This is a genomic window from Pseudomonas sp. MRSN 12121, from assembly GCF_000931465.1.
In the GTDB taxonomy this organism is placed as follows: Bacteria; Pseudomonadota; Gammaproteobacteria; order Pseudomonadales; family Pseudomonadaceae; genus Aquipseudomonas.
In genome coordinates, this window is sequence record NZ_CP010892.1 from 5,666,900 (window position 1) to 5,723,306 (window position 56,407).

General features: G+C 62.3%; 56 protein-coding genes and 1 other RNA gene (2 of these 57 cut by a window edge). 10 read left to right on the top strand and 47 right to left on the bottom strand.

Features of this window, described 5'->3' with window-relative positions:
* The 18 genes from lpxC to rsmI all read right to left on the bottom strand — a co-directional run.
* Positions 1–538, bottom strand: the 5' portion of a protein-coding gene (gene lpxC / locus TO66_RS25690; RefSeq protein ID WP_009045509.1) for a UDP-3-O-acyl-N-acetylglucosamine deacetylase. The gene continues 374 nt to the left of window position 1, outside the view; 538 of the gene's 912 nt are visible here — the first part of the coding sequence; the start codon lies at positions 536–538; the stop codon falls past the left edge of the window.
* Between the two features lie 112 nt (positions 539–650).
* Positions 651–1,841: a cell division protein FtsZ gene (ftsZ, locus tag TO66_RS25695; protein ID WP_044464916.1), complete on the bottom strand. Its 1,191-nt coding sequence runs from the start codon at positions 1,839–1,841 to the stop codon at positions 651–653.
* Positions 1,842–1,906: 65 nt separating this feature from the next.
* A complete protein-coding gene (gene ftsA / locus TO66_RS25700) occupies positions 1,907–3,166 on the bottom strand; it encodes a cell division protein FtsA (RefSeq protein ID WP_044464917.1) in 1,260 nt (419 codons plus the stop codon).
* Between the two features lie 14 nt (positions 3,167–3,180).
* On the bottom strand, positions 3,181–4,047 hold the full coding sequence (locus tag TO66_RS25705) for a cell division protein FtsQ/DivIB (protein WP_044464918.1): 867 nt from the start codon (positions 4,045–4,047) through the stop codon (positions 3,181–3,183).
* A gap of 4 nt (positions 4,048–4,051) precedes the next feature.
* On the bottom strand, positions 4,052–5,020 hold the full coding sequence (locus TO66_RS25710; RefSeq protein ID WP_044464919.1) for a D-alanine--D-alanine ligase: 969 nt from the start codon (positions 5,018–5,020) through the stop codon (positions 4,052–4,054).
* Entirely contained in the window at positions 5,017–6,474 is a 1,458-nt protein-coding gene (gene murC / locus TO66_RS25715; RefSeq protein ID WP_044464920.1) for a UDP-N-acetylmuramate--L-alanine ligase, read from the bottom strand. The genes TO66_RS25710 and murC overlap by 4 nt, the downstream gene beginning before the upstream one ends.
* On the bottom strand, positions 6,467–7,537 hold the full coding sequence (gene murG, locus TO66_RS25720) for an undecaprenyldiphospho-muramoylpentapeptide beta-N-acetylglucosaminyltransferase (RefSeq protein WP_044464921.1): 1,071 nt from the start codon (positions 7,535–7,537) through the stop codon (positions 6,467–6,469). The genes murC and murG overlap by 8 nt, the downstream gene beginning before the upstream one ends.
* Positions 7,527–8,744 carry a putative lipid II flippase FtsW gene (gene ftsW, locus TO66_RS25725; protein ID WP_044464922.1) on the bottom strand — a complete coding sequence of 406 codons (1,218 nt, stop codon included), beginning with the start codon at positions 8,742–8,744 and terminating at the stop codon, positions 7,527–7,529. Before ftsW ends, murG begins: the two co-directional genes overlap by 11 nt.
* Positions 8,741–10,087: a UDP-N-acetylmuramoyl-L-alanine--D-glutamate ligase gene (gene murD, locus TO66_RS25730; RefSeq protein WP_044464923.1), complete on the bottom strand. Its 1,347-nt coding sequence runs from the start codon at positions 10,085–10,087 to the stop codon at positions 8,741–8,743. Before murD ends, ftsW begins: the two co-directional genes overlap by 4 nt.
* A 5-nt stretch (positions 10,088–10,092) precedes the next feature.
* On the bottom strand, positions 10,093–11,175 hold the full coding sequence (gene mraY, locus TO66_RS25735; protein ID WP_044464924.1) for a phospho-N-acetylmuramoyl-pentapeptide-transferase: 1,083 nt from the start codon (positions 11,173–11,175) through the stop codon (positions 10,093–10,095).
* Complete coding sequence (gene murF / locus TO66_RS25740) at positions 11,175–12,542, bottom strand: UDP-N-acetylmuramoyl-tripeptide--D-alanyl-D-alanine ligase (RefSeq protein ID WP_044464925.1); 1,368 nt, start codon at positions 12,540–12,542, stop codon at positions 11,175–11,177. The genes mraY and murF overlap by 1 nt, the downstream gene beginning before the upstream one ends.
* Positions 12,535–13,998, bottom strand: coding sequence for a UDP-N-acetylmuramoyl-L-alanyl-D-glutamate--2,6-diaminopimelate ligase (locus TO66_RS25745; protein WP_044464926.1), 1,464 nt, complete (start codon positions 13,996–13,998; stop codon positions 12,535–12,537). The genes murF and TO66_RS25745 overlap by 8 nt, the downstream gene beginning before the upstream one ends.
* Positions 13,998–15,722, bottom strand: a complete 1,725-nt coding sequence (locus TO66_RS25750) for a penicillin-binding protein 2 (RefSeq protein WP_171820098.1) — start codon at positions 15,720–15,722, stop codon at positions 13,998–14,000. Before TO66_RS25750 ends, TO66_RS25745 begins: the two co-directional genes overlap by 1 nt.
* Positions 15,722–16,015, bottom strand: coding sequence for a cell division protein FtsL (gene ftsL, locus TO66_RS25755; protein ID WP_009050721.1), 294 nt, complete (start codon positions 16,013–16,015; stop codon positions 15,722–15,724). Before ftsL ends, TO66_RS25750 begins: the two co-directional genes overlap by 1 nt.
* Entirely contained in the window at positions 16,012–16,959 is a 948-nt protein-coding gene (gene rsmH, locus TO66_RS25760) for a 16S rRNA (cytosine(1402)-N(4))-methyltransferase RsmH (RefSeq protein ID WP_044464928.1), read from the bottom strand. The genes ftsL and rsmH overlap by 4 nt, the downstream gene beginning before the upstream one ends.
* Positions 16,956–17,411, bottom strand: a complete 456-nt coding sequence (mraZ, locus tag TO66_RS25765) for a division/cell wall cluster transcriptional repressor MraZ (protein WP_003205355.1) — start codon at positions 17,409–17,411, stop codon at positions 16,956–16,958. Before mraZ ends, rsmH begins: the two co-directional genes overlap by 4 nt.
* Positions 17,412–17,718: 307 nt before the next feature.
* An RNA gene (gene rnpB / locus TO66_RS32120) (RNase P RNA component class A) lies at positions 17,719–18,072 on the bottom strand.
* A gap of 73 nt (positions 18,073–18,145) precedes the next feature.
* Entirely contained in the window at positions 18,146–19,018 is an 873-nt protein-coding gene (rsmI, locus tag TO66_RS25770; RefSeq protein ID WP_044464929.1) for a 16S rRNA (cytidine(1402)-2'-O)-methyltransferase, read from the bottom strand.
* Positions 19,019–19,238: 220 nt separating this feature from the next.
* Between rsmI and TO66_RS25775 the strand changes: the two genes are divergently transcribed.
* The 4 genes from TO66_RS25775 (at position 19,239) to TO66_RS25790 (ending at position 22,700) form a co-directional block, all read left to right on the top strand.
* Positions 19,239–21,050, top strand: coding sequence for a penicillin-binding protein activator (locus tag TO66_RS25775; RefSeq protein ID WP_044464930.1), 1,812 nt, complete (start codon positions 19,239–19,241; stop codon positions 21,048–21,050).
* Complete coding sequence (locus TO66_RS32935) at positions 21,050–21,421, top strand: YraN family protein (RefSeq protein WP_080925921.1); 372 nt, start codon at positions 21,050–21,052, stop codon at positions 21,419–21,421. The genes TO66_RS25775 and TO66_RS32935 overlap by 1 nt, the downstream gene beginning before the upstream one ends.
* A 107-nt stretch (positions 21,422–21,528) precedes the next feature.
* The gene (locus TO66_RS25785; RefSeq protein WP_007928463.1) at positions 21,529–22,122 is read left to right on the top strand and encodes a phosphoheptose isomerase; all 594 of its coding nucleotides are present in this window, start codon (positions 21,529–21,531) and stop codon (positions 22,120–22,122) included.
* Positions 22,119–22,700 (top strand): BON domain-containing protein, encoded by a 582-nt coding sequence (locus TO66_RS25790; protein WP_044464932.1) that lies wholly within the window; start codon positions 22,119–22,121, stop codon positions 22,698–22,700. The genes TO66_RS25785 and TO66_RS25790 overlap by 4 nt, the downstream gene beginning before the upstream one ends.
* A gap of 54 nt (positions 22,701–22,754) precedes the next feature.
* On the opposite strand, the gene TO66_RS25795 is transcribed toward TO66_RS25790, so the two are convergent.
* From TO66_RS25795 to rplM, 7 genes are all read right to left on the bottom strand, one after another.
* The gene (locus tag TO66_RS25795; RefSeq protein ID WP_025806196.1) at positions 22,755–23,171 is read right to left on the bottom strand and encodes a ClpXP protease specificity-enhancing factor; all 417 of its coding nucleotides are present in this window, start codon (positions 23,169–23,171) and stop codon (positions 22,755–22,757) included.
* Between the two features lie 16 nt (positions 23,172–23,187).
* Positions 23,188–23,805 carry a glutathione S-transferase N-terminal domain-containing protein gene (locus tag TO66_RS25800; protein ID WP_044464933.1) on the bottom strand — a complete coding sequence of 206 codons (618 nt, stop codon included), beginning with the start codon at positions 23,803–23,805 and terminating at the stop codon, positions 23,188–23,190.
* Between the two features lie 151 nt (positions 23,806–23,956).
* Positions 23,957–24,739 carry a cytochrome c1 gene (locus TO66_RS25805; RefSeq protein WP_044464934.1) on the bottom strand — a complete coding sequence of 261 codons (783 nt, stop codon included), beginning with the start codon at positions 24,737–24,739 and terminating at the stop codon, positions 23,957–23,959.
* Positions 24,739–25,950 (bottom strand): cytochrome bc complex cytochrome b subunit, encoded by a 1,212-nt coding sequence (locus tag TO66_RS25810; protein WP_007928456.1) that lies wholly within the window; start codon positions 25,948–25,950, stop codon positions 24,739–24,741. The genes TO66_RS25805 and TO66_RS25810 overlap by 1 nt, the downstream gene beginning before the upstream one ends.
* The gene (petA, locus tag TO66_RS25815; protein WP_007928454.1) at positions 25,950–26,543 is read right to left on the bottom strand and encodes a ubiquinol-cytochrome c reductase iron-sulfur subunit; all 594 of its coding nucleotides are present in this window, start codon (positions 26,541–26,543) and stop codon (positions 25,950–25,952) included. The genes TO66_RS25810 and petA overlap by 1 nt, the downstream gene beginning before the upstream one ends.
* Before the next feature lie 256 nt (positions 26,544–26,799).
* Complete coding sequence (rpsI, locus tag TO66_RS25820; protein ID WP_022640821.1) at positions 26,800–27,192, bottom strand: 30S ribosomal protein S9; 393 nt, start codon at positions 27,190–27,192, stop codon at positions 26,800–26,802.
* Positions 27,193–27,206: 14 nt separating this feature from the next.
* Complete coding sequence (gene rplM / locus TO66_RS25825) at positions 27,207–27,635, bottom strand: 50S ribosomal protein L13 (RefSeq protein WP_013789889.1); 429 nt, start codon at positions 27,633–27,635, stop codon at positions 27,207–27,209.
* A 245-nt stretch (positions 27,636–27,880) separates the two neighbouring features.
* On the opposite strand from rplM, the gene TO66_RS25830 reads away from it, so the two are divergent.
* On the top strand, positions 27,881–28,918 hold the full coding sequence (locus TO66_RS25830) for an NADP(H)-dependent aldo-keto reductase (RefSeq protein WP_044464935.1): 1,038 nt from the start codon (positions 27,881–27,883) through the stop codon (positions 28,916–28,918).
* Between the two features lie 58 nt (positions 28,919–28,976).
* Here the strand turns inward: TO66_RS25830 and TO66_RS25835 are convergent, their stop codons facing one another.
* A complete protein-coding gene (locus TO66_RS25835) occupies positions 28,977–30,113 on the bottom strand; it encodes an acyl-CoA dehydrogenase family protein (RefSeq protein ID WP_044464936.1) in 1,137 nt (378 codons plus the stop codon).
* Between the two features lie 244 nt (positions 30,114–30,357).
* Between TO66_RS25835 and TO66_RS25840 the strand changes: the two genes are divergently transcribed.
* Entirely contained in the window at positions 30,358–31,257 is a 900-nt protein-coding gene (locus TO66_RS25840) for a GlxA family transcriptional regulator (protein WP_177330449.1), read from the top strand.
* A gap of 49 nt (positions 31,258–31,306) precedes the next feature.
* Here the strand turns inward: TO66_RS25840 and zapE are convergent, their stop codons facing one another.
* The 3 genes from zapE to TO66_RS25855 form a co-directional block, all read right to left on the bottom strand.
* Positions 31,307–32,401, bottom strand: coding sequence for a cell division protein ZapE (gene zapE, locus TO66_RS25845; protein ID WP_044464938.1), 1,095 nt, complete (start codon positions 32,399–32,401; stop codon positions 31,307–31,309).
* Positions 32,402–32,488: 87 nt separating this feature from the next.
* Positions 32,489–33,844 carry a tryptophan--tRNA ligase gene (locus tag TO66_RS25850; RefSeq protein ID WP_044464939.1) on the bottom strand — a complete coding sequence of 452 codons (1,356 nt, stop codon included), beginning with the start codon at positions 33,842–33,844 and terminating at the stop codon, positions 32,489–32,491.
* Positions 33,845–33,868: 24 nt separating this feature from the next.
* Complete coding sequence (locus TO66_RS25855) at positions 33,869–34,498, bottom strand: alpha/beta hydrolase (RefSeq protein WP_044464940.1); 630 nt, start codon at positions 34,496–34,498, stop codon at positions 33,869–33,871.
* A gap of 144 nt (positions 34,499–34,642) precedes the next feature.
* Here TO66_RS25855 and TO66_RS25860 point away from each other — a divergent pair, with 144 nt between their 5' ends.
* Complete coding sequence (locus TO66_RS25860; protein ID WP_044464941.1) at positions 34,643–35,077, top strand: YhcB family protein; 435 nt, start codon at positions 34,643–34,645, stop codon at positions 35,075–35,077.
* 173 nt (positions 35,078–35,250) lie between these two features.
* On the opposite strand, the gene TO66_RS25865 is transcribed toward TO66_RS25860, so the two are convergent.
* From TO66_RS25865 to TO66_RS25925, 13 genes are all read right to left on the bottom strand, one after another.
* Positions 35,251–35,979, bottom strand: a complete 729-nt coding sequence (locus tag TO66_RS25865; RefSeq protein WP_044464942.1) for an OmpA family protein — start codon at positions 35,977–35,979, stop codon at positions 35,251–35,253.
* A 113-nt stretch (positions 35,980–36,092) separates the two neighbouring features.
* Positions 36,093–36,737, bottom strand: coding sequence for an MBL fold metallo-hydrolase (locus tag TO66_RS25870; protein ID WP_044464943.1), 645 nt, complete (start codon positions 36,735–36,737; stop codon positions 36,093–36,095).
* A gap of 90 nt (positions 36,738–36,827) precedes the next feature.
* Complete coding sequence (locus tag TO66_RS25875; RefSeq protein ID WP_044464944.1) at positions 36,828–37,259, bottom strand: hypothetical protein; 432 nt, start codon at positions 37,257–37,259, stop codon at positions 36,828–36,830.
* Positions 37,260–37,358: 99 nt separating this feature from the next.
* On the bottom strand, positions 37,359–38,996 hold the full coding sequence (locus TO66_RS25880) for an NAD(P)/FAD-dependent oxidoreductase (RefSeq protein WP_044464945.1): 1,638 nt from the start codon (positions 38,994–38,996) through the stop codon (positions 37,359–37,361).
* A gap of 22 nt (positions 38,997–39,018) precedes the next feature.
* Positions 39,019–39,390 (bottom strand): ferredoxin FdxA, encoded by a 372-nt coding sequence (gene fdxA / locus TO66_RS25885; RefSeq protein ID WP_044464946.1) that lies wholly within the window; start codon positions 39,388–39,390, stop codon positions 39,019–39,021.
* A 42-nt stretch (positions 39,391–39,432) separates the two neighbouring features.
* A complete protein-coding gene (locus TO66_RS25890) occupies positions 39,433–40,938 on the bottom strand; it encodes an NAD(P)/FAD-dependent oxidoreductase (RefSeq protein ID WP_044464947.1) in 1,506 nt (501 codons plus the stop codon).
* Between the two features lie 38 nt (positions 40,939–40,976).
* Positions 40,977–41,732 carry an SDR family NAD(P)-dependent oxidoreductase gene (locus tag TO66_RS25895; RefSeq protein WP_044464948.1) on the bottom strand — a complete coding sequence of 252 codons (756 nt, stop codon included), beginning with the start codon at positions 41,730–41,732 and terminating at the stop codon, positions 40,977–40,979.
* 36 nt (positions 41,733–41,768) lie between these two features.
* A complete protein-coding gene (locus TO66_RS25900; protein WP_044464949.1) occupies positions 41,769–42,608 on the bottom strand; it encodes an alpha/beta hydrolase in 840 nt (279 codons plus the stop codon).
* Positions 42,605–44,128 carry an NAD(P)/FAD-dependent oxidoreductase gene (locus TO66_RS25905; RefSeq protein WP_044464950.1) on the bottom strand — a complete coding sequence of 508 codons (1,524 nt, stop codon included), beginning with the start codon at positions 44,126–44,128 and terminating at the stop codon, positions 42,605–42,607. The genes TO66_RS25900 and TO66_RS25905 overlap by 4 nt, the downstream gene beginning before the upstream one ends.
* On the bottom strand, positions 44,125–45,024 hold the full coding sequence (locus TO66_RS25910; RefSeq protein WP_044464951.1) for a diiron oxygenase: 900 nt from the start codon (positions 45,022–45,024) through the stop codon (positions 44,125–44,127). Before TO66_RS25910 ends, TO66_RS25905 begins: the two co-directional genes overlap by 4 nt.
* Before the next feature lie 36 nt (positions 45,025–45,060).
* Positions 45,061–45,327, bottom strand: a complete 267-nt coding sequence (locus tag TO66_RS25915; RefSeq protein ID WP_044464952.1) for an acyl carrier protein — start codon at positions 45,325–45,327, stop codon at positions 45,061–45,063.
* Complete coding sequence (locus TO66_RS25920; protein WP_044464953.1) at positions 45,324–46,130, bottom strand: MaoC/PaaZ C-terminal domain-containing protein; 807 nt, start codon at positions 46,128–46,130, stop codon at positions 45,324–45,326. The genes TO66_RS25915 and TO66_RS25920 overlap by 4 nt, the downstream gene beginning before the upstream one ends.
* 2 nt (positions 46,131–46,132) lie before the next feature.
* Entirely contained in the window at positions 46,133–47,401 is a 1,269-nt protein-coding gene (locus TO66_RS25925) for a beta-ketoacyl-[acyl-carrier-protein] synthase family protein (RefSeq protein ID WP_044464954.1), read from the bottom strand.
* Between the two features lie 439 nt (positions 47,402–47,840).
* Between TO66_RS25925 and TO66_RS25930 the strand changes: the two genes are divergently transcribed.
* Positions 47,841–48,509 (top strand): acyl-homoserine-lactone synthase, encoded by a 669-nt coding sequence (locus TO66_RS25930; RefSeq protein ID WP_044464955.1) that lies wholly within the window; start codon positions 47,841–47,843, stop codon positions 48,507–48,509.
* Here TO66_RS25930 and TO66_RS32940 read toward each other — a convergent pair whose 3' ends face one another.
* The 3 genes from TO66_RS32940 to TO66_RS25945 all read right to left on the bottom strand — a co-directional run bounded on the left by TO66_RS32940 (position 48,510) and on the right by TO66_RS25945 (position 50,550).
* Positions 48,510–49,238, bottom strand: coding sequence for a LuxR family transcriptional regulator (locus TO66_RS32940; protein ID WP_080925920.1), 729 nt, complete (start codon positions 49,236–49,238; stop codon positions 48,510–48,512).
* 395 nt (positions 49,239–49,633) lie between these two features.
* A complete protein-coding gene (locus TO66_RS25940) occupies positions 49,634–50,134 on the bottom strand; it encodes a methylated-DNA--[protein]-cysteine S-methyltransferase (protein ID WP_044464956.1) in 501 nt (166 codons plus the stop codon).
* A 155-nt stretch (positions 50,135–50,289) separates the two neighbouring features.
* Positions 50,290–50,550: a hypothetical protein gene (locus TO66_RS25945; protein WP_044464957.1), complete on the bottom strand. Its 261-nt coding sequence runs from the start codon at positions 50,548–50,550 to the stop codon at positions 50,290–50,292.
* 305 nt (positions 50,551–50,855) lie between these two features.
* On the opposite strand from TO66_RS25945, the gene TO66_RS25950 reads away from it, so the two are divergent.
* Together TO66_RS25950 and TO66_RS25955 are read left to right on the top strand one after the other, a co-directional pair.
* The gene (locus tag TO66_RS25950; RefSeq protein ID WP_044464958.1) at positions 50,856–51,530 is read left to right on the top strand and encodes a response regulator transcription factor; all 675 of its coding nucleotides are present in this window, start codon (positions 50,856–50,858) and stop codon (positions 51,528–51,530) included.
* Positions 51,523–52,842, top strand: a complete 1,320-nt coding sequence (locus TO66_RS25955) for a HAMP domain-containing sensor histidine kinase (RefSeq protein WP_044464959.1) — start codon at positions 51,523–51,525, stop codon at positions 52,840–52,842. Before TO66_RS25950 ends, TO66_RS25955 begins: the two co-directional genes overlap by 8 nt.
* Before the next feature lie 34 nt (positions 52,843–52,876).
* On the opposite strand, the gene TO66_RS25960 is transcribed toward TO66_RS25955, so the two are convergent.
* Entirely contained in the window at positions 52,877–55,609 is a 2,733-nt protein-coding gene (locus tag TO66_RS25960) for a LuxR C-terminal-related transcriptional regulator (RefSeq protein WP_044464960.1), read from the bottom strand.
* A gap of 228 nt (positions 55,610–55,837) precedes the next feature.
* Positions 55,838–56,407, bottom strand: partial view of a DUF1329 domain-containing protein gene (locus TO66_RS25965; RefSeq protein WP_044464961.1) — the 3' portion only. It continues 795 nt past the right edge of the window; the window shows 570 of its 1,365 coding nt (coding positions 796–1,365); the start codon falls outside the window, past its right edge — the gene reads right to left on this strand; the stop codon is at positions 55,838–55,840.

Genomic DNA, 56,407 nt, shown 5'->3' on the forward strand with positions numbered 1-56,407 from the left:
AAGTGCTGGAAAAGTCCACGCTTGCACTCTGGGTGCGGTCACGGAAAACCGGGTGATCGAAATCGATCTCAAAGCTCACTTTAAAACCGTCGAAAGGCACGAAAGTGGCGCGCTTGTCGCCGTCTTCCACCGTCACCTCACGCAGGATACGGATGAACTTCTTGGCTGCGTCCTGTTCTTCCAGGCCGGCAGATTGAATCAGGAATACGAAGGGTCCAGCGCTGCCATCCATGATCGGGACTTCGGACGCGGAGAGCTCGACGTAGGCGTTATCGATGCCCAGGCCAGCCATGGCCGAGAGCAAGTGCTCCACCGTGTCCACTTTGGTGTCACCGTTGACCAGGGTGGTCGACATAGTGGTTTCACCAACGTTTTCCGCGCGAGCAGGTATCTGCACCACAGGGTCCAGGTCGGCACGACAAAACACAATGCCGGTGTCGACAGGCGCAGGCTTGAGGGTCAGGTAAACCTTCTCCCCAGAATGCAGGCCTACACCTGTGGCACGGATAATATTCTTCAGGGTGCGTTGTTTAATCATGGCTTGGGCCGCTTCAGCGCAAATTGCGAACTGGTATCAACAAAGGCTGGCGATAATAGCAGACCAGACCTTTGCTGAACACCAATCACCCTTATACCCCTGATACATTCCATCAATCGGCCTGACGACGCAGGAAAGCCGGGATGTCCAGATAGTCCAGATCATCTTGCGGATTCAGCTTCGCCGCGGTCGCCGCGTTCGATTGCGCCTGGTTGCGCATCACGGTCGGACGGTCCAGGTCACGGTAGTTGACCGACGGCAGTTCCTGACGGGCAGGTGCTGGCGCCTGTGCAGCGGCCATGGTGGTCTGAACGGTGTTGTCGATGACCTTCACAGGCTTCTCGATTTTTGCACCCAGGCCAGTGGCGACCACGGTCACATGCAGCTCGTCGCGCATGTCCGGATCGATCACGGTGCCGACCTTGACCATCGCATGCTCGGAAGCGAAGGCCTCGATGATGCTACCCACGTCGGAGTACTCGCCCAGGGACAGGTCGGGACCGGCGGTGATGTTCACCAGGATGCCGCGTGCGCCTTGCAGGTTCACGTCTTCCAGCAGCGGGTTGCGGATCGCCGCCTCGGTGGCTTCACGCGCACGGTTAGGACCGCTGGCGCAGCCAGTGCCCATCATTGCCATGCCCATTTCGCTCATCACGGTGCGCACGTCGGCGAAGTCGACGTTGATCATGCCCGGACGCTTGATGATGTCGGAGATACCGCGAACGGCACCGGCCAGCACGTCGTCGGCCTTGGCGAAAGCCGACAGCAGGCTCGCGTCCTTGCCGAGGATGGTCAGCAGCTTTTCGTTGGGAATGGTGATCAACGAATCGACGCTGTCGCTCAGCGCGCGGATGCCTTCATCGGCGATCTGCATGCGCTTGCGGCCTTCGAACGGGAACGGACGGGTCACCACCGCAACGGTGAGGATGCCCATTTCCTTGGCCACTTCGGCGATGATCGGCGCGGCACCGGTACCGGTACCACCGCCCATGCCGGTGGTGATGAACACCATGTTGGTGCCCGCCAGCACTTCGGCGATGCGCTCGCGGTCTTCCAGCGCGGCCTGACGGCCGACTTCAGGATTGGCACCGGCACCCAGGCCCTTGGTGACGCCGGTACCCAGTTGCAGGATGGTCCGCGCGCCGATGTTCTTCAGCGCCTGAGCATCGGTGTTGGCGCAGATGAACTCGACGCCCTCGATGTTGCTCTTGACCATGTGATTGACAGCGTTGCCGCCGCCACCGCCGACACCGATAACCTTGATCACCGGGCTTGCGGGGATGTTGTCTACGAGTTCGAACATTTTCCCTCTCCTTTCATTTCTCTAGTTTTTTCGCCTACTGCTTACAACGGTGTTGCGGTAAATCTTCAGAAGTTGCCCTGCACCCAGCTCTTGATGCGATCGAGCAGGGCCGCCTTGGGTTCGTCGCTGCTGTAGCTGTCCCGGCTGCCGATGCCGGAGAACGAAATGCCGTCGGACTGCTTCTGCAGCCCGTACAACAGCAGGCCCACGCCGGTGGAATAGATCGGGTTGCGCACCACGTCGGACAGGCCCTTGACGGTGTGCGGCACGCCCAGGCGCACCGGCATGTGGAAAATCTCCTCGGCCAGTTCGACCGCACCTTCCATCTTCGAGGTGCCACCGGTCAGCACGATGCCGGCCGGGATCAGGTCTTCGTAGCCGCTGCGGCGCAGCTCGGCCTGGATCAGGGTGAACAGCTCGTCGTAGCGCGGCTCGACCACTTCGGCCAGGGCCTGGCGCGACAGCTCGCGCGGCGGACGGTCGCCGACGCTCGGCACCTTGATGGTTTCGCCGGCACCGGCCAGCTTGGCCAGGGCGCAGGCGTAGCGGATCTTGATCTCTTCGGCGTACTGGGTCGGCGTGCGCAGCGCCATGGCGATGTCGTTGGTCACTTGATCGCCGGCGATCGGAATCACCGCGGTATGGCGGATCGCACCTTCGGTGAAGATCGCCATGTCGGTGGTGCCGCCGCCGATATCCACCAGGCACACGCCCAACTCTTTCTCGTCGTCGGTGAGCACCGAGTACGCCGAGGCCAGTTGCTCGAGAATGATGTCGTCGATTTCCAGGCCGCAGCGGCGCACGCATTTCTCGATGTTCTGGGCGGCATTCACCGCGCAGGTCACCACGTGCACCTTGGCTTCCAGGCGCACGCCGGACATGCCCAGGGGCTCGCGAACGCCTTCCTGGTTATCGATCACGTAGTCCTGCGGCAAGGTGTGCAGCACTCGCTGGTCGGCCGGGATCGCCACGGCCTGTGCCGCGTCGAGTACCCGTTCCAGGTCCGCCGAACTCACTTCGCGATCGCGGATAGCCACGATGCCGTGGGAGTTCAGGCTGCGGATGTGATTGCCCGCCACACCGACGAATGCCGAGTGGATACGGCAGCCGGCCATCAGTTGCGCCTCTTCTACCGCACGCTGGATCGATTGAACGGTGGATTCGATATTCACCACCACGCCCTTCTTCAGGCCGCGCGACGGATGGGTACCGATACCGACGATTTCCAGCGTGCCATCGGCCGCGACCTCGCCCACCAGCGCCACCACCTTGGAGGTGCCGATATCCAGACCGACGATCATTTTGCCGCTTTGCACGTTTGCCATGGTCCTGCCTCTTCTTAATTCTTCGCGACGGCGGGTTGGGCCGTCGTGGGCGCAACTGGTTCCCGCCAGCCGACGGCCAGGCCGTTGGCATAACGCAGGTCGATGCGCGCGATGTTCGTAATCTGTTCTTTCAGCGTTTTTTCATAAATGGCAATGAAGCGGCGCATCTTCTCCACCAGATGATCGCGTCCGAGCAACAGCTCGATGCCAGGGCCGGCACTGCCGGCGCCCGTGGTCAGGAACCAGCTGCCGCGTTCGCGCAACTCCAGACGAGCAATGGAGAAGCCCAACGGCCGAAGCATCTGGCTCAGGACCTGGTATTGCTGCATCACCTGCTGCTGGGCCCGCTGTGGGCCGAACAACTGTGGCAAGTGCTCATAGTTCGCCAGTTCACGCGGCGTGAAGGCCTGGCCCTGGTTGTTCAACAGCGCCTCGTCGCCCCAGCGGGCCACCGGCAATTGTTCTTCCAGGCGGATCACCACCTGGTCCGGCCACACGCGCCGCACTTCGGCGTGCGCGATCCACGGCATCTGTTCCAGCTCGGTGCGCATGCTCGCCAGGTCGATGGTGAAGAAGCTCGACGCGACATAAGGCGCGATCCGCTGCTGCACCGCCTGCTGGCTGATGTAGCTCAGGTCGCCCTGCACCGCGACCTTGGTGATCGGCCGGTCGGCATACGGCAACAGGCGCTGCGCGCCTTCGTAGGTGCCGAACCCCAGCGCAACCAGCAATACCGGCCACATCAGGCTTTTCAGCACACCGAAATTGGCTTTCGGCAGGCGCGCCGACATCGGCTCCTTGGCCACCATTCGGCTGGCACCACGCGGCACCGGCTTGCGGCCGGGTGCGGGTTGCTGATGACGTAGATGCGCGCCTTGCATGGCCTTAACCCCTCGGCTCTGCGTTACGGACGACACTTTCTGCCAGGATGGCCAGGACCAGCTGCTGGAAATCCAGACCGGCGGCGCGGGCCGCCATCGGAACCAGGCTGTGATCGGTCATGCCGGGAGCGGTGTTCACTTCCAGGAACCAGAACTGGCCGTCGGCATCCTGCATCACGTCGGCACGCGCCCAACCGGCGATACCGAGCGCCCCGCAGGCTTTCGCCGTCAGGTCCATGAGCTCCTGCTCTTTGTCGCTGTCGAGGCCGCATGGGATCCGGTACTGGGTATCGGAGGCCAGGTACTTGGCGTCGTAGTCGTAAAAGGTGTGCGGCGTGCCCAGGGCGATCGGTGGCAACACCTGGCCGCGCAGCGTGGCAATGGTGAACTCCGGACCTTGAATCCATTGTTCGACCAGGACTTGCGAATCGTAGGTGCTGGCCGCTTTCCAGGCGTCGATCAGCTCGGACGCGGAGTTCACTTTGGCCATGCCGATACTGGAACCTTCATGCGCCGGTTTGACGATCAAAGGCATGCCCAGTTCCGCAGCCGCGTGAATACAGTCAGCCTCGGAGCCCAGCACGGCGTGGCGTGGCGTCGGAATACCGAGGCTGTGCCAGACCTGCTTGGTACGCAGTTTGTCCATCGCCAGCGCCGAAGCCAGGATGCCGCTGCCGGTGTAGGGAATCCCCAGGCACTCCAGCAGGCCCTGCATGCTGCCGTCTTCACCGCCGCGGCCGTGGAGGATGATGAAGGCGCGGTCGATCTTCTCGTTCAACAGACGCTGCAACAGGTCGTCGCCAACATCGATGCCAAAGGCGTCGACACCGGCGCTCAGCAACGCTTCCAGCACGGCATTGCCAGACTTCAGCGAAACGGCGCGCTCGGCGCTCTTGCCGCCGAACAGCACGACGACACGGCCGAAGTCCTGCGGCGCGAGGGTCGAAAACAGCGTGGCGTAGGCGGCGGTCATTTCGACTTCCCCTGGCCGGCTGGCACGGCACCCGCGAACAACGGGCTGTTCAACAGCTTCGGCGCAAGCCCGCCGATATCACCGGCACCCTGGCACAGCAGGATGTCGCCGGCACGCAGCAGCGGCTTGACCAGCGGCGCAAGGTCGACCCCACGCTCGATGTAGATCGGGTCCAGCTGGCCGCGTTGACGGATGCTGTGGCACAGCTGACGGCTGTCTGCCCCGGGGATCGGCTCTTCGCCCGCCGGGTAGACTTCCATCAACAGCAGCACGTTGGCATCGGCCAGCACCTGGACGAAGTCGTCGTACAGGTCGCGGGTGCGGCTGAAGCGGTGCGGCTGGTAGACCATCACCAGGCGACGCTCCGGCCAGCCACCGCGCACGGCCTTGATCACCGCCGCCACTTCGGTCGGGTGGTGGCCGTAGTCGTCCACCAACATCACGTTGCCGCCGTCCACCGGCAGTTCGCCGTAGACCTGGAAGCGTCGGCCGACGCCCTGGAAGCCCGACAGGCCCTGGACGATGGCTTCATCGCTGATGCCTTCGTCGGTGGCGATGCAGATGGTCGCCAACGCGTTGAGCACGTTGTGGTTGCCCGGCATGTTCACCGAGACGTCCAGCGGCTCGCGATCGGGGCGCAACACGGTGAAGAAGGTCTGCATGCCCTGCTGACGTACATTGATGGCACGGACGTCGGCGTCTTCGTTGAAACCGTAGGTGACGGTCGGACGCTTGACCAACGGCAGGATCTCACGCACTACCGGATCGTCCAGGCACAGCACGGCCAGGCCGTAGAACGGCAGGTTGTGCAGGAACTCGACGAAGGTTTTCTTCAGTTTGTTGAAGTCGCCGTCGTAGGTCGCCATGTGGTCGGCGTCGATGTTGGTCACCACCGCCACCAGCGGTTGCAGGTGCAGGAAGCTGGCGTCGCTTTCATCGGCTTCGGCGATCAGGTAGCGACTGGTGCCCAACTGCGCATTGGTGCCCGCGGCATTGAGCCGGCCACCGATGACGAAGGTCGGGTCCAGGCCACCGGCGGCGAATACCGACGCGAGCAGGCTGGTGGTCGTGGTCTTGCCATGGGTGCCGGCCACGGCGACGCCATGCCGGTAGCGCATCAGCTCGGCGAGCATTTCCGCGCGTGGCACCACCGGAATCCGGCGCTCCAGGGCGGTGGCCACTTCCGGGTTGGAGGTGTTCACGGCGCTGGAGACCACCAGTACATCGGCATTGGCAGCGTTCTCGGCGCGATGGCCGATGAAGATCTGCGCACCAAAGGATTCGAGGCGCTCGGTCACCGGCGATGCCTTGAGGTCGGAACCCGAAACCTGGTAACCCAGGTTCAGCAGCACTTCGGCGATCCCGCACATGCCCACGCCGCCGATACCGACGAAGTGGATGCGGCGGATGCGGCGCATTTCCGGTTGTGGCATGGCTTTCTGATTCTCAACCATGGGCCACCTCCAGGCAGATATCGACCACGTTACGGGTGGCATCGGGTTTGGCCAGGCGGCGGGCTGCGCCGGCCATGCTGTTGAGTCGTTCCGGTTGCATCAAAACCTCTGTCAGGCGAGCGGCAAGGTCCGCTGCGCCAGTCGTTCTTTGCGGCATCAGGAAGGCAGCGCCTTCACGAGCCAAATAGTCGGCATTACGGGTCTGGTGATCGTCGATGGCGTGGGGCAAAGGCACCAGCATCGAAGGCAGACCGGCGGCAGCCAGTTCACTGACGGTCAACGCGCCTGCGCGACAGACCACCAAGTCAGCCCAGCCGTAGGCCTGGGCCATGTCTTTGATGAACGGCTGCACTTGCGCCTCGACGCCAGCGGCGCGATAGCGCTCTGCAGTCACTTCATCGTGGTTTTTGCCGGCCTGGTGAAACACTTCCGGACGCAGCTCGGGGGAGACCAGCGCCAGGGCTTCAGGCAGCAACTTGTTCAACGGCTCTGCGCCCAGGCTTCCGCCTAGGATCAGCAAACGCGCCTTGCGTCCGGCCAGGGCCTCGCGCGGTGTATCGAGGAACAGTTCGGTGCGCACCGGATTGCCGGTGGTACGCCGGCTGCTGGAGGCCCCGAAGGTGTCCGGGAAAGCTTCGCAGACTCGGGCCGACAACGGCACCAGCAGCCGATTGGCGGTACCCGCGACCGCGTTCTGTTCATGAACGATGACCGGCACGCCGGACAGTTTTGCCGCGACTCCGCCAGGGCCGGTCACATAACCGCCAAAGCCCAGCACGCAGACCGGCTTGAGCTGACGAATGATTCGGCGCGCCTGCAACACGGCCTTGATCAGCACGAAGGGCGCCTTGAGCAGCGACAGCTTGCTCTTGCCCCGCAGGCCACTGACGTTGATCAGGTGCAGTTGCAGGCCGGCGTTCGGCACCAGCTCGTTCTCGATGCCGCGCGGGGTCCCGAGCCAGTGCACGGTATAACCGCGCGCCTGGAACTCGCGGGCACAGGCCAGCGCCGGGAATACGTGGCCGCCGGTGCCGCCGGCCATGATCAGCACGTTAGCGCCCATGGCTTGGCTCCTCGGCGAAGTCGCTCTCGCTGAATTCCATCTCTTCGCTGCCAAGGTGGGTCCGACTCTCCCACTCGATGCGCAATAACAAGCCCAGGCAGGCACAGCAGATCACCAACGAACTGCCGCCATAACTGAGGAACGGCAAGGTCAGGCCCTTGGTCGGCAACAGGCCGACGTTCACCCCGATGTTGATCAGGAACTGGCCGATCCACAGGAACGACAAGCCATAGGCGACATAGGCGGCAAAGAACTGCTTGGCCTTCTCCGCCCACAGGCCGATGTACATGCCGCGGATACAGACGAAGACGAACAGCGCCACGGTGCACAGCGAGCCCACGGCCCCCAGCTCTTCGGCCAGGACCGAGAACACGAAGTCGGTGTGGGCTTCCGGCAGGTAGAACTGTTTCTGCACGCTGTTGCCCAGGCCAACGCCCAGCCATTCGCCACGGCCGAACGCGATCAGGGCCTGGGACAGCTGGTAACCGGCACCGAACTGGTCGGCCCAGGGGTCGGCGAAGTTGGTCAGGCGCGCCATCCGGTACGGCTGCATCTGGATCAGCAATACCACCGCCGCCACCGCCAGGACCACCATCAGGGAAAAACGGAACAGCCCGACCCCGCCAAGGAACAGCATCGCCGCCGCGGCGCCCATCATGACCACGGTGGCGCCGAAGTCCGGCTCCATCAGCAACAGGCCGGCCATCGGCAGCAGCACGATGAACGGCTTGAAGAAGCCCATCCAGCTTTCGCGCACTTCCTTCTGGCGACGCACCAGATAACCGGCGAGATAGATCACCACGAATACCTTGGCGATCTCGGACGGCTGGACGTTGAAGAAGCTGAAGCCGATCCAGCGCATCGAGCCGTTCACTTCACGGCCGATGCCCGGGATGATCACCATCACCAGCAGACCGAACGCCCCGATCAGCATCATCCAGCCCAGGCGCTGCCAGGTGGCGATCGGAATCATCATGGTGACGATGCAGGCGCCAAGCCCCAGCACGACGTAGATCAGGTGGCGAATCATGTAGTACAGGGCACTGCCCGACTGCGCGGCGGCCACTTCGGTGGACGCCGAGGCGATCATGATCAGCCCCAGGCCGAGCAGCGTCAGGCAACCGGCGAGCATCGGGAAGTCGAGGTCGATGCCACGCCCGGTGATCAGCGGCGACGGGTAAGGCTTGATGATGTTTCTCAGGTTCATGCCAGTTCCTCCACGGCGCGGACGAACTGGTGACCACGGTCTTCGTAGTTCTTGAACATGTCGAAACTGGCGCAGGCTGGCGACAGCAACACCACGTCGCCCGACTGGGCAACGGCACGGCCTTGCGCCACGGCTTCGAGCAGGGAACCTGCGCGAATCAGCGGCACGGAGTCGCCGACGGCCTCGCCGATCTGCTCGGCGTCCCGCCCCATCAGGATCACCGCGCGGCAGTTGGCTGCCACCGGATCGTGCAAGTCCTTGAACTCGGCACCCTTGCCGTCGCCGCCGGCGATCAGCACGATCTTGCCTTCAATGTCCGCGCCCAGGCCTTCGATGGCTGCCAATGCGGCGCCGACGTTGGTGGCCTTGGAATCGTTGTAGTAACCCACGCCATCCAGGTCGCGCACCCACTGGCAGCGATGCTCGAGGCCGGCAAAGGTACGCAGGGCCGCCAGCATGGCGTCGAACGGCAGGCCGACCGCATGCCCCAGGGCCAATGCCGCCAGGGCGTTGGACTGGTTATGCGCGCCACGGATCTTCAGCTCGCGCACCGGCATCAGGTTCTGGAACTCGAAGGCCAGGTACTTCTCGCCGTTCTCCTCGCGCAGACCGAATGCCTTGAAGTCCGGCTTGCTCAGGCCGAAGGTCCAGCACGGCAGGCCTTCGCCGACCAATGGCCGGGTCAGGGCATCCTGGCGGTTGAACACCACTTGCCGGGCGCCACGGAAGATCCGGTGCTTGGCCAGGTGATAGGCCGGCAGGCCGCTGTAGCGGTCCATGTGGTCTTCGCTGATATTCAGCACGGTGGCCACTTCGGCCCCCAACTGATCGGTGGTCTCCAGCTGGAAGCTGGACAGTTCCATGACGTATAGCTCGACGTCGTCGCTGAGCAGATCCAGCGCCGGCGTACCCAGGTTGCCGCCCACGGCGACCCGCTTGCCGGCGGCTGCGGCCATCTCCCCGACGAGGGTGGTCACGGTGCTCTTCGCATTGGAACCGCTGATGGCGACGATCGGCGCCTTCGCGTTACGCGCGAACAGCTCGATATCGCCGGAAAGTTTCACCCCGCGGGCAGCGGCGGCTTGCAGGGCCGGGGTCGCGAGGGCCAGGCCCGGGCTCACGTAGAGCTCGTCGGCACGGCACAGGAACTCGACGTCCAGCTCGCCACAACGAACCTCCACATGCGGATAGTCACGGCGCAGCGTGGCCAGCTCCGGTGGATTCTCCCGCGTATCGGCGACGGCAAACGACACACCCCGGTTCGCCAGGAAGCGAACCAGGGACATGCCGCTCTTGCCGAGGCCGACAACAATGCGGAAGTGGTCAGAAGCGATCAGGGACACTCGTTCTACCTCAGCTTCAGGGTGGCAAGGCCGATCAGCACGAGAATCACGGTGATGATCCAGAAACGGACGATCACGCGCGGCTCGGGCCAGCCCTTGAGTTCAAAGTGGTGGTGAATCGGCGCCATGCGGAACACGCGGCGGCCGGTCAGCTTGAAGGAAGCGACCTGGATGACCACGGACAGGGTTTCCATCACGAACACGCCGCCCATGATGAACAGGACGATTTCCTGGCGGACGATCACCGCGATGGTGCCCAGGGCCGCACCCAGCGCCAGCGCGCCGACGTCACCCATGAAGACCTGTGCCGGATAGGTGTTGAACCACAGGAAGCCCAGCCCGGCGCCGATCAACGCGCCGCAGAACACAATCAGCTCGCCCGCGCCCGGCACGTAAGGGATCAGCAGGTACTCGGCGAATTTCACGTTACCCGACAGGTAGCAGAAGATGCCCAGGGCGCCGCCCACCATCACGGTCGGCATGATCGCCAGGCCGTCGAGACCGTCAGTCAGGTTGACTGCGTTGCTGGAGCCGACGATCACGAAATAGGTCAGGACCACGAAACCGACGCCCAGGGGAATGCTGAAATCCTTGAGCATGGGGATCAGCAACGTGGTTTCGACCGGCGTCTGCGCCGTGACATAGAGGAAAATCGCCGCGCCCAGGCCAAATACCGACTGCCAGAAATACTTCCAGCGGCTAGGCAGGCCGCGCGAGTTCTTCTCGATCACCTTGCGATAGTCGTCGACCCAGCCGATGGCGCCGAACAACAGGGTGACCAGCAGCACCACCCACACATAGCGGTTGCTCAGGTCGGCCCACAGCAGGGTGCTGACACCGATGGCCGACAGGATCAGCGCGCCGCCCATGGTCGGGGTGCCCGACTTGGAGAGGTGCGATTGCGGCCCGTCGTTACGCACCGCCTGACCGATCTGGCGGTTCTGCAGCGTGCGGATCATCCACGGCCCCAGCCACAAGGACAGCACCAGTGCAGTCAGTACCCCGAGAATCCCGCGCAGGGTCAGGTACTGAAAGACCGCGAAGCCTTTGTAGAACTGTTGCAGGTACTCCGCTAGCAGCAGCAGCATCAATGTTTCTCCGTGCTGGAACCGCACAAGGCCACGACGATGTTTTCCATCGCCGCGCTGCGTGATCCCTTGATCAAAATGGTGGTGTTTGTATCTTGCTCGGCACCCAGGGCTGCGATCAGCTCGGCCTGGGTTGCAAAGTGCTGGCCGTGGTCACCGAAAGCCGCGACCGCATGGGCCATCATCGGACCCACGGCGTAGAGCGCCGAGACCTTGCCGGCGGCATAAGCGCCCACGTCGCGGTGCCCCTGCTCCGCCCAATCACCCAGCTCGCCGATATCTCCGAGTACCAGGACGGTGCGACCGGAAAAGCCGGCCAGTATATCGACGGCGGCGCACATGGACGTGGGGTTCGCGTTATAGGTGTCGTCGATCACCCGCATGCCGTTCTTCGCCAATTGGGCGACCGTACGCCCCTTGACCGGCTGCACCGCGTTTAGGCCGGTAGCGATGCCGAACAGCGACACACCCAGGGCGTGGGCCGCGGCAGCCGCGGCCAGGGCATTGGCCACGTTATGGGTGCCCAGCAGATTCAGTTGGACCTGCTCGGTCCCGTTGCCGCCGTGCAGCGTGAAGTTCGGGCAGCCCCGGGCATCGCGTTGGATATTCGAGGCATGAAAGTCGGCCGCCTCGTTGGTCAGGGCGAAACTCAGCACCTGGCGACCGGCAGCGCGAGCCTTCCAGATCGGGAAAGCCTTGTCGTCGAGATTCAGCACGGCGATGCCGGAAGCCTCCAGCCCCTCGAGAATCTCGCCCTTGGCCTCGACGATTTTTTCCGGACCGCCGAACTCGCCCACGTGCGCGGTACCGGCGTTATTGATAATGGCGACCTGCGGCTTGGTCATTGCGACGGTGTAGGCGATTTCGCCAATACGCGACGCCCCCAGCTCGATCACCGCCGCGGTGTGCTCCGCCGTCAGCTCCAGCAGGGTCAACGGTGCGCCCAGGTCGTTATTCAGGTTGCCGCGCGTGGCCAGTACCGGCCCACGGGTACGCAGGATGCTTGCCAGCATTTCCTTGACCGTGGTCTTGCCGCTGGAACCGGTCACCGCCGCCACCGGCTTGGTGAACGCCGCGCGATTCAACGCGCCCAGTTGGCCAAGTGCCTTGCGGGTGTCGCTGACCAGCAATTGCGGGAGCGTGCTGTCCGGCACCTCGTGCTCGACCAAAGCGCCGACGGCGCCCTTGGCCGCGACGTCATTCAGGTAGTCATGGCCATCGAAACGCGGGCCCGCCAGGGCAATAAATAGTTGGCCCGGCTTGATCGCCCGGCTGTCGATGCTCACGCCATCAAAGCTGCAATCGCCAGCCAGCAGGCGACCCGCCAACGGCACGCTGATGTCGCTGAGTTTCAGGGCCTTAAGCATGGGCCACCTCCCACGCCGTCAGCGCTCGGTCGGCTTCCACCAGGTCGGAGAAGTCCAGCCGCACGCCGTTGATTTCCTGATAGTCCTCATGCCCCTTGCCGGCCAGGACAACCACATCGTCTGCCGAAGCGCCGGCAATCAACTGGGCAATCGCAGGACCACGACCGGCCACGAAGTCGACTTTGTCCACCGCGCTGAAGCCGACACGGATGTCATCGAAAATTTGCAACGGATCTTCCGTACGCGGGTTGTCATCGGTGACCAGCACGCCATCGGCCAGGCGCTCGACCACTTCGGCCATCAGCGGGCGCTTGCCGCGATCGCGATCGCCGCCGCAACCGAACAGGCACAACAAGCGGCCCTTGGCGTGCGGACGCAGGGCCAGCAATACTTTTTCCAGGGCATCCGGAGTGTGGGCATAGTCGACCACCACCAACGGTTGCGAACCGCCACCCAGGCGCTGCATGCGGCCGGCTGGTCCTTCCAGCTTCGGCAGCACGCGCAGGATTTCGTCGAGCGGGTATTCCAGGCCGAGCAAGGCCCCCACCGCCGCCAGCACGTTGCTCAGGTTGAAACGCCCCAGCAGGGTGCTGCGCAGATGATGCTCGCCTTGCGGGGTCACCAGGGTCGCACGCACGCCTTCGTCATCGAACTGGGCTTCACGGCAATACAGGTAGGCCTGGGGATCCTCGAGGCTATAAGTGATGAGCCGCGAATCCTGCTCTTCGCTGGCCAACAACCGGCCGAACTCGTCGTCGATATTAATGACGCGGCAACCCAGGTCGGCCCAGCCGAACAGCTTGGCCTTGGCAGCGCCATAGGCTTGCATCGTGCCGTGATAATCCAGGTGGTCGCGGGACAGGTTGGTCAGCACCGCCACGTCGAACGCCAGCGCAGTGACCCGCCCCTGGTCGAGCCCGTGGGACGACACTTCCATCGCCACGGCCTTGGCACCGGAGTTTTTCAGGTCCGCCAGGGTAGCCTGCACCGCAATCGGGTTCGGCGTGGTGTGCAGCCCGCTTTGCAGCGCGCCATAGAAGCCGCTGCCCAGGGTGCCGACAATGCCGCAGCGCTGGCCCAACAGGTCGAGCGCCTGCGCTACCAACTGGGTGACGCTGGTCTTGCCGTTGGTGCCGGTCACGCCAATCAGATTCAGGCTACGGCTTGGATCGCCGTAAAAACGCCCGGCGATGCTCGACAATTGCGCCGCCAGCCCCTTGACCGGAATCAGCGGCACATCGGTAATCGGCAGGACGGTCGCACCCTCGACTTCGTAAGCCACCGCGGCAGCGCCGCGCTGCAACGCATCGGCGATGTGCGCCCGACCGTCGAACTTGCCACCTGGAACCGCGAGAAACAGATCGCCGGCGCGCACGTTGCGGCTGTCCAGGGTCAATTCGCGAATCAGCAGGTCACGACCAGCATGGGCGAAAATAGTGTTCAGGCTAAGAGACATCAGCCACGCCCTCCTTTAGCTGGTGCCGCATTGGCTTGTTGGGTGGTCGGCAGGTTGTCCGGCGAGACGTTCATCAGGCGCAGGGTGCCGGACATCACTTTGCTGAACACCGGCGCCGATACCAGGCCACCGAAATAACCAGCCTTGCTCGGCTCGTCGATCACCACGACGATGGCGTAGCGCGGATCGCTCATCGGGCCGAAGCCGGCGAACAACGAGCGATAGGAGTTCTCGGCATAGCCCTTGGTGCCCACCGACGTTTTGCGCGCGGTACCACTCTTGCCGGCCACGTGATAAGCCGGCACCTGGGCGCGGAATACGCCACGCGGAGCCTCGATCACCTGCTGCAACATGCCTTGCATGGTCTTGGCGACCTTTTCCGGGATCACCTGGGTGGTTTGCGGAGCCTTGTCGGTTTTGATCAATGTCAGCGGCGCGATGCGACCATTGTTGGCCAGCGCCGAAAACGCGTGAACCAGCTGGATCGCCGTCACCGAAATACCGTAGCCGTAGGACAAGGTAGCGGTCTCGGCCTTACGCCACTCCCGGTAATTCGGCAGGTTGCCGACACGTTCACCGGGGAAACCGAGGCCTGTGTCTTGGCCGAGGCCGATTTTCTGAGCCAGGCGGAAAATGGTTTCGCCACCAATGTCGAAGGCGATCTTGCTCATGCCGACGTTACTGGAATTGATCAGAATCCCGGTCAGGTCGAGCACTGCGCCTTCGGTCTTGGAGACGTCACGGATGGTGTACTTGCCGATCTGCAGCGTGCCCGGGTAGACCTCGACGGTATCGCTCGGCTTCCAGCGACCGGTTTCCAGCGCCGCACTCATGGAAATGGCTTTCATGGTCGAACCCGGTTCGAACACGTCGATCATCGCGCGGTTGCGCATCATCGCCGGTTGCAGGTTGCGACGGTTGTTCGGGTTGTAGGTCGGCTGGTTGACCATGGCGAGGATCTCGCCGGTCTTCACATCCATGATGACCAGGCTACCGGCCTTGGCGCCGTTCTCGACAATGGCGTTGCGCAATTCGCGGTTGGCCAGATATTGCAGGCGCAGGTCAATCGACAACGCCAAGGGCTTTCCGGCCTTGGCGTTCTTGGTGACCTGGACATCCTTGATCAGTCTGCCGCGCCGATCCTTGATGACCTGCCGCTTGCCCGGGACTCCGGCCAGCCATTCGTCATAGGCCAGCTCGACACCTTCGCGCCCGCGATCGTCGATATCGGTAAAGCCGACCATGTGCGCGGTCACTTCACCCGCCGGGTAGAAGCGCCGGAACTCTTCGATGCCATAGACGCCCGGCACCTTGAGGTCGAGCACCTGCTGGCCTTGCTCGGGGGTCAGCCCACGCACCAGGTAAATGAATTCTTTATTGGCCTGCGCCTCGAGACGCTCGGCCAGCGCCTTGGGATCCTGCCCCAGGGCGGCCGCCAATGCGGGCCACTTGTCCTTGGCCTGCTGCATTTCCTTGGCGTTGGCCCACAGGGTGGTCACAGGCGTACTGACCGCCAGCGGCTCGCCGTTACGGTCAGTGATCAAGCCGCGGTGAGCCGGGATCGGGATATGCCGAACGCTGCGTGCGTCGCCTTGCCCCTTGAGGAAGTCACGGTCGACCACTTGCAGGTCGATGATGCGCCAGGCGATCGCCGCCACCATGACGCCGAGCAATCCCAGCACCAGGCGGAATCGCCAGGGAAAGAGCGCGCCTTCAAGCTTCATCATGGCGCCACCATCTGGACTTCGGCCGCGCCAGGAATTCGCATTTTCAGTTGTTCGGTGGCCAGCACTTCGATCCGGCTATGGGCGGTCCAGGTGCTCTGTTCCAGAATCAGCCGGCCCCACTCAGCCTGCGCCTTGTCGCGCACACTCAACTCACCGTACAGCGTGTTGAGCAACTGACGGTTCCAGTGCGCGCTGTAGGACACCGCAATCGCGGACACCAGGACGCCTATGAACAGCAGGAGCATGAAAAAGCTCCCGCCTGGAAGTGGCTTGGCGAAAAGCTTGCTCACCGCAACTTCTCCGCAACGCGCATGACAGCACTACGGGCACGCGGGTTGGCTTTGAGCTCGGCCTCGGAGGCGAACTGCGCTTTGCCATGGATCTTGATTTTCGGCACGAACGCTTCGAAACGCACCGGCAGGTTGCGTGGCAGGTTGTCGGTTTCACCCTTTACCAGCTTGCGCATGAACAGTTTGACGATGCGGTCTTCCAGAGAGTGGAAGCTGATCACCACCAGGCGACCGCCCACTTCGAGAGACTCCAGCGCGGCCTCGAGACCGGCTTCGAGATCGCCCAGCTCATTGTTGACATGAATGCGCAATCCCTGGAACGCGCGGGTGGCCGGGTTCTTGCCCTTTTCCCACGCAGGGTTCGCGACTTTCAAGACTTCAGCGAGATCGCCAGTCCGTTCGAACGGCTGGACTTCCCGGCGCTCGACCACGGCACGCGCCATGCGACCGGCAAAACGCTCTTCGCCGTACTCCTTGAACACCCGGGCAATTTCTTCGACCGGAGCGGTGGCGATGAACTCGGCCGCGCTGATCCCGCGGGTCGGGTCCATGCGCATGTCCAGGGGGCCGTCGTTGAGAAAGCTGAAACCGCGCTCGGGATCGTCAAGCTGCGGGGACGACACACCAAGATCGAGCAGCACGCCGCTGACCTTGCCGTCCAGGCCGCGCTCGGCCACTTCCGAACCCAGCTCGGCAAAGCTGCGCTGCACAACGACAAAGCGGCCGTCTTCGGCCGCTAGCGCTTGCCCGGTGGCAATCGCCTGAGGATCCTTGTCGAATCCGAGCAACTGGCCATCCGGCCCGAGCTTGCTGAGGATCAGGCGACTATGCCCCCCGCGACCGAAGGTGCCGTCCAGATAGCAGCCATCAGGACGTACAGCGAGAGCCTCGACAGCCTCGTCAAGCAGTACGGTGATGTGGTTAAAGCCGCTATCAATAGTCACAGGATCAAATCACGCAGTTCATCGGGCATGGCGCCCGGTTGTTGAATAGCTGCCAGGTCCGCTGCAGACACAGCATTCCAGGCATCCTCGTCCCACAGCTGGAACTTGTTCAGTTGGCCCACCAGCATCGCGCGCTTATCCAACTTGGCGTATTCGCGCAAACGAGGCGGAACCAGAAAACGACCACTGCCGTCGAGTTCGAGGTCGACGGCATTACCAATCAGCAAACGCTGCAAGCGACGGTTTTCTTCACGCAGCGAAGGCAGGGCACGCAATTTGGTTTCGATGATTTCCCACTCATCGAGGGGGTAAACACACAAACAGGGATCAACGGCATCGATAGTGACGATAAGTTGCCCGGAACTACGCGAAACGAGCTCGTCACGGTACCGACTCGGCATGGCGAGACGGCCCTTGGCGTCGAGACTGATAGCGTTAGCTCCGCGAAACACGTCAGCGTTTCTCCAAATTTTAGCGTTTTACGTCCAAAAAACCCACTTCATGCCACTTTCCGCCACTTGCGCACACTATAGGAATGCGCCCACCACACCGTCAAGGCACCGATCGACGGAAAAGCCTTATAGAACGGAGATTTAGGAGATCAAAAGGAGGGGTAACGGGAATTTGGCGAGGGAATTGGCACAACAACTTCACTTCAATCAAGAAGCTACGTCGCGAAGTTAAAGTGATTTATTAAGAGTAAGAACTTTTCGATATTACAAAAGGGCTTCTGCTATGGATTCAAGCAGGGAGGGAAAGGTGGAGAGTCGATCTGTAAGCCGGGTTCTGTCGAGGACAGTCATTCCTCTACGATGGCCATCACTGGACATCTTTAGCAACCTACCCGGTTCCAGCGCGGGCCACGCCTTGGAACCCTATTTGGTCTTGCTCCGAGTGGGGTTTACCTAGCCACGAACTGTTACCAGACGTGCGGTGCGCTCTTACCGCACCTTTTCACCCTTACCGGCACCGAAGTGCTTAGGCGGTTATTTTCTGTGGCACTTTCCGTAGGCTCACGCCCCCCAGGCATTACCTGGCACTCCGCCCTATGGAGCCCGGACTTTCCTCCCCCCTCTAATTCTCATAGAGGGCAGCGACTGTCCAATCGACTCTCCGCCGCGCAGGTTAACGGCAGAGCGGCGGAAGAACAAGCGCTAAAAGCCTTTTGCCACTCCGCCAGTCGCGTTTACTCGCTTTTCTGTTTATCCAGCGCGACCTGATAGAGAACATTCTTGCGCACGCCGGTGATTTCCGCTGCCAAGGCCGCGGCCCGCTTGAGCGGCATCTCCTTGAGCAACAGATCGAGAACCCGCATCGCTTCGCTACTCACGGCCTCATCGCTTTCGGGGGCGGACCAGCCCGCGACCAGCACCACACACTCGCCACGCTGCTGATTGCTATCCGCCTCGACGAATGCCCGCAGCTCGGCGAGCGGCAAGCCCTTGAGGGTTTCGAAGGTTTTGGTCAGCTCACGAGCGAGCAATGCCGGACGCTCGCCCCCAAAGACCAGCTCCATATCCTGCAGACACTCGAGGATGCGATGCGGCGCCTCATAAAAAATCAACGTGCGCGGTTCTTCCTTTAATAGCTCGAGACGCCCACGCCGCCCGACGGCCTTGGCCGGCAGGAATCCCTCGAAGATAAAGCGATCGGAAGGCAGGCCCGCCGCCGACAGCGCTGCAATCAAGGCACAGGCTCCCGGTACCGGAACCACATTGATACCCGCCGCCCGCGCCTGCCGCACCAAGTGATAACCCGGATCGGAGATCAAGGGCGTCCCCGCATCGGAAATCAGCGCAACGCTGTCCCCGGCCAACAGACGCATCAGAAAACGACTACCCTCATCGCGCTCGTTATGCTCATGACAGGCCGCCAGCGGCGTAGAAATCCCGAAGTGCTGCAGCAAGCGCTGCGAGTGACGCGTATCTTCGGCGGCGATCAGTGCCACGTCTTGCAAAATCTTCAAGGCCCGGGCACTGATGTCGTCCAGGTTGCCGATGGGCGTCGCCACCACATAAAGCGAGCCAGCAGCGGAATTCAAAGCACCTGGAACAGTCAAAGCGCACACCTCTTGATCGGTAAAAGCGACATTGTAGCGCGTAGAAGCCTTCGGAATACGTGTTGCCGGTGCGTCGCGCCTGTGACATGACACGCCATTCCAGCAGCGCTGCAACATTTGCACGACCTAAAATAGACGGTTTATTGCCAGTAACATCGCGCCCCGGCCAGTGCTTGGGTACAATTCCACGCTAATTTGATCGAGTATCAGGAACACTTACATGATCGCTTGCCTGCGGCTGTTCTCTGCCCTCTGCCTCGCCGCCCTCCTCGCGGCCTGCGCCAGCTCGCCCTCCTCCAGCCTTGGCGAACTTCCACGGACGCCGGATGCCAGCATCGAGCAATTGCTCGAGCAGGCCGCCAACAGCAAAACACCCGACAAGGCCGCCCTGCTGCGCCTGAGCGCCGCCGACCTGGCCTATCGCCAGGGCAACGCTGGCCAGGCCGCGCAAATTCTTCAACAAGTGCCGATGGAGCAGCTCAAGCCCGGCCAACAGGTGTTCGCCAGCACCCTGGCGGCGGAACTGGCGATGAGCCGAAACCAGCCGAAGGCAGCCCTGACCGCCCTGAGCCACCCAAGCCTGCAACGCCTCGGTGAACTGCCGGAAGACCAGCAGATCCGCACGGGCACCGTGCACGCCCGCGCACTCGAAGCTGACGGCCAGGCACTTGCCGCGGCACGCGAACGTATTTTCATCGCCCCACTGCTCAAGGGTGACGCCGCAAGCAAGAACCATGAGGCCATCTGGACACTGATTGCCAGCTTGCCGACCGATCAACTGCAGGCTGGCGGCAACGATGACCTGGGAGGCTGGATGAGCCTGGCCCTGGCGGTAAAAACCGCCGGCACCCTGGAACAACAGCAGGCTGCTATCGACAACTGGCGCGCCCAGAACCCCAAGCACCCGGCAGCCATTCAACTGCCGTTGCCACTGACCAAGCTCAAGGAACTAGCCAGCCAGCCTCTGTCGAAGATCGCCCTGCTGTTGCCGCAAGAGGGCCCATTGGCCGCGGTCTCCAAGGCTCTTCGCGATGGTTTCATGGCCGCGCATTATCAAGCCCAGCAAGCCGGGCAGAAACCACCCAGCATCGAGCTCTACGACAGCTCGCGCCTGACTTCGCTGGATGATTTCTATCGCAAGGCCCAGGCCGATGGCGTGCAACTGGTCGTTGGTCCGCTGGAAAAACCGCTGGTCAAACAGCTCGCCGCCCGCCCGCAACTTCCTATCACCACGCTGGCCTTGAACTACAGCGAAGGTGAACAGGCCCCCGCGCAGCTGTTCCAGTTTGGCCTGGCGGCCGAAGACGAAGCTCGCGAAGTATCCCGCCGCGCCCGCGCCGATGGCTTGCATCGCGCCGCCGTCCTGGTACCACGAGGCGAATGGGGTGACCGCGTACTCAAGGCCTTCCGCCAGGACTGGGAAGCCAATGGCGGCAACGTGGTCGGTATCGAACGTGTCGACCAGCCAGTAGCCCTGGCCCAGCAGATCGCCGACCTGTTCCAACTGCGCCAGAGCGAAGCACGCGCCAAGAGCCTGCAAAACGCTGCCGGCACCCAAGTAGCGGCACAACCGTCGCGTCGTCAGGACATCGAGTTCATTTTCTTGGCTTCCACTCCTCAGCAGGCGCAGCAGATCAAGCCGACACTGAACTTCCAGTACGCTGGCGACGTTCCGGTCTATGCCACCTCCCATGTTTTCAGCGCCAGCGGTGACCAGAACCAGTACAACGACATGAATGGCGTGCGCTTCTGTGAAACGCCCTGGCTGCTGGACGCCAACGACCCGCTGCGCAAGCAGGTAGCCGCACAATGGCCGCAGGCTGGTGGCAGCCTGGGCCGGCTGTACGCAATGGGTGCCGATGCCTATCGCCTGGCACCAAGCCTGGGGCAGCTCAAGGCCCTGCCGGATAGCCGTATCGAAGGCCTGTCTGGCAGCCTGAGCATGAGCCCGAGCCAACGCGTTCAACGCCAGCTGCCATGGGCGGAGTTCGTCAGCGGCCAGATCACTCGACTGCCCGACACCCCGCGTTAATGCTACAAAGATCCCGCCAGCAAAGCGGTCAGGATGCCGAAGCCCAGGCGCTGCGGCATCTTGAACAACAGGGGCTGCGCCTGCTGGCGCGGAACTGGTCGTGCAAGCGTGGCGAGCTTGATCTGGTCATGCTTGACGGCGATACAGTAGTATTCGTCGAAGTCCGCTACAGACAACACACGCAATGGGGTGGCGCACTGGGCAGTATCGACGCGCGCAAGCGCCAGAAACTGATACTTGCCGCGCAGCTTTTCCTGCAGCGCGAGTCGCGCTGGTCCAACCACCCTTGCCGTTTCGATGTGGTCGCCATAGACAGCGCCCCAGGCACGACAACTCATTTGAACTGGCTACGGAATGCCTTTGATAGCTGATCGACGCTCTCGGGCCGAGCCGGATATTTTCATTCAACACTATTGCTCTTTGCTTTGCGGGCAGCACATTCACGTGCGAGAAAGCCGCGCCACTTAAGGTCACACAGATGGACATGCAATCCCGAATTCGCCAGCTTTTCCAGGCCAGTATCGACACCAAGCAGCAGGCGATGGACGTTCTTGCACCGCACATCGAGCAAGCCAGCCAAGTCATGGTCAACGCCCTGCTCAACGAAGGAAAAATGCTTTCCTGCGGCAATGGCGGCTCGGCCGGCGATGCCCAGCATTTTTCTTCCGAGCTGCTCAACCGTTTCGAACGCGAGCGTCCGAGCCTGCCAGCCATCGCACTGACCACCGACAGCTCGACGATCACCTCGATCGCCAACGACTACAGCTACAACGAAGTCTTTTCCAAACAGATTCGCGCCCTGGGCCAGCCCGGCGATGTGCTGCTGGCCATTTCCACCAGCGGCAATTCGGCGAACATCATTCAAGCGATCCAGGCCGCACATGATCGCGAAATGATTGTCGTAGCATTGACGGGTCGCGATGGCGGCGGCATGGCCTCCCTGCTCTTGCCGGAAGACGTCGAGATTCGCGTACCCGCCAATGTCACCGCACGTATCCAGGAAGTCCACCTGCTGGCGATCCACTGCCTCTGCGACCTGATCGACAGCCAATTGTTCGGGAGTGAAGAATGACCCCTAATCGCCTTGGCCTACTGGCCCTGACCCTCGCCTTGAGCATCAGCGGTTGCAGCTCGGTGATTACCGCAACCCGCGAAAGCCCGATCGAAGACGACCGCGGTACCCGTACCTTCGGCAGCAAGATCGATGACTCGTTGATCAAGACCAAGGTCGAGGTCAACGTTGCCAAAGCCAACCCGGATCTGGACAACGGCTCTTCGCGCGTAGGCGTGACCAGCTTCAACGGCGTGGTACTGCTCGTCGGGCAAACGCCTCGTGAGGACCTCAAGGCCGCAGCCGAACAAGCCGCCAGCGGCGTACAACGCGTAAAGAAAGTGCATAACGAGCTGCAAATCATGCAACCCATCACCTTGCTGGCGATCAGCAACGATGCCTTGCTGACGACCAAGATCAAGACCCAGATGCTGGCCAACAGCAACGTCCCGGATTCGCGCATCAAGATCATCACCGAGAACGGCATCGTCTATCTGATGGGGCTGGTAACCCGGCAGGAAGCCACCCGCGCCAGCGATGTGGTACAGGGCGTTTCCGGGGTACAGAAAATCGTCAAGGTGTTCGAGTACATCGACTGATCCCGGCTAGTAGCCAGACATGAAAAAGGCGATCCGGTTGGATCGCCTTTTTTATTACTTCACGACTTTCAGGCTGGGCCGGCCACTGGGGCGCGGCGGCTCGTTGTCCGGTGGTGGAATATCATCATCCGGCTCGATTTCGTCGTCCTCGTCATCCAAGGGCGACTCCAGATCGAACACCATGCCCTGGCCATTCTCCCGGGCATAGATCCCCAGGATCGCCGGCACAGGCACGTACAGGCTATGCGGCACACCACCGAAGCGCCCCTCGAAAGTCACCACTTCGTTGTCCATGTGCAGATGGCGCACGGCGCTCGGCGAAATATTCAGGACGATCTGCCCGTCACTGGCAAACCCCTGAGGCACCTGCACCGCAGGATATTCGGAATTGACCAGCATGTGCGGGGTGCAATCGTTGTCCACAATCCACTCATAGAGCGCGCGGACCAGATAAGGTCGACTGGAGTTCATAGCGGCTCCTTAAGCCTCAGCGCATGTCGCGTTCGACGCCAGACAGACTCGCCTGGAACGTCTCACGGGCGAACTGGCGCTCCATGTAATCAAGCAACGGCTTGGCTTGCCGTGGCAATTCAACACCCAGAATCGGTAATCTCCAGAGTATTGGCAATAGGCAGCAATCGACCAGGCTTTGTTCCTCACTGAGGAAAAACGGCTTCTCCGCGAACAGCGGCGAAACCCCGGTCAGGCTCTCGCGCAGCTCTTTACGAGCCTGGACGCGAGCGGCTTCCTTGGTCCGGGAATCCAGAATCTGATCCACCAGCCCACACCAATCACGCTGGATCCGATGGATCAGCAGACGGCTGTTGGCACGCGCCACGGGATAAACCGGCAGGAGTGGCGGGTGCGGGTAACGCTCATCCAGATATTCCATCACCACGGTCGACTCCCACAACGCCAGGTCGCGATCGACCAGGGTGGGCAGACTGCCGTAAGGGTTCACTTCGATCAGCTTCGGCGGCTGACGCCCCGCCTCCACACTGATGATCTCGGCGCTGACACCCTTCTCTGCAAGCACGATACGTACTCGGTGGGAATAGTGGTCGGCGGGGTCGGAGTAACAGGCCAACCGATTGGTCACGCCCATGGCGGTCCTCCTCGCTTGTTGAAATTATCGGAAGCAGAAAAACGAGCGCGCCCAGAGGGCGCCTCCCGTAACGCCTGGATGAACCAGACTCGTTACACCTTCAGAGACGCCCTTGGGCGCGCACGATTAACAGCAGTGAACTACAGCTTTATCAATGAACGTCTTTCCAGTATTCGCGCTTGAGCAGATAGGCGAACACAAAGAAGAAGGCCAGATACAGTAACACATAGGTGCCGATACGTTGATGCTCCAGCTTGACCGGGTTAGCCGAGTAAGCCAGGAAAGTCACCAGGTTCTTGACCTTCTCGTCGAACTGCGCCTCGTTGAGCGTGCCGGTTTTTGGCAGCACGGTCAGCTGATCGCAGGCCTCGTGGGTCAATGGAGTGCCGGTCAGCGGATCGTATTGCTTCTTGCCATCCTCGACGATCTGCACCTGTTTGCAGCCAACCACCTGGCGACCCTGCAGGCCGACCAGGACGTTCGGCATGCCGACGTTCGGGAAGACCTTGTTATTCACACCCCAAGGGCGTGCCGGGTCTTCGTAGAACGAACGCAGGTAACCGTAGAGCCAGTCGGTACCGCGCACGCGAGCCACCAGGGTCAGGTCGGGCGGAGCCGCACCAAACCAGGTCTTGGCGTCCGCCGGCTGCATGCCGATGCTCATGTGATCGCCGATTTTCGCACCGGTGAACACCAGCTTGCTCATCATCAGATCATGAGGGATGCCCAGATCATCGGCGACGCGCTCGTAACGCTGGAACTTGGCGCTGTGGCAGCCCATGCAGTAGTTGGCGAATGTCCGCGCGCCATCCTGCATGGCGGCCTTGTCGGAGACGTCGATGTCGACTTTTTCCAGCTCGGGACCGCCGTGTTCGGCCGCGAAGGACAGTACAGGCATAGCAGCAAGAATCAGTACAGCAAATAGCTTTTTCATCAGCCAGTCACCCTTTCCGGAACCGGTTTGGTCTTCTCGAGCCTGGTGTAGAACGGCATCAGAATGAAGTAGGCGAAGTACAGGAAGGTACATACCTGCGACAGCAACGTACGGCCCGGAGTGGGTGCCAGAACGCCCAGGATCCCCAGGATCACGAACGAAATGCAGAACACCACCAGCCAGATCTTGCTCAGCCATCCCTTGTAACGCATGGACTTGACCGGGCTGCGATCAAGCCAGGGCAGCACGAACAGCACAGCGATCGCCGCGCCCATCGCGATGACACCCAGCAACTTGTCCGGAACCGCACGCAGAATCGCGTAGAACGGCGTGAAGTACCAAACCGGCGCAATATGCTCAGGCGTCTTGAACGGGTTGGCTTGTTCGAAGTTCGGCTTCTCGAGGAAATAACCACCCATTTCCGGGAAGAAGAACACGATCGAACAGAAGATGAACAGGAACACCACCACACCCACGATATCTTTCACGGTGTAGTACGGATGGAACGCGATGCCGTCCAGCGGTACGCCGTTCTCGTCCTTGTGCTTCTTGATATCCACGCCGTCCGGGTTGTTCGAGCCGACTTCGTGCAGCGCCAGGATGTGCAGCACCACCAGACCGAGAATCACGATCGGCAGGGCCACTACGTGCAAGGCGAAGAAGCGGTTCAGGGTAATACCGGAAATCAGGTAGTCACCACGGATCCACTGGGTCAGGTCGTTGCCGATGACCGGAATCGCACCAAACAGCGAGATGATCACCTGGGCGCCCCAATAGGACATTTGCCCCCAAGGCAGCAGGTAGCCCATGAAGGCTTCGGCCATCAGCGCCAGGTAGATCAGCATGCCGAACAGCCAGACCAGCTCACGTGGCTTCTGGTACGAACCGTAGAGCAGGCCACGGAACATATGCAGGTAGACCACGATGAAGAACGCCGAGGCGCCAGTGGAGTGCAGCAGGCGCAGGATCGAGCCGTACTCGACGTCGCGCATGATGTATTCGACAGAGGCAAATGCCTCTTCCGCCGACGGGGTGTAGCTCATGGTCAGCCAGACACCGGTAACGATCTGATTGACCAGGACCAGCAGGGCCAGGGAGCCAAAGAAATAGAAGAAGTTGAAGTTCTTCGGAGCGTAATACTTGCTGAGATGGTCTTCCCACATCTTGGTCGCGGGGAAGCGCGCATCAACCCAATCCATGAACTTGCTCATCACGCTTTCTCCGTATCGACGCCAATGACGATAAGGTCATCCGACTCATAGGAATGCGGGGGTACTGGCAGGTTCAAAGGCGCAGGTTGCGACTTGTAGACGCGGCCAGCCAGATCGTAGTGGGAACCGTGGCAAGGGCAGAAATAGCCACCTACCCAATCCTTGCCCAGATCCGCAGGCGCCACTTCGGGGCGGAAAGTCGGAGAACAACCCAGGTGAGTGCAGATGCCGATCAGCAACAGAATCTCTGGCTTGATCGAACGCACTTCTGGATCGACGTAGGTCGGTTGAACCGAGTTCTTGGAGTCCGGGTCAGACAGTTGACCCTCGATTTTCTTGAGATTCCCCAGGATCTCCTGCGTGCGGCGGACGATAAATACCGGCTGACCCCGCCATTCAGCAATCATCTGCTGACCTGGGTCGATTTTGCTGATATTCACTTTCACCGGTGCACCTGCGGCTTTCGCCTTGGCACTGGGAAACCATGACCCCACGAACGGGACCGCAGCCCCCACCGCTCCTGCAGCACCTACCACGGATGTAGCTGCTACAAGGAAGCGACGCCGGCCTGCATTCACGCCGTCATTGCTCATTCAGTCCTCTCCCATCAGCTTTGTGGCCTGTTAAATCAGGCATCTACTAAGTAAAAATCTGAACTTATAAAAATTTTGCCGAATGGTAATGAAAAGCCCCTACTCTGACAAGGTAATTACCAACTTGGTCCGGCTCCAGGCCCTGTAGTATAGGGGCTCCACGGATGTGGCAAGTTGTCACACAGCAAAATAATCACCCATAAAAAAACGCCCAGCTCCGCGAGGAGACTGGGCGTTTCTTGAACGCGAAAGCGAATTAACGCTTCGAGTACTGCGGACGCTTACGCGCCTTGCGCAGACCAACTTTCTTACGTTCAACTTCACGCGCGTCACGGGTTACGTAACCAGCTTTACGCAGAGCGCTGCGCAGAGTTTCGTCGTAGTCCATCAGGGCACGGGTGATACCGTGGCGGATTGCGCCAGCCTGGCCACTCACACCACCACCGATAACGGTGACGTAGATATCGAACTTCTCGACGGTCTCGGTCAGTTCCAGCGGCTGACGAACTACCATGCGGGCAGTTTCGCGACCGAAGAAGCTATCCAGGGAACGGTTGTTGATCGAGATGTTGCCAGTGCCCGGACGCAGGAAAACGCGTGCGGTTGCAGTCTTGCGACGGCCAGTGCCGTAATTTTGAGTCGCCGACATAATGAACTATTCCGTTAAATCTTCAGTTCTTGGGGCTGCTGAGCAGTATGAGGGTGAGCAGCGCCCGCATAGACTTTCAGCTTACGGTACATGTCGCGACCCAGCGGGTTCTTAGGCAGCATGCCTTTTACCGCGGTCTCGATCACGCGCTCAGGGGCTTTGGCGATCAGCTTTTCAAAGTTGATCGACTTGATGCCGCCCGGGAAACCGGAGTGGGAGTAGTACATTTTGTCAGAGGTCTTGGCACCAGTAACACGTACTTGCTCAGCGTTGATCACGACGATGTAGTCACCGGTGTCGACGTGAGGGGTGTATTCAGGCTTGTGCTTGCCACGCAGACGGCTGGCGATCTCGGTGGCCAGACGACCCAGGGTCTGACCAGCAGCGTCGACGACAAACCAGTCGCGCTTAACTGTTTCCGGTTTAGCAGTAAAAGTTTTCATTCTTTATAGCCTCAGGGGCCGCCCTGTAAATTAGACGGCGGATCTTACTGAATAGTGCGTACTTTGACAAGTCAAAGGCAGCCGGATACAGACGCTATCGGGGGCTCGGGTCAGCGCGTCCGTTTACGGCAAGATTCTTCGGCAGGCGGCGCATCACTTCCACTGCAGAAAGAGCTGCGGAATTATGCAGATTGCGAAAAAAAATTCAACCTGCTTTTATGATTGTTTTGCCGAAGGAGCACCCGATGGACTATCGCCAGCTAGGCCGGACCGACCTGAACGTGAGTGCAATCTGCCTGGGAACCATGACCTGGGGCGAGCAGAACAGCGAGGCCGAGGCCTTCGCCCAGATCGAACGGGCCAAGGCCGCCGGGATCAATTTCATCGATACCGCCGAGATGTACCCCGTGCCGCCCAAGGCCGACACCTATGCCACCACCGAGCGCTACATCGGCAACTGGTTCAAGGCCCGCGGCGATCGCGCCGACTGGATTCTGGCCAGCAAGATCGCCGGCCCCGGCAACACCATCGACTACATTCGCGACAAACAGCTCAAGCACAACCGCAAGCATATAGTCGAAGCCGTGGACGCCAGCCTCAAGCGCCTGCAGACCGACTGGATCGACCTTTACCAGTTGCACTGGCCGGAGCGCAGCACCAACTTCTTCGGCCAGTTGGGCTACAAGCACAAGGAAGAAGACTTCACCCCGCTGGAAGAAACCCTCGAGGCCCTGGACGAACAGGTCAAGGCCGGCAAGATCCGTCACATCGGCCTGTCCAACGAAACCCCGTGGGGCACCATGAAGTTCCTGGCCCTGGCCGAAAGTCGCGGCTGGCCACGGGCGGTATCGATCCAGAACCCCTACAACCTGCTCAATCGCAGCTTCGAAGTGGGCCTGGCGGAAGTCGCCATTCGCGAACAGTGCGGCTTGCTGGCCTACTCGCCCCTGGCGTTCGGCTTTCTTTCCGGCAAATACGAAGGCGGCGCGCGCCCACCCAAAGGGCGCCTGAGCCTTTACAGCCGCTTCAGCCGTTACTTCAACCCGCAATCGGAAGCGGCTTGCAGCCGTTATGTCGCCCTGGCTCGCGAGCATGGCCTGGATCCGGCGCGAATGGCCCTGGCGTTCGTCACCCGGCAGCCGTTCGTCACCAGCAACATCATTGGCGCGACCACTCTAGAGCAACTGGACAGCAACATCGCCAGTTTCGAGCTGAAGTTGTCGGAAGAGGTCCTGGCCGGCATCGAGGCGATCCACAAGGATCACCCGAACCCGGCACCATAAGCGCTGCCCCGGCCGGGAACGAACCGATGCAGGCTCGTTCCCGGCTGGGGAGAAGGCGTTACAGGGAACGCGCGATGATTTCCTTCATGATCTCGTTGGTCCCGGCATAGATCCGCTGCACCCGCGCATCCGCCCAGGCCCTGGCCACCGGATATTCCCACATGAAGCCGTAACCGCCGTGCAACTGCACGCACTCGTCGAGCACCTTGCATTGCAGGTCCGTCCCCCAGTACTTGGCCATCGCGGCGGTCGGCACGTCGAGCTTGCCCTGCAGGTGCAACTCCAGGCAGCGGTCGACGAAGACCCGGCCGATCTGGATTTCGGTGGCCATTTCCGCCAGCTTGAAACGCGTGTTCTGGAAGTCGGCGATCGATTTGCCGAACGCCTTGCGCTCCCGGGTGTATTCCAGAGTCCACTGCAACGCCGCCTCGGCCGATGCCAGGCCACCCACGGCGACCGTCAGGCGCTCCTGCGGCAACTCCTGCATCAGATAGGCAAAACCCGCCCCGGCCTGCCCCAGCAGGTTCTCTTTCGGTACACGAACATCCTGGAAGAACAGCTCGGAAGTGTCCTGGGCCTTCATGCCGACCTTTTCCAACCGCTTGCCCTTGGAGAAGCCCGGCGTATCCGCCTCCACCAGAAACAGGCTGGTGCCCTTGGCCCCGGCCTTGGGATCGGTCTTGGCCACGACAATCACCAGGTCGGCCAGGTAGCCGTTGGTGATAAAGGTCTTGGAGCCGTTGATCACGTAGTCGTCGCCATCCGCCACGGCGGTGGTCTTGACCCCTTGCAAATCTGAGCCTGCGCCCGGCTCGGTCATGGCGATGGCCGTCACCATCTCGCCGGACACCAGTTTCGGCAGGTACTTACGTTTCAGTGCCTCGCTGCCGTAATGCAGGATGTAAGGCGCGACGATATCGGAGTGCAGGGAAAAGCCGATGCCGGTCAGGCCCAGGCGCCCCACCTCCTCGATCACCACCGCGCTATAGAGAAAATCCGCCCCGAGGCCACCGTATTCTTCGGGAAGATGCGAGCAGAGCATCCCCGCCTCCCCCGCCTTGTTCCACAAGGCCCGGTCGATGTAACCCTGTTTTTCCCATTGCCCATGGAATGGCACGGCTTCCTTTTCCAGGAAGGTACGCACGCTGTCACGAAAAAGTTCGTGCTCGGAGCTGAACAAGGTTCTGGGAATCATGGAGCCACCTGTCGTTGTTGTTAGCCGGGATTGGCCCACAGAGCCTAAGCCCACGGCTGTATCACAGGACACTGGACACATCCGACAAAAAATAAGACGATCCAGCCGTCTGGTGACCACTTTCCCCTATAAGAACAATTGAATTATGTCCAACCAAACTTCTACGCCCTTGCGGCGCGTCAGCATCCTGGCTATCGACCGGGTTTTCGCCTCCACCCTCACCCAGGCCAAGGATTTCTTCCATATGGCCAGCCTGCGCTACGGCAAGCAACTGGGCCAGGGCCTGACTCCGGCCTTCGAAATCCGCCTGGTCAGCCCCGACGGCACACCGGTGCGCAGTTTCAGCGACGTGATCATCCCGGTGGACGGCGCCCTGGAAGATACCGACGTGATCATTCTCCCGGCGTTCTGGGACGATTTTGAAACCCTCTGCCAGCGTTATCCACAGATCCTGCCCTGGCTGCGCCAGCAGCATGCCCGCGGTGCCGTGCTCTGCGGCGAGGCCACCGGGGTGTTCTGGCTGGCCGAAGCCGGCTTGCTCGACGGCAAGGAAGCCACCACCTACTGGCGCTTCTTCAACGCCTTCAGCGAACGCTTCCCCAAGGTCCAGCTCAATCAGGACAAGCACCTGACCGACGCCGACAACCTGTATTGCGCCGGCGGCCCGACCTCGGCCTGCGACCTGTACATCTACCTGATCGAACGTTTCTGCGGCGCCAACATTGCCCAGGCCGTGGCCCGCGACATCCTCTACGAAGTGCAGCGCAGCTATTCCCCGGGCCGTATCGGTTTCGGCGGCCAGAAGCTGCACCAGGATGTGATCATCCTGCAGATCCAGCATTGGCTGGAGGAGCACTTCTCCGACAAGTTCCGCTTCGAGGACGTGGCCCGCGAACACGGCATGAGCATCCGCAACTTCATGCGCCGCTTCCAGACCGCCACCGGCGACAAACCGCTGCACTACCTGCAACGCCTGCGCATCGAAACCGCCAAGGGCCTGCTCTCGGGAACCCGCAAAAGCATCAAGACCATCAGCTACGAGGTTGGCTACGACGATGCGAGCTTCTTCGCGCGGCTGTTCCGCCAGCACACCGAGCTGTCGCCCAACCAGTACCGGCAGCAGTTCCTGCAACAAGCCGCCTAAATGAAAAAGGGCCTGCAATGCAGGCCCTTCTTTATTATCCGTATCGCCCTTAAGGCTTGTGCGCCCGCGAGAGGAACTCGTGGGACTGCATTTCCAGCAGGCGGCTGAGGGTGCGCTGGAACTCGAAGGTCAGGCGCCCGCCGGTGTACAGGTCCTTGAGTTCGACCTCGGCGGAAATGATCAGCTTGACGTTACGGTCATAGAACTCGTCGACCATGTTGATGAAGCGCCGGGCGATGTCGTCGGTGGCGACGCTCATCTGCTCGACACCGCTGACCAGCACGGCGTGGAAGATCTTGCCCAGCTCGATGTAGTCGTTCTGGCTGCGCGGGCCGTCGCACAACTCGCGGAAGTCGAACCAGGCCACGTCATCGCAGGTACGCAAGGCGCGGATCTCGCGGTTCTCGACGATCAGCACGTCGTTCTCCACTGCCTGGGTGCATTCCGGCGTCAGGGCGCGGAAGCTCTTGCGCAGGCTTTCGTGCGCCGCTTCGTTCAGCGGGAAGTGATACAGCTCGGCCTGTTCCAGGTGGCGCAGGCGGTAGTCGACGCCGCTGTCGACGTTGACGATCTCGGTGTGCTGCTTGATCAGTGCAATGGCCGGCAGGAAACGCGCGCGCTGCAGGCCGTCCTTGTACAGGCCGTCCGGCACGATGTTCGAGGTGGCCACCAGGGTCACGCCGTTCTTGAACAGTTCTTCCATCAGCGTGCCGAGGATCATGGCGTCGGTGATATCGGAAACGAAGAATTCGTCGAAGCAGATCACCCGCGCTTCCTCGGAGAAGCGCTTGGCGATGATGGTCAGCGGGTTCTTCTCGCCGCCCAGGGTCTTCATCTCTTCGTGCACACGCTTCATGAAGCGGTGGAAGTGAGTACGGACCTTCTGCTTGAACGGCAAGGCCTCGAAGAAGGTGTCGACCAGATAGGTCTTGCCACGCCCCACGCCACCCCAGAAATACAGGCCCTTGACCGGCGCCTGGTCCTTCTTGCCAAACAGTTTGCCCAGCAGGCCCGGCTTGTTGTTCGACGCAGCGATCAGGTCGTCGTACAGGCGCTGCAAATGACGCACGGCGGTTTCCTGCGCGGCGTCGTGGAAGAACTCTGGGCGTTTCAGATCAGCTTGATATCGTTCTAGGGGCGTCATAATTCGTTAGCAAGGCAACAAAAACGGGCCGTCACTGTAGCGACGGCCCTGGAGAATGGCAATCCGCCCTTGGTCGGGCGATTGCGGTTAGTCCTGTACCGGCGTCAGGGCGATGCGCAGGGCATCGATGGCCGCATCGCGGGCCGCAGCGTCGGCAAAGGCGGGGCTGTCGGCAACGCACTCGCCTTCCAGCCAGACACTGAAACCCAGTGCCTCGCTGCGCAGGTCCAGCGCCTGGCCGGCTTGCAGTTGCTTGGTCACGGCACCGGCGGCCTTGCCGTCGGCGAAATGACGCGACAACAGCAATTGCTCACCATCGGCGGACAGCAGGCGGAAGCGGAAGCTGCCGTCGTCTTCGCGGAAGCTGACGAAGCGTGCGCTCTTGGCCGCTTTCTTTTTCGTGCTCGCCGCCACTTGTACCTGGTTGACGAACGAACGCAGGCCCACCGCCTCGCGCAGCTCGTTGAGGAACGGCGTGGCCACGGCGCGGGCTTTCTTGGCGCCGGCCTGCAGGATGTCTTCCAGGTCCGAAGGACGCTCGATCAACTGGTGATAACGCTCGCGGGCTTCGCCCAGCTGGTCGTCCAGCAGGGTGAACAGACGGCCCTTCGCCTCGCCCCAGCCCAGGCCTTGCAGCAGTTCACCACGGAACTCGTCGGCCTGGGTCGGCGTGGCGAACGCCTTGAACAGGGTGAACAGGTGCGAGTTGTCCGGGTCCTTGGCTTCGCCGGGGGCCCGGGAGTCGGTGACGATGCGCGAGATCGCGTCCTTCATCTCCTTGGCGCTCGTGAACAACGGAATGGTGTTGTCGTAGCTCTTGGACATCTTGCGACCGTCGAGGCCCGGCAAGGTGGCGACGCTTTCCTCGATCAGCGCCTCGGGCAGGGTGAAGAACTCCTTGCCCTGGCCGAACAGGTGGTTGAAGCGCTGGCCGATGTCGCGGGCCATTTCCACGTGCTGGATCTGGTCGCGACCGACCGGCACCTGGTGGGCGTTGAACATCAGGATGTCCGCGGCCATCAGGACCGGATAGCTGTACAGGCCCATGGTGATACCGGCGTCCGGATCCTCGCCGGCTTCGACGTTCTTATCCACCGAGGCCTTGTAGGCGTGGGCGCGGTTGAGCAGGCCCTTGGCCGCCACGCAGGTCAGCAGCCAGGTCAGTTCCGGGATTTCCGGAATGTCCGACTGGCGATAGAAGGTCACGCGCTCCGCATCCAGGCCACCGGCGAGCCAGGTCGCGGCGATCTCCAGGCGCGAGCGCTGGATGCGCAGCGGGTCGTCGCACTTGATCAGCGCGTGGTAGTCCGCCAGGAAATAGAACGAATCGGCATTGCTGTCGCGGCTGGCGAGGATCGCCGGGCGGATGGCACCGGCGTAGTTGCCCAGGTGCGGCGTGCCGGTGGTGGTGATGCCGGTGAGGATACGCGTACGAGTAGTCATGGGTAATCGCTTATCAGACTGCAATCAATTCGAGAGTCGTGGCAGCACCAGATCCTTGAGGTCGGTGAGCTTGCCATGAAAAAAGTGCCCGCATTCTGCCACTTTCAGCAGCTCATGGGGGCGTTCGAGCGCAGCGGACCAGTCGTAGACCCGTTGCGGCTCGACCACTTCGTCGGTTTCCGGCTGGATCAGGGTCAGCGGACAGTTCTGCGGCAGCGAATCGCTATCGCGCAGACGCATCACCGCGGGCGCGACCATGAACAGGTGCGCGAGCGCCTCGCCACGGGCTTCCAGGCGCCCGCCAAGGCTGGCCGCGACAAAGCCGCCAAAGGAGAAACCGAGCAGCGTCATCGGCAGCGTCGGATGCTTGGCCCGCAGCCATTCGGCCGCTGCCTGGGCGTCGTCCACTTCACCGCTGCCCATGTCGTGGCTGCCCTCGCTGGCACCGACGCCGCGGTAGTTGAAACGCAAAGTGACCAGGCCGGCATCGCGCGCCGTGCGTTGCAGGGTCGAGACCACCTTGTTGAGCATGGTGCCGCCTTGCACCGGGTTCGGGTGGCAGATCAGCGCCACGCCACGGGCATCGGCCACATCCAGATACAGGGTTTCCAGCTGGCCTGCCGGGCCGGCAATCACTACGGGGGTTTCACGCATAAGCAAGGGAGGAACTCCGTGACCTCGAATCGGGTCGACTCGTCTAGCAAATTGTCTGTGCCAATCTATTGCGAGTGAATCGCGGTATACAGCGCAGGTTCGAGCCGTTAACGTAAAGCAAAGCCGTTTATAGAGGAAGGACTCGTGGAACACTCGCTCTTAGTTTGGTTGTTGCCGACTCTTGCCCTGATCGCGGGTGTCGCCATTGGATTTCTGGTCGCTCGCCTGCTGCCGAATGCCGCGCCTAACCGCACGCAGCGTCAGCTGGATGATATTCAGGAACGTTTTGACAGCTATCAGAACGAAGTGGTCACCCACTTCAACAGCACCGCCACGCTGGTGAAAAAACTCACTCAAAGCTATCAGGAAGTACAGGATCATCTCGCCGAGGGCGCCAACCGTCTGGCCCTGGACGAACTGACTCGCCAACGCCTGCTGGCCGCGCTGCACTCCGACTCGGTGCAGGCACCGCGCGAGCGCCTGACGCCACCGCGCGACCAGGAACCGCCACGGGACTACGCGCCAAAGTCGCCTAACGCGCCTGGCATGCTCGACGAGCATTACGGCCTGAAGAAGTAATCGGGCTTCGCGCCCCATGAAAAGCCCCCGGCCAACTCGGTTGTCCGGGGGCTTTTTTTATCTGGTGATTTGGTAGCGGCCTCTTCGCAGGCAAAGCCGTGAGGAGACCGGCAAGGACCCCACACAAAAATGCCCGATCACAGGATCGGGCATTTCTTCGTTCGAACGATCAGTTACGGATACTGCTGGACCGTACCCGGCTGTTGCTGGCCGCCATACTGCTGGCCGGGAATCGCCTTGAGGTTCACTTCCACCCGGCGGTTCTGCGCACGGCCATTGACGTCGCCATTGCTGGCGATCGGGTTGTCCGGGCCAGCGCCACGGGACGACAGGTTGGCCCCGCTGACACCTTGCGAAGTCAGGTAGGTCGCCACGCTCTGGGCACGACGCTGGGACAGGTCCATGTTGTGCTGGCGGCTGCCGGTGCTGTCGGTGTAGCCGACGATTTCGATCTGGTTCTGGTTGAACTCCTTGAGGGAGCTGGCGAGGTTGTTCAGCGGCTGATAGAAGCTGGGGGCGATGTTCGCCGAGTCGGTGGCGAAGGTGATGTTACCCGGCATGATCAGCTTGATCTGATCGCCCTGGCGCTGCACTTCGACCCCGGTATTGGCCATGCTGGCGCGCAGTTTCTTTTCCTGCTGGTCGGCGTAGTAGCCATAGCCGGCGGCGGAAGCACCCACCACCGCGGCGCCGATCAGCGCGCCCTTGCCACGGTTGTTGTGGTCGATGGCGGCACCGGCCAGCGCGCCGGCCAAGGCCCCCAGGCCACCGTATTTTGCAGTTTTGCTCATGCCCGTGGAGCCGTCGGCCTGCCCTTGGTTGTCATAGGGGTTAGGCGAAGCACAGCCGGACAACAAGGCCACAGCGGTAGCAACAACGATCAAACGACGCGAGGTGAACATGGAGAGGCTCCTACTTTTTACATTCTGTGATGCAGCGGACGTTGGCAACGGACCTTTGCTGGCGTTTGAACACGGCTTAGGACAAAAATTCCGTGAAACTTTTGACAGCAATGTCAGGCCCTGACAAAGGGATTTTCACGCATTTCATCGCCCAGGCGGGTGTCCGGACCATGACCGGCGACTACCACCGCCTCCTCGTCGAGGGTGTACAGGCGCTGCTGGATCGAACGCACGAGGGTGGCCTGGTCGCCACCCCACAGGTCCGTGCGCCCTACCCCGCGCTTGAACAGGGTGTCACCGGCAATCAACAGCTTAGCTTCTGCGAACCAGAAACTCATGGAGCCCGGGGTATGACCCGGCGTATGCAGGGCCACGCCGCAGCCGCAGGCCAGTTCTTCGTCGTCCGCCAGCCAGCGATCCGGCGCCGGCACCGGCGTGTACGGCACGCCGAACAGGCCGCACTGCATCTCCAGGTTGTCCCAGAGGAATTGATCGTCCTTGTGCAGATGCAGGGTCGCGCCGGTTTTCTCCTTCATCTGCCCGGAGGCCAGGAAGTGATCCAGGTGGGCGTGGGTGTGAATGATGCTGACCACCTTCAGCCCCAGGGCATCGAGCCGCGCCATGATCAGCTCGGGATTGCCCCCCGGATCGACGACTATGGCCTTTTTGGTCACGGGATCGCCGATGATCGTGCAGTTGCACTGCAAGGGGCCGACGGGGAAGGTTTCGCGGATGAGGGCGGGTTTTGCGCTGTTCATGAAGGGTCCTGAAAGGCGGGTACCAGGTCGATGGCGCCAAGGGTGACCGCAATCGCCCCCGACTTTCAACACCCCACGCAGCAGGCCCCCCTAGGCCAGGGTTCCCCAGACCTGCACCAGGCCCAGCAGGTGCACCAGCCCATACACCAGGCAGATCGCCGAACTGACCACGATAAAGCGCGTACTGCGCCCGGTGCCCGCCAGCGCCAACGGTCCCAGCAGGCCCCGCAGCAGATAGACCAGAGTGATCGCGATCAGCGCCGGGCGCAGCAGCGGCAAGGGTTCGATCACCCCGGCCGCGGACAGCGCATAGGCCGCCCAGGCCGTGAGCACCAGGGCGATCCCGGCCGTGACCAGCGCCGGGAACCAGCGCCCGGCCTGGGCCGCCCGCACGAATCGCTCTCCCGCGCCGAACAGCCGATACCAGGAAGGCCCGACCATGATCACCCCGACATGCATCAGCGCCGCCAGCAGGCTGAGCCCGGCGCCGACCAGCAGCGCCATGTTGTATTCACTTGCCATTTCTTCGCTCCTTGAAGCCCGTCACGGATCAGTCCTGTGACCCCAGCGCAGCAGCATAGACCTCATGGCGCCCCAGCGGCGAGCGCCATGCGGACGGCGTCAGCGAGTGGCCGCTTCGGCGCGGGTGCCGATGTCCATCACCTGGTAGCGCACATGGCGGCCACTGACCGCCGCGGCCGCTTCCACGCCGCCGGTCATGGCGCCAAAGATGCCGTGCCCGGTCCGGGTGGACGCGCCGCACAGGTACAGGTTGCGGATTTCCGTCTTGGCTCCCGGCCGTTTGTTCAGGAAGTACTCCGGGGTAAAGGCCAGGCCGTAGGAAGTCCCGCCCTCGGAGCCGATGAACCGCGTCACCGAGAACGGCGTCGAGACTTCCTGGTAGACGATGTGTTCCGACATCCCCGGGATCACCCGTTCCGCCAGGGCGATCAACTGGCGTGCATACCAGTCTTTTTTCGCCAGGTAGGCCGGGTTGTTCCGATAGCTGCCATCGTCCAGCTCGGCCTGGGTCACCCCCCAGCTCTGCGGCGTCGAGGGCACGGCCGACATCAGTTGCAGGTTATAGATGCCCGGCGGCGCGATGGCCGGGTTGTCCGGATCCTTCATGGTGGCGTTGCCGATGAACAGATGGGGCTCCTCGGGAAACACGCCGGCGAACACGTCGCGATAGGCCTTCTCGTAGTCGCAGCCCGGGTAGATGCGATAGTTGGTGTTCTTCAGGCCCATGGCCTTGAGGTCCATGTCGATGCCCAGATACACCACACCCATGGCCGGGGACATCTCGAACCGCTCGGCGCGGCGCACCGTCTCGGGCTTGAGGTGCTGGCGACCGATCAGCCCCAGCAGGGCCTGCTTGATATCGGCGTTGCAGATCACCGCGTCGGCCTTGACCACGCGTTTGCCCAGGTGCTTGTTGCTGAACTCGACCCCCACGGCGCGACCGTTCTCGATCAGGATGCGTTCGACCTTGGAGCGCAGGAGGATCTTGCCGCCCTTGCGCTCGACCACCGCGCCCAGCTTGTCGGAGAACAGCTGGCCACCGCCCGAGGGGTAGTAGGAACCCTGCAGGAAGTGGTTGACCACCGCCGCGTGCCCGGCCATGGTCGCGCGGCTCGGCGGCTGGTGATAGACCCCCAGCTGGCCCGTGAGGATGGCCCGCAGGCGCTGGTTCTGCGTGCAGGTGTCGAGGAACTGCGCCACCGTCGAATTGGCATGGCGCATCAGCATCCACGAGCGCGGCAGCACCCACAGCGCCGTCAGCGGGCGCGAGTGGATGCCCATGAAATCCCAGACCTGCTGCAGCATCTTGAAGTAGCGGTCGATGCCCGCCCGTTCCTCGGGAAAGGCCTCCAGCAGCTTTTCGCGAAAACGTTCGTAGCCACGCGGCACCGCGAACTGGAAATCGGGAAAGCACAGGGTCTCGAAACCTTCCGGGTCCTGCTCGATGAACTTGATTTCACCGTCGTCGATGCCGGCGCCCCGCAGAATCCGCGGAATCAGGCCGTGCTTGCCGCAATCGCCGATGTAGTGCAGGCCGACGTCGAACTCATAGTCCTTGCCCTTGCGGTGAAACACCGTGGCGCAGCCGCCCATTTCATAGTGCATGTCCAGCACCAGCACCTGCTTGCCACGGTTGGCCAGGGTCGCGGCGGCTGTCAGGCCGCCGATGCCGGCGCCCACCACTATCACGTCGAAGGTGTCGCTCTCGAGGGTCTTGAATCGGTCGAAGCTTTGCATGGGGTACGGTTCCAGTCGCGTATCAGGCATGGGCCAGGTGGTGGTCGCGTGTCGGGTCGACCGCGTCGGCCTCGCGAATCAGGTGCGGCAGCTTGTTCGGCTTGCGGCTCCACTGTTCATGGTGTTCCAGGGGCGGAATCCGCTGCAGGATCACCGGCCAGTGCTGGACCAGCTCGGCGTTGAGCTGGATGAAATGGCGGTTGCTGTCATCGAGCTGGTTCTCCGGCTGGATCGCCTCCTCCGGGCACTCCGGCAGGCACAGGCCGCAGTCGACGCACTCCTGGGGGTTGATCGCGATGAAGTTGGGGCCCAGGTGGAAGGCATCCGCGGGGCAGATATCGACGCAGCTGGTGTGGCGGCACTGAATGCAGTTGTCAGTCACTACGTAGGTCATGGTGAGTCTCGTGAAGGTCTGGTTTGACTGGGAAGCCGCCGCTCAGAAATAGCGGTCGACCAACAAGCGCGCCGACAGCATCGTTCCGATGAAGCCTGCGCCGGGGAATGTCCAGGCGCCGACCTGGTACAGACCCTTGACCGGGTATTTCTGCGGGAAGCGGTTGAACAGGCCGGACTGTCGCGTGCTCTGCTCGAAGCCGTAGATCGCGCCTTCCGGGTTATGGGTGAACTTGGTCATGGTGCGCGGCGAGCCTGCCTCGCAGACCTCGATGTGCCGGCGCAGACCGGGAATCACCCGCTCGGCGTTGCCGATCAGCAGCTCGGTCAGCTCATGCTTCTTGCGCCGGTAGTCGAGCTTGCCCAGGGAATGCCATTCGCTGGGCCCGGTCAGGGTGAACAGGCCCAGGCTGGACTTGCCGGGCGGGACCATCGAGGCGTCGACGTTGGAGAAGTAGTTGATCGACCAGCTGGTGTTGTCACCGTGCAGCTCGCCGGCCTGGATATGCTCGAACTGCTCGCGCTGGGTCTTGCGCGGGGCGAAGAAGTGGATGTACTCCTCGGGGCCCACGCCCAGTTCGCTCAACGAACAGTCGAGCCCCAGGTAGACCTGGAACCCCGACACCGACAGCTTGAGCCGGCGCAACCGCGCGCGGTACTTGTCGCTGAAGTGCTGCTCGCCCGCCAGGGCCATGACCGCATGGGGCGAGATATTGGCCACGACATTGCGGGTCTTGACCTTGCCCGACTTGCGCGTCACCACCCCGCCGACCCGGCCGCGCTCGACCAGGATCTGGTTGACCGACGACTCCAGCTCGACCCGGCCGCCATGCTGCTCGATGACCTCGACCAGCGCGTTGGACAAGGCCTGCGAGCCGCCCTTGATCGAGTAGCCGCCGTTCTCCAGGTAGTCGATGAAGGGGTAGGAGAAATAGCCGAACGCCAGGTCCTTGGCCGGCAGGCCGTAGTAGCTCCATTGCGCCGACAGCACTTCCTTGAGCCGCTCGTTGGCAGTGAAGCGCGAGAAGTAGTGGTCCACCGTTTCGTGGCCATACTTGAGCACCCGCGGATACGCCATGGGCGTGGCCACCAGCCGCATCCAGAACGGCTTGCGCGAATACAGGAAACCGCACAGGTCCTTGTAGTTGCGCTGCGACTCGGCGAACAGCCGGTTGATGTTGTCGACCTCGTCGGGAAAGAAGCGAAACAGCTCGCGCTTGTAGCCTTCCAGGTCGCGGTGGCCGACCGTGAGGTCGATGTCCGCCGAGCGATAGCGGTACAGCGTCGGGTGATGCAGGAACTCGACCTTGTCGGCCACGCCGCAGGCCTCGATCACCTTGAACGACTCGGCGCCGCGCACCACCCCGTCGAACGAATGCAGCGACACATCGAAATTGAAGTCCTTGCGGCGGAAGTTGCTGGCATAGCCACCGGCGACATTGTGCTTTTCCACCACCAGGACCTTCTGGCCCCGCTGCGCCATGAGGCTGGCGCTCGCGAGCGCGCCAAGGCCCGCGCCGACGAAAACGGTATCGTATTCTTGACTCATGATTTCTCCTGGCTCTGCGGCCAGATCAGAACTGCCAATCAGGCCGTCAGGCCGCCATCGATGACGAAGGTCTGGCCGGTGATGTAGTCGGCCTGGGGCGACAGCAGGAAGCTGGCCAGGGCCGCCACCTCCCGCACTTCGCCGAAGCGCTTGAGGGGAATGGTGTCAGTGATCGACTTGCGCACCGGCGCGGCGATCTGCTCGACCATCTCGGTGGCAATGAAACCCGGGGCGATGGCATTGACGGTGATCTTGAAGCGCGCCAGTTCCAGGGCCATGGTCTTGGTGATGCCGATCATCGCCGCCTTGGTCGCCGAGTAACCCAGCTGCCCCTTGTTGCCCTTGAGCCCGCTGACCGAGGACATGTGCAAGATCTTGCCGCGCCGCTCGCCGGCCATCGCCGGGGCCAGGCACTTGCTGAAATACACCGCCGAATCGAGGTTGGTCGCGACCACGTCGCGGTAACGCTCGATGTCGAACTTGAACAACAGCTGGTCGCCGGTCACGCCCATGTTGTTGATCAAGCCGTAGGGCTCGCCCAGGGTCTGCACCAATTGCCCGCACACCGCCTCGACCGACGCCGGATCGCGCCCGTCGCAGGCATGCCCCTGGGCTAGGCCGCCGCTGGCGGCCACTTCGCGCTCCAGTTGCTCGGCCGCGTCGGCCGAGGACTGATAGGTGAACGCGACCTGATAGCCCTCCCGGGCCAGGGCCAGCACCAGCGCGCGCCCGATGCCGCGACTGCCGCCGCTGACCAGCACCCATTTACCGTTTGAAGACTGCTGAACATCCATGATCTACATCCTTTGACCTGATGATCCCTGCCGCCGTTAGGCCGGCACGGCGTTTTTCCGGGCTTCCGCGCGGGCGAAGAAATCGAAGATTTCCTCGAAATAGCGGTCCCGGTGTTTCTTGTGGTTTTCCAGGTGGCGGCAATCGTCGAAACCGACCACATGCAACGCTTCGCAATCCAGGCTGAGCCCCGCGACGCTGGCATCCGGGATGAAGCGGTCGTTGCGCCCGTAGAAATAGGCGATCGGCAAATGACGCACGCCGCGCAGCGAACGATCGATGGCGCAGGTGCCCGTGGGGACCGCCAGCCGACTGCCGCTGATCCAGCGCATGGCCAGCCGCAGCGGCCCGCGCGTGAAGTAGCTGCGCACCGAAATCGGCACGCTGTCCAGCACCGCCGAGGTAAAGGGCGTGGCATCCCGCGCCAGGGCGTGGGACAGGTGATAGCCACCGAACGAACAGCCCACCAGGTGGATGGGCAGGCCGGGGTTGTCCCGGGTCACGCGCCGGGCAATCGCCAGTACATCGTCGGCGAACGCATGGCCGCCGATGGTGCTGCGGCCGAAGCCTTTGAAGTTGAAGGCGACCACGTGATAACCCTGGTCGAGAAAGGCCTGGTCCAGCTTGTTCTCGAAAAAGTAGTGCATGCCGTACTTGAGGAACGGATGACACAACAGCACCACGCCGCGAGGGTGCATGGCCGTGGTACGCAGGGAAGCGCCCTCCAGCCGGCTGCCATCGCGCGCCGTCTCGACAAAGCCCGCCGCGCGGCCGGGCACCTCGCGCTTCCAGCCCTGCACCTGGCGGAACATCACCCGGATGAACAGCTTGGAAATGGCGATCCCCAGCCAACCGGTGGATTGCTCGTTCTTGCTCATGCCCGCCTCCATTGCCTGGCTTTCATCTCCGCATAGCCGAATGCGGCTTCGTAGCTGGGCCCCGCCACCCAGGCGCTGAGAAACTGCACGCCCTGTACCGGGAACCCGTGATGGAACACATGCCCCTTGAGGTCGGTCCCCACCATCGCGCCATACCCCGAGCCGTCGGTGTTGTTGGTAAAGCGCACATAGGTGTGGGGCGTGGCAACTTCGGTATGCAGCACATGCCCGCGCAACTGCGGCACCTGGCTCAGCAGGCGCTCCACCAGGACCTCGCCAGCCCGCTGCTTCTTGGCCCGGTACTCCGCGGTGCGGCGCTTGGGCCAGTGGGCGATCGAGTCGAGCACGTTGATGCACACCACCAGGCCCGCCGTCGGGTCCAGGGCGTGATAGTTGGTGACTTCGATCGGCGACATTTCCCAGAAGGCCCGCTCGCTGAGGGCCGCCTCATAACCACTGGCCTCGGCCGCCATGCGCAGCTCGGCGCCGGCCGCCGGGTCGCGGGCGAACAGCATCGACTCGCTGTGCTCCAGGCCCAGTTGCTCCGGCGGCAGGTCAGTCACCAGGTACACAGTGGTGGTCGAGCGGGCCGGCTTCAGCGCGGTGAGCTTCTCGCGGGTGGCCGCCAGCTCCACATCCGCCGCGAACAGCTGCTGCACCGCGTAGTGCGGCGAAGCGTTGATGTACACCCGCGACGAATGGAACACGCCACGGTTGGTACGCACGCCCGTGGCGTTGCCCTGGCCGTCGGTGAGCACGCCATCGACCCGGGTGCTCAGCAGCACCTGCCCGCCGGCCTGCTCGATACGCTGCGCCAGCAGGTTCGACAGGAGCTGCGAGGAGCCCGCGACATAGGCGTTGCCACGGTTCAGCGTGGCGTACACCACATGCAGGTAATACAGGTAGCCCAGGTCCTCCGAGTAGCCCCCGACATAGATGCCCGGCGCCGCCAGGATCTCGATCAGGTAGGGATCGTCGAACAGCTCGTGCAGCGCCTGGCGCACGGTCTTGTGCTTCAGGTGGCGATGGGCGAAGCGCAACTGGGCCATGTCCGGTTCGAAGCTGCCGTCGAGCATCTGGAACTGGTAATAGCCATTGCGCCCGTAGGTGCGCACATGCTCGAAAAAAGTCGCGATGGCCTCGGCCTGATGCGGGAAGCGCTCGGCCAGCTGGCGCTGCGCCTCGTCCGCATCGTTGGCCAATGGCAAGGTGTTGCCGTCCTGGTAGGCGCAGAAGTAGTCCCGGGGATAGACCAGCTCCAGTGCCTGCGTCAGCTCCAGGTCGCGCAGGATGCGGATCAGGTTACCGCCCTCGGCCATGCCGCTGAGCTTGTGCAGGCTGCAGTCGAACACCGCGTCCTGCTTCGGCCGGCTGAAGGTCGAGGCGTAGCCGCCGACGACAATATGCTTGTCGATCACCAGCAGGCGCACGCCGGGGTTGCGCTTCACCAGCATCGCCGCGCAGGCCAGGCTGGTGATCCCGGCACCGACGAAGATGGCGTCCCAGGACGGCTGGCTCATTGCCGCAGCCCCAGCTTGTCGACCCAGGCGTAGATCTCGGTGAAGCGCTGGTCATTGAGCCGGGCGTTGTGTTCCGAGCGCCAGACCTCCTCGATCTTCGCCTTGTCGTCCATCGCGATCGGGAACTCGAACGAGGTGTGCCGGGCGATTTCCGGGTTGTAGGTGAACATGTCGATCAACGCCGGAATGATCCGGCGGCTCATGGCCTTCACCTGGGCGATGGATTCCGGGCTGGCCGTTTCGAAGAACGACTCGCTGATCCAGCGGCCAAAGGCGATGTGCCGGGCCTCGTCATGGTGATGCTCGCGGAACAGGGTGCGGGTCATGGGCTCGATGCCGGCGCCCTGGGAGGTGTGCATCGCACCCATTTCCGCGACCCACTCGATCAGCAGGGTGAACAGCACGCCCACCGCCGGTTCCATCTTCGGCAGCGTCTCGGTGAGCAGCTCGTAGAGCCCCACCGGCGGATTCCATATCTGCAGGCCGGCCTTGGCCATGAAGCGCTTGAACGTCAGGGTATGCACGATCTCCTCCTTGGAGAAGATCATCAGGTACTCCTGCAGGTCCTGGGAGATGCGGTCATGGAACTGGGTGACATAGCCCATGTACAGCGGCGGGATGGTCTGCTCCAGCCAGATGAACATGGAGATGTCGCGACCGGTCTCCAGCCAGGCCAGCTCCAGCTTCTGCGCCTCGCTCAGGCCTTCGCAGAAACGCGTGCCGCTGATCCACAGATGGTCGGGGTTCTTCGGGTACTGGCTGCGATCGACTTCCTGGTCCCAGGGCAGTACGGTCGCGTGGTCCATGGTCTTGTGGTGCGAGACTTCGCTCAGCTTGCGGACCTTGGATTCTCTTGCTTCTGAAATGGCGAGCACACTATTGATCAGCGCGGACATTCCCTTGCTCCTATGCGTAACGGTGGACCTGCCCGATCAGGCAGGTACGGCGGCCGATTCCTTGAGCTCGACCACGAACTCGCACAACTGGCGCAGCGTGGCGATCTTGCGGCTGACGAATGAATCGGGGTCCAGCGCCACGCCGATCTTCTTCTGCACCACGACCTGCATCTCGACGAAATCCAGGCTGTCGAACTCCATCGACTCGATGTTGGTATCGAGGGTCACGGCGTCTTCGTCGACATCCTTGAGTTCCAGGATCAGCTCGCGAACTACGGCGAATACATGCTCTACGGTGGTCATTGCATAACTCCTTGGGAGGTTGGGAGGGCCTTTATCATCAGCCCCAGGGTGATGGTCATTACGTGGCGATCGCTGACGTGCACCCCCAGATCGAGGGTGCCCACGGCCTTGCCCGGGCTTTCGATCAGGTGGATGTTGTCGATCTCGCAGCGAATATCGGCCTGCAGTTCGCCCAGGGAACGCAGCGACGTGCAGAAGGTGATCTGGTGGCTGGTCTGCACCACCAGATGGTCGGCCAGGTCCTCGAGCCGCCCTGGCCGCGGCCGCTGGCTGAATTGCGGCGACAGGCAATCGAAGATCACGCCCAGCTGGGTGCGAATGAAGTGGGAAAAGACCAGCGCATCGAGCGCGACCCAGTCATCGAAGCCCCGCCCCAGGTCGTCGCGAAAGCGGGCGAGCCAGGCCATCACCTCCTCGCGCGCCAGCAGGAAGCCCGGGGTCGTGGAAGACCAGACCGGAGCCTCGACGGCGCGTACATGGCCGATGACGTGTTCACTGCCGCCGTCGCTGGAATGCAGCTTGAACCCGGTGCTGTCGCTGCGCTCGCGGGTCGACAGGGCGACCGTGCTGTCGCGCAGCACCGGCGCCTTGAGCAGCGCCTTGAACTGCATCCAGTCCTGGGCCAGCGCCTGTGCCACCCGGCCCATGCGGTGCTTGACCGGCAGCAGCGCCAGCATGCCGTGCACCACCACATCGGCGGCGTCCATGCGGCGGGCCGCCTCGAGGTCGAAATGAATCGGGTTGCGATCGCCGGAGAGGCCGGCCCAGGCCTCGATCTGCTCGGCTCCGAATTGCAGCTGCATGATCAGACCACCTTGCGCAGCATGATGCCGGCGTTGGCGCCACCGAAGCCGAAGCTCAGGTTCAGCACGTTCTCCAGGGTCTGCCCATGCAGGTGCTCGTTGGGCACGTAATTGAGGTCGCAGTCAGGGTCGGCCTCGTCCATGTGGATGGTCGCCGGAATCGTGCCGCGGGCCATGGCCTTGAGGCAGAAGATCGCCTCCATGGACCCGGCGGCGCCGATCAGGTGGCCGGTATAGGACTTGGTGCTGGACATCGGAATGCCGTAGGCAGCGTCCCCCAGGGCCAGCTTGACCGAGCGGGTTTCGTTGACATCGTTGAGCGGCGTCGAAGTGCCGTGCAGGTTGACGTAGTCGATCTGCGATGCCTCTACGCCGGCCTGGCGGCAGACGTCATTGATCACCCGTACCCGGGCCTGCATGTCTTCGGCCGGGGCCGTCATGTCGTAGGCGTCCGAATAGTTGGCGTAGCCGGTGATCTCGCCCAGGATCTTCGCGCCCCGCGCCCGGGCCAGCTCATAGTCTTCCAGGCACAGCACCGCCGCGCCCTCGGAGAGCACGAAGCCGCTGCGGCCCTTGCTGAACGGGCAGCAGGCCAGGCGTGGGTTTTCCTGTTCCTTGGTCAGGGCCTGGATCACATCCACCGACCAGACGTTGAACTGCTCCTTCAGGGATTCGCTGCCGCCGGCGATCATCACCTGGGCGCGGCCGCTGCGGATCGCTTCGTAAGCCTCGCCGATGGCGATGGTGCCGGTGGCGCAGGCCGCCACCGGGCTGTTCTGGATACCGCGCATGTTCCAGTTCATGGTGATGCCGGCGGTGGCGGCATTGCACATCGACATGACGGTGGCGAACGAGGTGGAAATGCCCTGCTCGCGATATTCGTTGTTGTTGCAGTTGGCGGTGTCCAGGCCACCCCAGCCGGTGCCCAGGATCACCCCGCGATCGAAGGGCGAGACGATCTCGTCCAGCGGCGTGTCGCCAAACGCCATGTGGATCGCCTCATGGGTGGCCACCAGGCTGTACTTGGCGAACAGCGGCAACATCTTGGAGATCTTTTTCGAAAACGGCCGCATCGCCTCACGACCGAAATCGTCGATGAAGCCGAAGTAACGCGCATGGATGCTCGGATCGTCGAAGCGGTGCTGACGGTAGCCGACCTGGTAATCCATCATCGCGTCCCAGATGGCGTTGACATTCTGGCCGAGCGAGCAAATGGCGCCATAACCGGTTACAACGACCCGGCGCGGAGCTGAAGAAGCGGGCTTTTCCATGATCTTCCCTGTTTCGATGTCTTGGCTGGAGATGCCACGCAGCCTGAAGAAGCCTGTTCCAGAGGCCCGCACTGTCAGTGGCATGTTCGGCGATAAAGCAAGTGGTGGCATTCGCAAGTACCGGCCATGACGTCTAGTTGAAACTCGTTCAACATTGAAGAATGCATCGCGGCGACCTCGAATAGGCCTTAACCACCGGCGGGCATAAGTTGTCGTAATTGCCCGGGACCGACAACTGTATCTAGGTACAGATCAGCGCAGACTTAACAATTTCAAACAACGCCAGCGGCGACTACACCTAAGTACAGGTTGCCGCAGAGCGCAGATTGATAAACTAACAACAGTCATGCGATTGACTTTCTCGCGCCTGGATTCCCCATCTAGCGCAGCCCTTCACTTAGTACTTAAGTACCACTTCTCACGGAAGAGACTTAGCCACATGAAATCTATCGAGTTTCACGCACTGGCCTACAGTGCGACACCCCATGCCTGGGTTTCAGACTTGTATGGTTTGCGTAAAGAAGTATTCGCCGATCGTTTAAATTGGAAAGTGAATATAAACAACGGCATCGAATTCGATGAATACGACAACGAGCGGACCACCTACCTGATCGGCACCTGGGACAACATCCCGCTGGCCGGTCTGCGCCTGATCAACACCCTGGACCCGTATATGGTCGAAGGCCCCTTCCGGGACTTTTTCCGTTGCCAGCCGCCCAAGCAGGCGCTGATGGCCGAGTCCAGCCGCTTTTTCGTCGACAAGACCCGCTCGCGCCAACTCGGCCTGGCCTCGGTGCCGCTGACCGAAATGCTGCTGTTGTGCATGCACAACCATGCCGCGGGCAGCGGCCTGGAGTCGATCATCACGGTGGTCAGTGCCGCCATGGGGCGGATCGTGCGCAACGCCGGCTGGCACTACGAGGTGCTGGACAGCGGCGAAGCCTCGCCGGGGGAAAAGGTGCTCTTGCTGGACATGCCGGTAAACGAGCTCAACCGTCAGCGGCTGCTGGCCGGCATTGCGCGCAAGCATCCACTGTCGCCCCGCCAGGCCAGCCAGTGGCCACACCGCCTGCTGCCCCTCGACGAACCCCGGCGGATCAGCGCCTGATCAGAGAATGCCCTGGCGCTGCGCCTCGTAGACCGCCTGCTTGGCATTGCAGACCTGCAGCTTCTCGGAAATGTTGGACATGTGAAACTTCACGGTACGCTCGGAAATCGCGCACATCAGCGCGATTTCCCGGTAGACCTTGCCCATCATCACCAGCTTGAGCACCCCCAGCTCCCTGGCCGAAAGCGGACCGTTCTGCGACTCGGGAAACAGTTCGTCCACCGTGCGCAGGCTCAACAGCCGTCCGTGAAAGCGGATCAGGGCCATCTGGATCTGCCCTTGCTGGTCAGCCATGCGCCGCTCGAAATCGGCTTGCTGGCCGCTATCGCAAAGGCTCAGGGAACTGAACATGCCGCCGGCGTCATGCAGGGTAAAGGTGGCGCCGAAACAGATCCGGTACTGGCTGGAACGGCGAAACAGCTCCAGGCCCTTGTCGTTGCCACACGCCTGGAGGGCATCGCTCCAGGCAAAGGGCGCACAACTTTTAAGGCCGTGATGAATGATCGGATCGATCAGATGATAGTTGGCATTCTTATAGGCCTTGAGCCAGCGCGAGGGATAGTTGGAAACAATAAGCGGGGTCACTTCCCGGTTTTTAGGCGCGGCAAAATAGGCATAACTTAGTCCCTGCACGTCACCGAGCAGCTTTTCAAGTTCTAATTGCAAACAGACGTTTGATTGACTCTCATCGGCGACGATAAAGTCTGAGTATTTAAGTCGACTATCCATGTCATGAACTCATTGTCTTTTAGGATTACTTCGCCACTGCGACGACGGCGAAGATAATGCAAGATTTTTTATTATGTCCGATCGGGTAATAATGGCGCGGACGTACCAATTAGTTAACGGGATACGCCGACGAAATATCTTCAAGCATGGTCAAAGGGAAATCAAGTGAACGCATTGTACGGCTTTAGTTGTACTTGCGAGGAAGTATACAGAGCTATTTGTGATGTTTTTTTGACGACGAAATAAAGCCACTCGTTATTTATTCGCGGCCACGTCGAACAAGTATCAAAGCCAGCGCTCTAGCCCGGTCGTGACAGGCAATGCCCCAGCCAGGGCCGGCATCTTGCCTGTCACGCTTCGCGAAACCGGCCCCGGCGGCAGGAGACCGCCCCCGGCTAGAACGTGAGCGGCAACGTCTGCTCGCCTTCCAGCGCCAGCAGGTACTGCTTGGCCTGCAGCCCGCCGGCAAAGCCGGTCAGGCTGCCGGAGGCGCCGATCACCCGATGGCAGGGAGCGATGATCGAGATCGGATTCCGGCCGTTGGCCGCCCCCACCGCACGCACGGCCCTGGGGCTGCCGACCTGTACGGCAATCTGGCTGTAGCTGCGGGTTTCACCGAAGGGAATGGTCAACAGCGCCTGCCAGACCTTGCGCTGGAACTCGGTGCCGACAAAATCCAGCGCCAGGTCGAAACGCTCGCGGCTACCGGCAAAGTACTCGTTGAGTTGCCGCTCGGTTTCCAGCAGGACCGGATGATCCTCGGCCGCTTGCAGCGGGCCGAGACGCACCCGGTTCTCGCGTTCGCTTTCCCAGAGAATCGCGGCGAGCTTCGCGCCTCGGGCCACCAGGGTCAGTTGGCCGACAGGCGAGTTCATCAATTTGAATACGCAGGACATGCTAGGTCTCCTTCAATCCGCCAAGGAAATCGGGCCCGCAACCTTGCGGTTGGTCAGCCTTTCCTCAGTACGCCCTCACTGTAATCCCGGGTTCGAGCGCAAGAACCTCGTTTCTTGCGCTCGAACCCGCACCATGCGCGGGCGCGGCGCCGAGGCTAGTTATCCTCTTCGATCAGGTAGCAATTGTCACTGCCGCTGCGCCGCCCATGAGGGTCGACGATAAGCGCCCCGCGGCCGTTGCCGCATTCGAGCAAGGGCACCGGCGACAATTCCCGCTGCTGGTCGATGCGCGCGTTGAAGCGAACGATATAGACGCCCAGGGCGATCGATACAGCGAGAATCAGCACCAGGCACAGCACCAATTGATCGCCATAACCGACGCCGCGGCCGGGGTCGTCAGAATGCCGGGGGAACATGATCCGCCCCCGTCCGGCCGACGTCTTGTCCGATCAGGAACCAGCTCAGGGACCCTCCTGCCCCCAAGCGCGGCAATGGTGTCCTGGAGGGCAGGACACAAGCCATCAGGCCGAAAAGGATCAGGACCAGCAGAGTGCCCTTGATCAGCGAAGACAGGTTCATAGCGGCATCACGCTCTGGATTGGGAAGAGCCGCCAGCCTAGAGAACGCCGGGTTAACACCAGGTAAACATCGGCACCAGGCCACCGGACTCCGCTATCCTTCGGCCCATCGCGCGACAAGGGGTCCAGGGGGGGCCGTTCCCATGCATATTCATCTGCTGCTGGTCGAGGACAACCTCGACCTGGCCAACACCGTCATTGAATACCTCGAGATCGGCGGCATGGTCTGCGACCACGCCAGCAATGGCCAGGCCGGCCTCAACCTGGCCCTCGCCCAGCACTACGACGTGATCCTCCTGGACATCATGCTGCCGCGGCTCAACGGCCAGCAGTTGTGCGAACAGCTGCGCCAGCAAGGCAACCAGACGCCCATCCTGATGCTGACCTCGCTCGATGCCCTGCCGGACAAGCTCATGAGTTTTGCCGCCGGGGCCGACGATTACCTGGTCAAGCCCTTCGAACTGGCCGAGCTGGTAGCCAGGATCCGCGCCCTGAGCCTGCGCCGCAGCGGCCAGGCCAGCCGCCTGCAAGTGGCCGACCTGGTCATGGAGCTGACCACCCGCCAGGTCAGCCGCGCCGGCCAGGAACTGCGCCTCACGCCCACCTGCTGGACCCTGCTGGAATGCCTGATGCGCGCCAGCCCCGAACCGGTCAGCCGCGAACGCCTGGAGGCCAGCATCTGGGGCGACGAGCCGCCGGACAGCAACACCCTCAAGGTGCACATGCACCGCCTGCGCAAGACCGTGGACAAATCCTTCGGCCAGCCGCTGATCCATACCCTGCCTGGCGTTGGCGTACAGCTGAGGCCCCATGCGTAAGGGCCTGAGCCTGAAATGGGTGATCAGCGGCAGCTTCCTGCTGCTGATCGCCGTGGTGTTGCTGATCTACAGCCTGCTGTTGCCGGAATACAGCGTGCGCGGCCTGCTCTACACCGCCAGCGCCATGATGGAGGAAGAGGCCCTGTACTTCGTCAGGCATTACGAGAAAGACCCCGACCGGCCCCCACCGCAGAACTATTTCTTCAACAGCGTTATCGGCAAGGAAGCGCTGCCGCCGAAAATCCGCCAGTTGCTGGATACGCCGCCCACCCTGTCCTTCGGCGCCGTGCGGGTATTCGGCGACCTGGACGCCGACGGACAGGACGAAGTCAAGGCGATCCTGGCCCAGCCCCTGGGTGACGGTAAAACCCTGTATATGTTCGATGTCGATCACGACCATGAAGAAGGGGGCGAGGTCGAGACGCCGTTGTCCGATGCCTATCTCGATCACGAACTCAACAGCGTCCATTTCATCAGCCTGGCGGTGTTCGTCCCGGCGCTGATCATTATCGTGCTGCTGGTCTGGTGGCTGGTGCGCCCCCTCGGCCGGCTGGCCCAGTGGTCCACCACCCTGAAGGATCCGGCCGCGGTGTCCAGCCAGCGTCCGAATTTCCGCTTCACCGAATTCAATGTGCTGGCCGACTCGCTGGCCCAGAGCGTGCAACAGGTCCAGGCCGCCAGCCTGCGCGAAGGCCGGCTGCTGCGCTACACCAGCCATGAACTGCGCACCCCGCTGGCGGTACTCAAGGCCAATATCGAACTCCTGGCCCTGCAGTCCGGCGGCGCCCTGCCGCTGCCCCTGCAACGCATCGAGCGCTCGGTGCTGAACATGCAGCGCATCGCGGAAACCCTGCTGTGGATGAGCCGCGAACTCCCCGAGGCCCTGCCCGAGGAAGCCGTCGACATGAGCGGGCTGCTCAACGAGCTGATCGAGGAACACCGCTACCTGATCGGCTCCCGGGACATCGAACTGCTCCTCGACATCGACAACGAACCCTGCCGCCTTCCCCTGACCGCGTGCCGCATCGTGGTCGGCAACTTCCTGCGCAATGCCCTGCAGTACGCCGATGAAGGCAGTATCGAGATCGGGTTCCGCTACCCGCGCCTGAGTATCGTCAACCGCATTCGTGACACCAGGCAGGTCGAGCCATCCGGCGATTTCGGCTACGGCCTGGGCCTGGAACTGATGCGCCAGCTATGTGCCCGACTGGGTTGGCGGATCGAAGTCACGACCGAACAGCAGCACTTCTGCGTGAGCCTGGAGTTCGCCGATCCGGCCGCAGACGCGCCCGAGCCTGCGCCTGGCGAATAGCTTCTGCGCCGGCCCGCCCCTTGCGCCGCCATGCCTAGCCCAGCAGGCCCAGCTCCTGGGCCCGGGCCACGGCCTGGGTACGACGCTCCACCCCCAGCTTGCTGTTGATATGGCTGGCGTGGGTTTTCACGGTGTGCAGCGAGATGAACAACTGGTCGCTGATCTCCTGGTTGGAGCAGCCCTGGGCGATCAGTTGCAACACCGCCAGTTCACGCGAGCTGAGGGCTTCGCCGTGGGACTCGAGCGGCTCGCGCGCTACCGCGGCCGGCAGGCGTTCGAGTAGGGTCTGCCGTAGCGGCGTCGCCGGGCTCTGTTGCAGTTGTTCGCGCAGCCAGTGCGGATGCCCGCGCACGGCCCAGTCGAACGGCTGCAACGCGCCGCCCGCGGCAGCCTCCAGCGCCTGGGCCAAGGCTTGCCGCGCCTCGGCGTCACGCCCCTGGGCCAGCAACAGCGCGGCTTTCTGGTTCAACGCCATCACACGGAGCATCTGCCGCCCGGTCTGCCGGCCATGCTCTTGCAGCCGGTCCAGGCGCTGTTCGGCCTGCGCCGGCTCGCCCTGGATACTATCGAGCAAGGCTTGTTGCAATTCGATGTGCAACGGCAGCTGCGGGTGAAATTCCGGCGCCGCGGCCGCCTGCTCGCCGGTGTAGGTCTGCCCCAGGCGGCCCAGCCAGGCTTGCGCCAGGTCGGTGCGGCCCTGGGCCAGCCAGAGCTCGCATTTGACCAGGGTGATCATGGCCAGGTAATAGATCGGCGGCACGTCCCAGATGTGCATCAGCCGCTCGGCCTCGGCCAGTTCGGCGAAGGCCTTGGCGAACTGGCCGTTGTGCCCTTCCAGGTTGGCGATCACGCAATGGCCGATCAGCACGCTGATATCGCGACAGGCCCTGGCTTCGACCAGGCCCGCCTGCAACCGCGCCAGCCCGGCTTCGGGCTGGCAGCGCAGGGCCAGCAGGTAACCTTCGTACAGGGTCAGCCGCGCACGCACCGCGTACAGCCGTTGCGTGGACAGCCCATACAGACGCTGCAACCCCTGGCGCACCTCGTCCAGCGCCCGCAGGATCTCGCCGCGCGCCTGTAACACCCGGGCCCGGTCGTAATGCGCCAGGGCTTCGAACAGCGGGTTGCCGACCCGCTGCGCCAGCTCCAGGGATTCGCGGTTGAGCCCCCGGGCCCGCCACAGGTCGGCGTCGGCGATGGCCAGGTTGGAGAGTGTCGACAGGCACATCAGCCGTTGCCCGTAACGCTTGTGCGGCAGGGTTTCCAGGGCCTCGGTGCAATACAGCAGGGTCAGTTCGCGATGCCCGCGTCCCCGCGCGATGATCCCGCTCAAGGCCAGCCATTGCGCCAGCATGGACTTCTGCGCAGTGGCCGAAGGGGCCGGCAGGAAACGGCTCAGGTGGCTGGCCAGTTCCTCGGCGGCATCCAGCTGGCAAGCCAGCCCCAGCGCCCAGCTGTACAACACGATCAGCCTTGGGGTGCTGATCAGCAGGCTGTCGGGCAAATCCATTTTCCAGCGCAGCAGCATGCCGACGTTCTGCTCGGCCAGCAGTTGCTCCTCGGACAGGTTCTGCACCAGGTTCGCCGCCACATCCAGGTGCCCGGCACGCAACGCCTGTTCCACGGCTTCGTCCAGCAGGCCCTGGGCATTGAACCAGCGGCAGGCCCGCAGGTGCAGGGTCGCCGGCGGCAACACCGCATTGGCGGTCGGCCGGGTGCGCAGCAGATCGGAAAACAGATGGTGGTAACGGTACCAGCGGCCCTGCTCGTCCAGGGGCACCAGGAAGACCTGGTGGGCCAGCAGATAACGGAGGATTTCCGCGCTGTCATGCGACTCGCGCAGCGCATCGCACAGTTCGCTGCAAAAACGTTCCTGCGGCGCCGTGTCGTACAGGAACGACTGCACCTCGGGCGGCAGGCAATCGATGACCTCTTCCAGCAGATAGTCGCGAATCAGGCCTTCGCCGCCATTGAGCGACTGCGGCAAGGCACCGCCATTGCCCGCCTCCGACACCGCCAGCAGCCAGAAGCGCAGGCCCGCTACCCAGCCTTCGCTGCGCAGGATCAGGCTTTCCAGCGCCTCGCCGCGCAACGAGCTGCTGTGGCGATCGAGCAAGGCCAGGGACTCGTCGTGGGTCAGGCGCAGGTCCTGTTCGTGCAGCTCCAGCAATTGCCGGGACAGGCGCAGGCGCGCCAGGTGCCAGTCCGGACGCTGGCGGCTGGTCACCAGGAGCAGCAGGCCATCGGGCAAATGGTTGAGGAAGAACTGCAGGCAGCGGTCGAGCACCGGGCCCTGGGCCAGATGGTAATCGTCCAGCACCAGCAACAAGGGGGAGGCGCTGCAAAGGTGCTCCGCCAACTCGTCGAGCAAGCCATCCAGCCATTCCTCGAAAGCGAAGGGCTGATGGCGCTGGCGCATCTTCAGCAGCCCCAGCGACTGGCTGCCCAGGTGCGGGAAATACTGTTGCAAGCCTTCGAGCAGGCGTTCGAGAAACCGCCCCGGATCGTTGTCCCGCCGATTGAGCCCCAGCCACAGGCTGCGCCAGTGCGAGGGCAGGCCCTGGCAGAACTCCACCGCCAGCGAACTCTTGCCAAAGCCGGCCGGGGCGCAGACCAGCAGCAGCCGGCCATTGAGGCCCGCGCTCAAACGCTCGCACAGACGCGGCCGCAATACGTAGGCGTCGGGCAAGGGAGGTCGGTAGAAGCGCCCTTCCAGTGCGGCCATGGCGGCACTGGCAGGCCCCTGGATACGGGACAGATCAGTCATGGCCAACTCTTGTTGAAGTGCTTGTCGGCAATACAGATGTCGGCAGACTAGCGGTAAAAGGCCAGCGGTTGAAGATTTTTGCTACAGATGGCTGGAAAAAGAATACAACCGGGTTTTTCAGCGCTTGCAACGTACCGGTAGGCGCGAGCCGGGAGAAAATCCCGGGCAAAAAAAACGCCCCGAACCAGTCGGGGCGTCGATCGAGGATGCGCCTCGATTTACCGCGGTTTAACGAACGCCATCCTGGCGCAGGGCCGCCGGGGTGAAATCGCTGGTGCTGGCGGTGAAACCGAAGTCATAGGCCGATTTCTCTTCGTTCTTCATGCCCAGGGCCAGGTAACGGCCGGACTGCAGGTCGTAGAGGGTTTCCAGGGCGTACCACGGCACTTGCTTGTCGTAGTAGTTCTCGGCATGCGCCTCGGCCACGCGCCACAGTTGGCCACGACCGTCGTAGTGGTCGATCACCGCGGCCTGCCAGGTGTCCTCGTCGATGTAGAAGTCACGCTTGGCGTAGATATGGCGCTGGCCTTCCTTCAGGGTCGCGACCACATGCCACACACGGCGCAACTCGTAACGAGCCAGGTCCTGGTTGATGTGGCCGGCCTTGATGATGTCGGCGTATTTCAGCTGCGGCGAGTCGAGCTTGTAGCTGTTGGCGGCGATGTACATCTCCTTCTTGCCTTCCAGCTTCCAGTCGTAGCGGTCCGGCGCGCCGTTGTACATGTCCAGGTTGTCGGAGGTCCGCAGGCCGTCGGCGGCGGTGCCCGGGCCGTCATAGGACACTTGCGGGGCACGGCG

Bases quoted from the DNA above. Each gene is read 5' to 3' on its own strand.
- TO66_RS25960 (WP_044464960.1), bottom strand. From the start codon at position 55,609: ATGACTGATCTGTCCCGTATCCAGGGGCCTGCCAGTGCCGCCATGGCC.
- fdxA (WP_044464946.1), bottom strand. From the start codon at position 39,390: ATGACCTACGTAGTGACTGACAACTGCATTCAGTGCCGCCACACCAGC.
- rpsI (WP_022640821.1), bottom strand. From the start codon at position 27,192: ATGTCGGCGACTCAAAATTACGGCACTGGCCGTCGCAAGACTGCAACC.
- TO66_RS25800 (WP_044464933.1), bottom strand. From the start codon at position 23,805: ATGGGCGTGACCAATCGGTTGGCCTGTTACTCCGACCCCGCCGACCAC.
- TO66_RS25890 (WP_044464947.1), bottom strand. From the start codon at position 40,938: ATGAGTCAAGAATACGATACCGTTTTCGTCGGCGCGGGCCTTGGCGCG.
- TO66_RS25880 (WP_044464945.1), bottom strand. From the start codon at position 38,996: ATGCAAAGCTTCGACCGATTCAAGACCCTCGAGAGCGACACCTTCGAC.
- TO66_RS25795 (WP_025806196.1), bottom strand. From the start codon at position 23,171: ATGAACTCCAGTCGACCTTATCTGGTCCGCGCGCTCTATGAGTGGATT.
- TO66_RS32935 (WP_080925921.1), top strand. From the start codon at position 21,050: ATGCTACAAAGATCCCGCCAGCAAAGCGGTCAGGATGCCGAAGCCCAG.
- TO66_RS25950 (WP_044464958.1), top strand. From the start codon at position 50,856: ATGCATATTCATCTGCTGCTGGTCGAGGACAACCTCGACCTGGCCAAC.
- ftsZ (WP_044464916.1), bottom strand. From the start codon at position 1,841: ATGTTCGAACTCGTAGACAACATCCCCGCAAGCCCGGTGATCAAGGTT.
- TO66_RS25850 (WP_044464939.1), bottom strand. From the start codon at position 33,844: ATGACTACTCGTACGCGTATCCTCACCGGCATCACCACCACCGGCACG.
- TO66_RS25905 (WP_044464950.1), bottom strand. From the start codon at position 44,128: ATGAGCCAGCCGTCCTGGGACGCCATCTTCGTCGGTGCCGGGATCACC.
- TO66_RS25895 (WP_044464948.1), bottom strand. From the start codon at position 41,732: ATGGATGTTCAGCAGTCTTCAAACGGTAAATGGGTGCTGGTCAGCGGC.
- TO66_RS25920 (WP_044464953.1), bottom strand. From the start codon at position 46,130: ATGCAGCTGCAATTCGGAGCCGAGCAGATCGAGGCCTGGGCCGGCCTC.
- TO66_RS25900 (WP_044464949.1), bottom strand. From the start codon at position 42,608: ATGAGCAAGAACGAGCAATCCACCGGTTGGCTGGGGATCGCCATTTCC.
- murF (WP_044464925.1), bottom strand. From the start codon at position 12,542: ATGCTTAAGGCCCTGAAACTCAGCGACATCAGCGTGCCGTTGGCGGGT.
- TO66_RS32940 (WP_080925920.1), bottom strand. From the start codon at position 49,238: ATGGATAGTCGACTTAAATACTCAGACTTTATCGTCGCCGATGAGAGT.
- TO66_RS25705 (WP_044464918.1), bottom strand. From the start codon at position 4,047: ATGCAAGGCGCGCATCTACGTCATCAGCAACCCGCACCCGGCCGCAAG.
- TO66_RS25840 (WP_177330449.1), top strand. From the start codon at position 30,358: ATGGCCAGCCTGCGCTACGGCAAGCAACTGGGCCAGGGCCTGACTCCG.
- TO66_RS25875 (WP_044464944.1), bottom strand. From the start codon at position 37,259: ATGGCAAGTGAATACAACATGGCGCTGCTGGTCGGCGCCGGGCTCAGC.
- TO66_RS25810 (WP_007928456.1), bottom strand. From the start codon at position 25,950: ATGAGCAAGTTCATGGATTGGGTTGATGCGCGCTTCCCCGCGACCAAG.
- TO66_RS25910 (WP_044464951.1), bottom strand. From the start codon at position 45,024: ATGTCCGCGCTGATCAATAGTGTGCTCGCCATTTCAGAAGCAAGAGAA.
- rplM (WP_013789889.1), bottom strand. From the start codon at position 27,635: ATGAAAACTTTTACTGCTAAACCGGAAACAGTTAAGCGCGACTGGTTT.
- mraY (WP_044464924.1), bottom strand. From the start codon at position 11,175: ATGCTGCTGCTGCTAGCGGAGTACCTGCAACAGTTCTACAAAGGCTTC.
- TO66_RS25940 (WP_044464956.1), bottom strand. From the start codon at position 50,134: ATGTCCTGCGTATTCAAATTGATGAACTCGCCTGTCGGCCAACTGACC.
- TO66_RS25785 (WP_007928463.1), top strand. From the start codon at position 21,529: ATGGACATGCAATCCCGAATTCGCCAGCTTTTCCAGGCCAGTATCGAC.
- TO66_RS25835 (WP_044464936.1), bottom strand. From the start codon at position 30,113: ATGATTCCCAGAACCTTGTTCAGCTCCGAGCACGAACTTTTTCGTGAC.
- TO66_RS25925 (WP_044464954.1), bottom strand. From the start codon at position 47,401: ATGGAAAAGCCCGCTTCTTCAGCTCCGCGCCGGGTCGTTGTAACCGGT.
- TO66_RS25930 (WP_044464955.1), top strand. From the start codon at position 47,841: ATGAAATCTATCGAGTTTCACGCACTGGCCTACAGTGCGACACCCCAT.
- TO66_RS25830 (WP_044464935.1), top strand. From the start codon at position 27,881: ATGGACTATCGCCAGCTAGGCCGGACCGACCTGAACGTGAGTGCAATC.
- TO66_RS25750 (WP_171820098.1), bottom strand. From the start codon at position 15,722: ATGAAGCTTGAAGGCGCGCTCTTTCCCTGGCGATTCCGCCTGGTGCTG.
- TO66_RS25870 (WP_044464943.1), bottom strand. From the start codon at position 36,737: ATGAACAGCGCAAAACCCGCCCTCATCCGCGAAACCTTCCCCGTCGGC.
- TO66_RS25745 (WP_044464926.1), bottom strand. From the start codon at position 13,998: ATGTCTCTTAGCCTGAACACTATTTTCGCCCATGCTGGTCGTGACCTG.
- zapE (WP_044464938.1), bottom strand. From the start codon at position 32,401: ATGACGCCCCTAGAACGATATCAAGCTGATCTGAAACGCCCAGAGTTC.
- TO66_RS25775 (WP_044464930.1), top strand. From the start codon at position 19,239: ATGATCGCTTGCCTGCGGCTGTTCTCTGCCCTCTGCCTCGCCGCCCTC.
- petA (WP_007928454.1), bottom strand. From the start codon at position 26,543: ATGAGCAATGACGGCGTGAATGCAGGCCGGCGTCGCTTCCTTGTAGCA.
- TO66_RS25945 (WP_044464957.1), bottom strand. From the start codon at position 50,550: ATGTTCCCCCGGCATTCTGACGACCCCGGCCGCGGCGTCGGTTATGGC.
- murG (WP_044464921.1), bottom strand. From the start codon at position 7,537: ATGGGCGCTAACGTGCTGATCATGGCCGGCGGCACCGGCGGCCACGTA.
- TO66_RS25955 (WP_044464959.1), top strand. From the start codon at position 51,523: ATGCGTAAGGGCCTGAGCCTGAAATGGGTGATCAGCGGCAGCTTCCTG.
- TO66_RS25865 (WP_044464942.1), bottom strand. From the start codon at position 35,979: ATGTTCACCTCGCGTCGTTTGATCGTTGTTGCTACCGCTGTGGCCTTG.
- TO66_RS25915 (WP_044464952.1), bottom strand. From the start codon at position 45,327: ATGACCACCGTAGAGCATGTATTCGCCGTAGTTCGCGAGCTGATCCTG.
- TO66_RS25805 (WP_044464934.1), bottom strand. From the start codon at position 24,739: ATGAAAAAGCTATTTGCTGTACTGATTCTTGCTGCTATGCCTGTACTG.
- TO66_RS25790 (WP_044464932.1), top strand. From the start codon at position 22,119: ATGACCCCTAATCGCCTTGGCCTACTGGCCCTGACCCTCGCCTTGAGC.
- TO66_RS25710 (WP_044464919.1), bottom strand. From the start codon at position 5,020: ATGACCGCCGCCTACGCCACGCTGTTTTCGACCCTCGCGCCGCAGGAC.
- ftsA (WP_044464917.1), bottom strand. From the start codon at position 3,166: ATGGCAAACGTGCAAAGCGGCAAAATGATCGTCGGTCTGGATATCGGC.
- TO66_RS25855 (WP_044464940.1), bottom strand. From the start codon at position 34,498: ATGCGTGAAACCCCCGTAGTGATTGCCGGCCCGGCAGGCCAGCTGGAA.
- murC (WP_044464920.1), bottom strand. From the start codon at position 6,474: ATGGTTGAGAATCAGAAAGCCATGCCACAACCGGAAATGCGCCGCATC.
- ftsW (WP_044464922.1), bottom strand. From the start codon at position 8,744: ATGAACCTGAGAAACATCATCAAGCCTTACCCGTCGCCGCTGATCACC.